The organism is Arthrobacter sp. A5 (genome assembly GCF_051131705.1).
In the GTDB taxonomy this organism is placed as follows: domain Bacteria; phylum Actinomycetota; class Actinomycetes; order Actinomycetales; family Micrococcaceae; genus Arthrobacter_M.
The window spans coordinates 396,711-452,995 of sequence record NZ_CP180316.1 but is presented as its reverse complement, the minus strand read 5'-3'; the positions used below and the strand labels follow the sequence as shown (position 1 = coordinate 452,995).

The following is a 56,285-nucleotide window of genomic DNA, read 5'->3' as shown; positions in this document are numbered from 1 at the left end:
AGGCCGGGGTGTACGGGGTGCTTGAGTCGTCGTAGTCGGCGGCCCAGTCGCCGGGCAGCCCCGGCCGGCCGACGCCGTACTGGGCCAGCATGAGATCGAACACCGTGGTGACGAGGTGCCCGTCCACTCGTATGACCGGCACGCCGCGGCGCAGCACACTGCCGGCCCCGGCCGGGTCTTCGAAACAGGGCAGCAGGATTTCGGCGCTCTCGCCGGAGACTTCCAGCAGTGACAGCGCCGGATCGACGCCCGCCAAGTCCAGGTTCCATTTGCCCTTGCCGGACTCGTTGTAGCGGAACCCCATCGATCCGTTGGGCACCACAGAGCGCCGGGTCAGCTTGTCAAAGAGCACCGTGCGGAAGGCCGGATCCTCCGCGCCGGCCTCCGCCGGGAGGTCAGCGGCAGTGAGGAACTTCGTCGGAACCAGCCCGCCGTCGTCGTGCTCCTCAATCCGCACCAGGAACGGCAGGTCCGTGTACTTCCTCACGTACTCGGAGAAGTACGGAACATCGCGGTCGACGAAGAATTCCTTGAGCATGACGTGGCCCATCGCCATGGCCAGGGCTGCGTCCGTTCCGGCCTGCGCGGGCAGCCACTCGTCCGCGAACTTGGTATTGTCCGCATAGTCGGGGCTGACGGAGACCACCTTGGTCCCGCGGTAGCGCACCTCCGTCATCCAGTGCGCGTCCGGTGTACGGGTCACCGGAACGTTGGAGCCCCACATCATCAGGTAGGTGGAGTCCCACCAGTCACCGGATTCCGGGACATCGGTCTGGTCACCGAACACCTGCGGACTGGCCACGGGAAGATCCGCGTACCAGTCGTAGAAGGAGGTCATCACCCCGCCGATCAGCTGAATGAACCGGTTGCCGACGGCGTGCGAGACCATGGACATCGCCGGAATCGGGGAAAAACCCGAGCAACGGTCCGGCCCGTACGTCTTGATCGTGTGGATGTGCGCGGCGGCCGCCATTTCGATGGCCTCCTGCCAGGAGAGCCGCACCAGCCCACCCTTACCGCGCGCCTGCTGGTAGCGCCGCCGTCGTACCGGGTCGGTGACCACGTCCGCCCAGGCCAGCACCGGATCCTTCAGCCTGCCCTTGGCCTCGCGGTACATTTCCACCAGCACGCCGCGGGCATACGGGAACCGGACCCGGGTGGGCGAATACGTGTACCAGGAGAACGCCGCCCCGCGCGGACAGCCCCGTGGCTCGTACTCGGGAGAGTCCGCCCCGACGGACGGATAATCCGTCTGCTGCGACTCCCAGGTGATGATTCCGTCCTTGACGTAGACCTTCCAGGAGCAGGACCCGGTGCAGTTCACCCCGTGGGTGGACCGGACCACCTTATCGTGGCTCCACCTGTCCCGGTAGAAGACATCGCCTTTCCTGCCGCCTTCACGGAAGACGGCCCGTCCATCATCGGTCTGGTCCCATTTCGTGAAGAACCGACCTAGTTTCAGCATTGCATCCGACGCCGGTCCATCGAATCCCGGCACAAACGGTCCGTCAGCCATGGTCACACCCTAGGGTCTGTCGTCCTGCCGCGCTAGACCACTACGGCATACCGGCGCAGTAAAGGCAAATACATCCGGTGCCCGGATATATCCTCCTACTGGTCCGGGGGCAGCGGGGTCAGCGCGGCCACGGCCGGCCCTCCAGTGCTTCAATTTCCCGGTTGAACCGGGTCAGCAGCTCCGTCAGGCGGCCCATGTCCTCGACACTCCAGCCGCCCACCACGCGCTTGACGCCATCGGCATTAAGTTCGCGGTCCCGCGCCAGCTTTTCCAGCCCGGCCGGCGTCGGTCTGAATCTGCGGGCCATTCCGCCGTCAGGATCCGACGTCCGTTCCACCAACCCGTGCCGCTGCAGCGACGCGATTTGCCGGTTGATGGTGGAAACGTCCAGGGCAAAGGCCCCCGCCAGTTCCTTGAGGGTCATCGGGTCGCTGATCTCCAAACGTCCCAGCAGCACATACGCGGACCGCTCCAATGTCTGGTCACCGCTTTGCACGTGCAGATAGTGCCGGGACAGCAGTGTCAGCTCCCGCTCCATTATCTCGAACATTTCCCTCTTCGCGCGCATTCGTCCCCTCCGGTCCGCATCCGCAGATTCCACGAAAGTTGTAGTGCGCCCGAATCTGCCGGTCGGTCCTCAGTCTAGGGCGCGGTTCCCCCGCCGGGCGCGCACCAGCAGCAGATTCTGAAGAATGCCCTGGAATGGCCTGGCGGCCGCTCCGCGCACCGTATCCCACATGACTATGTATTATGCATATTAAATGTATACTACACATTGAACAATTTTGAACTGCAATTCTTGAGGACCCCCATGACCCAGCTGGCAACAGCCCCCTCCCCCGTCTCGGCAACAAAGCCGCGCAACGCCGGGGTCATCATTTCCGCTTTGTGTTTCTGCGGCATCGTCGTCGCCCTGATGCAGACCCTCATCGTGCCGCTGATCCCACAGCTGCCCACACTGTTGAACACCTCGGCTTCGAACGCCTCCTGGGCCATCACCGCAACACTGCTCGCAGGCGCGGTGGTCACCCCGGTCAGTGGCCGGCTGGGCGATATGCTCGGCAAACGGCGGATGCTGCTGATCAGCATGCTGTCGCTGATCATCGGCTCGCTTATCTGTGCGCTCTCGGCATCCTTCCCGCTGGTCCTGACCGGCCGGGTCCTGCAGGGTGCCGCCATGGGTGCCATTCCGCTGGGGATCAGCATTCTGCGCGATGAACTCCCGCCCGAGCGGGTGGGATCGGCCATGGCTATTGTCAGCGCAACCCTCGGTGTCGGCGGGGCGATCGGTCTACCATTGGCCGCCGTGATTGCCCAGGGCGGCAGCTGGCAGCTCCTCTTCTGGATATCCGCGGCCCTGGGCCTGCTCAGCGCCCTTGCCGTCATCGCCGTCGTTCCCGAATCTCCCGTCCACACCAAGGCACGCTTCGATTTCATTGGCGCGCTCGGCCTGAGCCTGGGTCTGGTTGCCCTGTTGCTCGCCGTCAGCAAGGGCAATGACTGGGGCTGGGAATCGGCAACAACCCTTGGCATGTTCGCCGCCGCCGCCGTCATCCTGGTGGCATGGGGTTTCATCGAATTGCGGACCGAGGCTCCGCTGGTGGATCTGCGGGTCTCCGCCCGCCGGCAGGTGCTCTTCACCAATCTGGCCTCGGTCATGGTCGGGTTCGCCATGTACGGAATGTCCCTTACTTTGCCGCAGCTGCTGATGTCTCCGAAAGCCACCGGCTACGGCTTGGGTCTGGACATGGTTCATGCCGGGCTGACGCTGGCGCCGGGCGGAATCATCATGATGCTGCTCTCCCCCGTTTCGGCACGCATTTCGGCCCGCCGCGGCCCGCGTATCACGCTGATGATCGGCGCGTTCGTCATCGCTGCCGGGTACTGTTTTGCGCTGCTGCTCAGTGGCGGAGTCTGGCAGATCATGGTGGCCGCAATGATCATCAGTGCGGGCATCGGTCTGGCCTATGCCTCGATGCCGGCCCTGATCATGGGGGCCGTGCCGGTCGGCGAAACAGCGTCCGCGAACGGGCTGAATACCCTGATGCGCTCGGTCGGCACGTCGACGTCGGCCGCTGTGATGAGCGTGGTGCTCGCCAGTATGACGGTGTCGCAGGGCAGCGCTTCACTCCCCTCCCACGCTGCATTTCAGCTGACGTTTGTGATTGGCATTGCCGCCGCCGTTCTGGCTGTTGTGCTGACTGCATTCATCCCCCGGCACACACGGTTCATTCCCCGGCACACATACTAGGTGCATGGGTCGGTAGTGGTTTTAGCCGTTTGATGTTCGGCGGCGTGGCAGCCGATGAATCCTGATGCCGGTAATAATTTCCTTTGAAGGAGGCGCCCCCGCCCCGAGGGATCGTTCAGCGAGGTGTGAAGAGCCGCCGTTGGCGTCCCGGGGCTGCCCCGTTGCCGGCCCCCGTTCTACATCCGCGCCAGGGAGGCCGCCCGGGTGCGGTGGCTGAAGAGCTTCATTAGGTTGTGGCACCCTGCCAGCAACTCCCACTCACGCGCTGCCTTCTCCATGCCGCGCAGGAGCACGTTTTTGCCCTGCCGGGTCTTGATCTGGCCGAAGACCGGTTCAACGATCGCTTTGCGCCGGGCATAAATTTTCTTGCCCTTCTTGGTTTTGAGTTTCCGTCCCATCCGTTCTGCCAGGCTCGCGTTGGCCGGGATCCTGCCCCGGGGCGACTCGGGAATCGGCGTACCGTGTTTCATGCGTCGGGTGGAGATGAAGAACTCGGTTGAATGAGCCGTTTCAACGTCTTTGACGTGCTCGAGGTTGGCTGCCGAGCAATACCCGGCGTCGGCACTCCACGTCGTGGGCATTGCACCTACAGAGACAGCCGTGTGTTCGATCATGGGGGCCAGCTGCTGCACATCCACGGCCACGTTGTTCAATCTGGTGGCAACAATTACCTGGTGGTCAGCATCCACGACGGCCTGGCCGTTGTAGCAGTAATGGTATGAACCATCCGCGGTTTTCATGATCCGCGCGTCCGGGTCCGTGAAGTTCCGTTGCGCCGTGGGCTTCGGCTCGGCCTTCGCAGCGGCAGTGTCGCCGGCAGCGGTGATGTCCTCGTCATCATCGCCGCGGGACCGGGCCTTCTCTTCCGCGAGCTGGCGGGCCTTGGCAGCGGCTTCTTCCTCCAGTGAGGCACGGGCCGTGGCCATCGCCGCGGCCCGGGCCCGCCTGTTCGCCAGCTCCGCGGGGAGTTCGTCCCCGCGAGTGCCCGGCCCGAAGCGGGCGTCCTCGGCCGCGTCGACGGTCTTCGCCTCTTCCATCAGGTCGCTGATCTCATCGGCCAGGACCTTCTGCTTCGCGCTCAACCGGGCATAGCTCATGGCCTTGTGCCGGGACGCGTTGGCCCGCACCTTCGTCCCGTCCAGGGCCACCCTGCCCAGGGAGACCATACCCGCGGCCCGGCACAGTTCCAGGGCCTGGAGGAACACGTTCGCCAGGGCCGCGAGGTGGCGTTCGCGGAAACGGGCGATCGAGCGGAAATCAGGGGCCTGCTGCGCGGCCAGCCACCGGAACGCGACCACATCCGTACATGCCCGCTCCAACTCCCGCGAGGAGCGGACCCCGACACAATATCCGTACAGGACGATGCGCAGCATCAGGCGCGGATCATACGGCGGCTGGCCCTTGGCCTTCGCATAGGACTTGTAGAAGCGGGCCAGGTCCAGCTCCGTGTCCACCATTTCGGCAATGAACCGGGCCAGATGGTTTTGCGGCAGCCACTCATCCAGTGACGGCGGGACCAGCATCACCGCCTCGGGTTCAAACCCCCGGAACCGCTTCCTGGCCCCGCCGTTGGCATCCATCGGCTCATCAACGGCCGGAGGCACGAGGGGCCCCACGAGCGACTCGGCGAACAAACCATCCTGGGAACCGGCATCCATACCCCAATTCTCCCAGCCCCACATCCGGCAGCCCGGCTAATCCGCCGGCGTTTTAAATAATTCGCCGGCGTTTTAAAACTAGGACGGACTACTGACCCACGCACCTAGTGGGCATTTGCGTTAGTTCGTCGGGGGTTTGGATCCAGGCGGGTGGGTCGGTGGGGTGCCTTCGTCCGCAGCTGGTGCCGTCGCGACGACCGGGGTGCCGCAGCGGGGGCCCGGTCCGAAACCGGTGCCGTCGCGGGCGGACGGCCCGGGATCTGGCAGTGGCGATCTGGTAGTGGCGCTTCCCTTTTGGGAGGGTGTTGCCGCCCTGGACCAAATACTTTCAAGGCGCCCCCTGCCGGGAGAACTGAAATCCTGTCCTGTCCGCAGGGAGCAGATGGAAATTACCATGCTGCTGCTGCCGTGCGCCAGCCACATCAGACGGGTGCAGCGGGTGCTGGACTTCGCCGACGGACTCTCCGGGTCGCCCGGCAAATCGCTCAGCCGCGCTCACCTGCACACGCTCGGGTTGCCCGCACCGGAACTCCAGCAGGAGGTCCGCACGATCAGGACCGCATTGGTTACATGGACTTCTACCGGAAGGTATTGCCGGGTAATTGGGGGGTGCGGCTGAACCGGGCATCTGCCCCATCCCGGCAAGGAACCTCCGGAGCAGGCGCCGGCTACGTCCGCACGGGCAGAGTCGTCGGTCTGAAGGCCGGCCGCGTCGCTTCGAACGCGGTGATGTCCCGTGATGTCCGCTTCGTGGCGCAGCGTCAGCCCGATATCATCCAGGCCCTCCAGCAACCGCCAGCAAACACGAAGAGGGACCGCAGCATAACCCCCGACGAACCAACGAAAATACCCACTTGGAATGGCGTGATCCCTGCGGAGGCAGCGAATAGCTGCTGCCTTTAGCCTGCCTGCGCCAGCACCAGCGGTAGCACCGCGCCGGCACCGGCCTGGCGCAGTGCCCGGCCCGCCACGGTGAGCGTCCAGCGGCTGTCCACCAGGTCATCGATGAGCAGGACAGGCTGACCGGCAAATGGTTCCAGCGCCTGTGCAAGCTCCGCGCCCACGCCGAACTGGTCCCAGACACCGGCCAAACGGTAGGCACTGTTTCCGCCGCGTTGTCCGGTGGGGCCGCCGTGCAGCAAACTCAACTCCCCCAGCAGCGGAAGATGCCCCACAGAGGAAATCCCCTCCGCCAGGGACCGCACCACGCGTGGCTTCGTGCGGGACGGAACCGCGACTATTGCCGCCGGCCTGCCCTCACCGCTCCAGCCGGACTGGCCCCAGTCCCGGAGGACCCCGACGCAGGCCTGCAGCAGGGCCGGATCGACTTCCGCATCCTCGGCCCCCGCGGCAAAGAGCGTGCGCAGCGCCCCGCCCCAGCCCAGGTCCGTCAGCCGCGAGAGGGCCCGCCCGGTTCCGTTCAACTCCTCCGGCTTGAGTTTCCCCTTGACCGGGACGCCGAGTCGGTCCATTCCGCTGGGCCACTGCAAGCGTGGCTCGACTATCACGCCGGCACGGCGGAGGGTCTCGCCCGCTTTTGACGCCGCAGAGCTGTCCACCGCGTCCGAAAACCACCGGTCCGTGCAGTTGTCGCAGCGCCCGCACGGCGCAGCGGTGTCATCATCGAGCGCAGCGGCGAGGTACTCCATCCGGCAACCGGCAGTCTGCTCGTAAACGACCATCGAATCCTGCTCGTTCACGCGCGCAGCGGCAATCCGCTGGTAACGCTCCCCGTCGTATACCCAGGCCTGCCCCGTGGACTGCCAGCCGCCTGCCGCGCGCTCCACGGCGCCGTCGACGGCCAGCACCTTCAGCAGCAGCTCCAGGGGAGTCCGGCGCAGATCCACCCGGGCTTCCAAGGCCACCGTGGAGACGGGCCGACCGGCCTCCGCGAGCGCTTCGAGCACCGCGGCAGCCTTCTGCTCCGAGGGCATCGATGCCGTCGCAAAGTACTGCCAGATGTCCTTGTCCTCCGTGCCCGGAAGCAAGAGGACATCCGCGTTGGCGGACCCGCGCCCGGCGCGCCCAACCTGCTGGTAGTAGGCCACGGGCGAGGAAGGAGCACCCAAATGGAGCACGAAACCCAGATCCGGCTTGTCGAAGCCCATCCCCAGCGCGCTGGTCGCCACCAGGGCCTTCACAAGGTTTTCCTTGAGCTTTTGTTCGGCCGATTCACGGTCCATCGGATCCGTCCGCCCGGTGTAGGGAAGAACCTCATGCCCCGCCTCCGCAAGCATCCTGGCGGTATCCTCGGCGGCGGAGACGGTGAGCGTATAGATGATGCCGCTGCCCGGCAGTTCGTCCAGATGTGTGAGCAGCCAGCCGAGCCGGTCGCGTGAATCCGGCAACCGGAGAACCCCCAGCCGCAGCGATTCGCGGGCCAGTCCGCCGCGGATGGTGAAGACGTCCGTTCCCAGCTGTTCCTCGATATCCGCGACGACGCGCGAGTTGGCTGTCGCCGTGGTGGCGAGTACGGGCACGTCTTCCGGCAGCCTGGCGATCAGGTCCGCGATCCGCCGGTAATCGGGCCGGAAATCATGCCCCCAGTCGGAAATGCAGTGCGCCTCATCAATCACCAGCAGACCGGTCCGGCGGACCAGCTCCGGCAGCTGGTTCTCGCGGAACGAAGGGTTTGTAAGCCGCTCCGGCGACACCAGCAGCACATCCACCTCGTCCGCCGCAAGCGCTTCGCGCACCAGATCCCACTCGGTCGCATTGGCAGAGTTAATGGCCATGGCGCGAACCCCGGCCCGCTCGGCAGCCGCCACCTGGTCCCGCATCAGCGCCAGCAGAGGAGACACGATGAGCGTCGGACCGGCGCCGCGGGCCCGCAGCAGCAACGACGCGACGAAGTAGACTGCCGACTTTCCCCAGCCGGTGCGCTGGACTACCAATGCCCGCCGGCCAGCGTCGACCAGCGCCTCAATGGCTTCAAACTGCCCGTCGTGGAATTGGGCGCCCGGAGAACCAACAAGTTTGCAGAGGACGGCCAGGGCCTGTTCGCGGGTGGACCGGCCGGAATCGTGTGTCTGGGGTCGAAGGCTTTGCTGCATCATCCCCTCAGTATTCCAGCCTGCCCTGACACGATGCCCTTGCCTGCCGGACGGTGTGGATAAGTCTGCTCAGCGCTCCACCCCGGCAAGCGCTCCGCACTTTGCAGGTCCGCTCGCGTTACGCTAGGCACGTGACTAGCGTAGAAAACACCCGAATCGACCTTTCCAGCTCCTTCAAGGCCTACGACGTGCGCGGGATTGTCGGCGAAACTATCACGGCGGATATCGTCGAGGCGGTCGGCGCCGCCTTCGTGGATGTTCTGGAACTCGGCGGGCAGACGGTGCTGGTGGGCGGCGATATGCGCCCCTCCTCCCCCGAGTTCTGCGCCGCGTTCGCCCGGGGCGCCACAACCCGCGGCGCCGACGTGAAGCTGCTGAACCTGATCTCCACGGATGAGCTGTACTTCGCCTGCGGTTCGCTCCAGGCCGCCGGTGCAATGTTCACGGCCAGCCACAATCCCGCTGAATACAACGGAATCAAAATGGCCAAAGCGGGCGCCATCCCGGTTTCCTCCGAAACCGGGCTGGTGGAGATCCAGCATCTGAGTGAAAAATATCTTGCCGAGGGCATCCCAGGCGCCGGTTCCACCGGCAGCATCAGCGAGCAGGATGTTCTCCGGGAATACGCGGAATATCTGCGGAGCCTCGTTGATTTGAGCGGATCCCGGCCGCTGAAGATCGTCGTCGACGCCGGTAACGGAATGGCCGGCATGACCACCCCAGCCGTGCTCGGTAGCCAGTTGCTCCCCGCGCTGCCGTTTGAAATCGTCCCGCTGTACTTCGAGCTGGACGGGTCCTTCCCCAATCACCCGGCCAACCCGCTGGAGCCGGCCAACCTGCGCGACCTGCAGGCCGCCGTCGTCGCCCACGGCGCGAACATTGGTCTGGCGTTCGACGGCGACGCCGACCGCTGCTTTGTGATCGACGAAAAGGGCACCCCCGTTTCGCCGTCCGCCGTGACTGCACTGGTGGCCCGCCGCGAGATCGCCCGCGCCAAGGCCGGGTCCGCCACCCGCGCTCCCGAACTGACACCGGTCATCATTCACAACCTGATCACCTCCCGCGCCGTTCCGGAACTCGTCACGGCCGACGGTGGCCGTCCGGTCCGCACCAGGGTGGGGCACTCCTTCATCAAGGCCGTCATGGCGCAGGAAGCCGCGGTTTTTGGCGGCGAGCACTCCGCGCACTATTACTTCCGCGACTTCTTTAACGCCGACACCGGCATGCTGGCCGCCATGCACGTGCTGGCCGCCCTCGGCGAGCAGGACGGTCCGCTCTCCGAGCTCGGACGCGAATATGAACCTTACGTCTCCTCCGGGGAAATCAACTCCAGACTGGCCGACATTCCCGCCGCGGTGGCCCGCGTCCGCGCCGCCTATGAGCGCGACGGCGTGACACTGGACGAGCTGGACGGGCTGACCTTCACGGCGGACAACGGAGAGTGGTGGTTTAATCTGCGGGCCTCCAACACCGAACCGTACCTGCGGCTCAATGCCGAGGCCATCGATGCTGCGACCATGATCTCCACGCGCGACGACGTTCTGGCCTTGGTGCGCCAGTAATGACCGCGGAAGATGCTGACGGCGTACAGGGGGCAACCCTTATGGCGGGGCTCGACCAAGCGCTGCCCGACCAAACTGCACCCGACCAAACGCCGCCCGACGACGCCGACAGGGACGACCTGAACAAACTGCTGGGGACCGCTCTCGGCATCGCCCAAGAGCAGCTTGAGGCACACGGCGCGTTCCTGCCGGTTGCGCTGGCCGTGGGCGACGACGACGGGATCCGCATGCTGACCGTCTCCCCTGCCGGCGCGGAGAGCGGGCCGCACGCCGACGGTCCGGAAGCCGCCAGTCCCGAAGCCGACGGCGGGTTGGCTGCCGACGCGATGATCGCGGACCTGTATGAGGTGCTGCGCCAGCAGAAGGACGTGCACCGGGCCGCCGCCGTCGTCTGTGATATCCATCTGCCGGACGAGGGTACCGATGCAATCCATGTGGTGACCGAGCACCGCAGCGGCGTCTGCGTTGCCGCGGTACAGGCCTACACGCGGACACCCGGATGGAACTTCAGCGAGCCGGTCTGGGAAGCGGAAGAGCCGCAGATCTGGATCTAGCACTTCTCCCCTTTAATCGATGACGCAGTCGGCGCCCATGTTGTTCAAAAACATGGGCGCCGACTGCATCATCCATAACAAGGTCGTTATCAGCCACGGGGTCCGGGGCCGGGACAGGCCCCGTCAACTGGCGGGGTCAGGCGGTAGCGAGCCAGAGATCGGGGCCGAAGACCTCGTAGTGGATGCGCTCGGCGGGGATGCCCGTGGCCAGTGCCTGCGAGCGGATGCTCTTCATGAACGGCAATGGTCCGCACAGGTAAACGGAGGCATCCTGCGGAATATCCAGTCCCTCCAGGGTCATGAACCCCTTGTTGTATCCTTCCTCCGGACGCTCGAGCCAGAGCTGTAGCTCCGCCGAGTCCAGCTTCTCCACATCCGCGCTCATCTGCTTCTGCAGTGCCCAGTTCTCCAGCCCCTGGTCCGCGTGCAGCACCAGCACATCGCGGTCGGAGCCGCTGTCCACCAGCGAACGCAGAATTGACGCCGTGGGCGTGCAGCCGATTCCGGCCGAAGCCAGCACCAGCGGGTGGTCGCCGGCGCCGAGGGTGACGTCGCCGTAGGGGTTGGAAAGCTCCAGCACGTCCCCGACCTTGACGGTGTTGTGCAGCACCGGCGACACTTCACCGTCCACGTCGATCTTGGTGGTGAAAACGCGCCGCGCCGCGTGCGTATCGGAGTGCAGGGAGTACTGCCGGACCTGGTGGATACCGTCGGGCATGGGCACCTTGATGGTGATGAACTGGCCCGGCCGGGAGGGGCTGACGGGTGTATCGTCGGCCGGCTCGAAGGTGAACGTCATGGAGCCGATGCCGGCGACCTCCTTGCTGACCAGAACCCACGGGCAAAAGGGCTTGTCATTGGCGGCCTGAGCGTACAGCCCCTTTTCGATCTTGATCAGCGCGTGCGCCATCAGCCAGTAGACCTCGCTCCACGCTCCGGCGATCTCGTCGGTGATCACGTCGGACAGTTCCTCGGCGATGGCCTCAAAGAGGTACTTGTAAACGATCGGGTACTGCTCCTCCACGATGCCCAGGGACGCATGTTTGTGGGCGATGCGGGAGAGGACGGTCTCCGGGACGGAATCCGGATGGGCCACCAGATGCGAGGCGAAAGCGACGATGCTGCCCGCGAGCGCCTGCTGCTGTATGCCGCTGGCCTGGTTGGAGCGGCTGAACAGACCGTCGAGGAGTTCCGGATGAGCCGCAAACATCCTGGCGTAAAAGTTTGGAGTGATCCTGGGCAGACGTTCCGCTACCAGCGGCATGGTGGCTTCTACGATGGGACGGGCCTGATCCGAAAGCATTGGTTTCTCCTTGGTACTGGTGATTACCGACAAGACCAAACTAGCATTGGAAATGCTACATTTCGGACGTTTTCTACGATTCGTAGAAAAAAGTTTTGCCGATCGCAGAGATACCCCGGAATTGAGGGTCAGGAACGAAACACTGTGTCCAAGGCCACAAAGACGCGGTCGCTTTGGCGGTTCTCCGCGAGGGACGCGATGACGACGTCGTCGAGCTCGGCATAGAAGGCCTCCCGGGCGCGCGCAAGGGCACCGCGGAGTCCGCAGCCGTCGCTCAGCGGACAGTCCCCGCTCGCGGTGTGGCAATCAGCCACGTCGGGCCGGACATCCAGCCTCCGCAGCAGCCAGCCCACGGTCGCGCTCCGGCCGCGGCTGCTGATGACGGCGCCCCCACCTCGTCCACGGGTGACGTCCACCAGACCCAGTTCGCGAAGCCGGATCACCGCCTTGCTGACGTGGTTGTAGGGGATGCCGACACTGTCGGCAATCTGCTGTGAGGTCAGCAGGGCACTTCCCTTCACGGCGCTACCCTGCGGGGAGGTGACCTGCGGGGAGGTGCACTCAGGGGCCGCCAACAGCATGACGACGCGCAGGCACAAATCCGAAAAAGCGTTTATTCGCACCCATCAACAGTATCCGGAACAGAAAAACCGACCCGCCGAATCCAATCGGCGGGTCGGTTTCACCACGGGAATGTCAGCCCAGTCGGGACTTCAGGCCTTCCAGCTCCGCAGCCAACTCGTCCGGGAGGGAATCGCCGAACCGGCTGTACCACTGCTGGATGCTCTCGGCCTCGGTGGCCCACTCCGCCGGGTCTACCCGGACGGCCGCGGCCACATCTTCGGCGCTCAGATCCAGACCGCTCACATCCAGGGAACCAGGGGCGGGGACAAAGCCGATGGGGGTTTCCACCGCTTCGGCCGTCCCTTCGAGGCGTTCGATGGCCCATTTCAGCACTCGGGCATTGTCCCCGAAGCCTGGCCATGCGAAGGAACCGTCTGCCTTCCGCCGGAACCAGTTGACCAGGAAAATCTGCGGCAGCTTGTCCTGGTTTCCCGTCTTGCTCAGTTCCAGCCAGTGCTTGAGGTAGTCGCCGGCGTCGTAGCCAATGAACGGCAGCATGGCCATCGGATCCCGCCGCACCACGCCCACCTGGCCGGCGGCGGCCGCCGTCGTTTCCGAGGACAACGTAGAACCCATAAAAATGCCATTAGTCCAGTCGCGGGCCTGCGTGACGAGCGGAATGGTGGTCTTGCGTCGGCCGCCGAACAGAATTGCGGAGATCGGCACCCCGTTGGGCTCATCGTATTCCGGTGCCAGCATGTCGACCTGATGGATCGGCGTACAGAAACGCGAGTTCGGATGCGCGGCGGTAGTGCCGGAATCCGGAGTCCAGGAATCCCCGCGCCAGTCGGTCAGGTGCGCCGGAGTCTCCTCGGTCATGCCCTCCCACCAGACGCCGCCGTCGTCCGTGAGTGCAACGTTCGTGAAGATGGAATTGCCCTTGGCAATGGCCCGCATCGCATTGGGGTTGGTGCTCCAACCCGTGCCCGGTGCGACGCCGAAGAGTCCATCCTCGGGATTAACCGCGCGCAGCTGGCCGGCCTTACCAAAGCGCAGCCAGGTGATGTCATCCCCCAGCGTCTCCACCTTCCAGCCCTTGATGGTGGGATCCAGCAGCGCCAGGTTCGTCTTGCCGCATGCGGATGGGAAAGCCGCCGTGATGTAGTAGGTCTTTTGCTCCGGGGAAGTCAGCTTAAGGATCAGCATGTGCTCGGCCAGCCAACCTTCGTCGCGGGCCATCACGGAGGCGATCCGCAGGGCATAGCACTTTTTACCCAGCAGGGCATTTCCGCCGTAACCGGAGCCATAAGACCAGATGGCGCGCTCTTCCGGGAAGTGCACAATCCACTTCTCCTCATTGCATGGCCAGGCGACATCCGGCTGGCCATCGAGCAGTGGTGCTCCCACGGTGTGCAGCGCCGGTACGAAGAAAGCGTCCAGTTCCTCCAGTTTACGGAGCACGGGAGTTCCGATGCGCGCCATGATCCGCATCGAGGCCACTACATAGGCGCTGTCCGTAATCTCCACGCCGAACTTGGGGTCATCGGCTTCCAAGTGCCCCATTACGAACGGAATGACGTACATCGTCCGCCCGTGCATCGAGCCGGCGAAGAGGCCGCGCAGCTTCTCCTTCATCTGCTCCGGTTCCATCCAATTGTTGGTGAAACCGGCGTCGTGCTCGTTTTTGGAACAAATGTAGGTCTGTTCTTCAACCCGGGCCACGTCTTTGGGGTCGGAGAAGCCGGCAAACGAATTCGGGAACTTCTCCGGATTCAGCCGGACAAGGGTGCCCGCCTCGACCATTTCATCCGTGAGGCGTACGTATTCTCCCGCCGAGCCGTCCACCCAATGGATTTTATCCGGCTGGGTGAGCGCGGCAACCTCTGCCACCCAATCAAGCAGGCGCTGATTCGTAGTCGGAGCCTGATCGACAGACTGCTGCAGTGGCGTAACGCTCATGACTTTTCCCTTCATCGGGGTCGGCGGTGTGTGATAAATGCTAGGGGCTCGACCACGGCTATTCCCGGGACCGGAGGTAGGATCTCCTTTCCCCGACGTGAGAAAATATCCCTACATTCCGGGGATTTCTCCTCGGAACGGAAATTATTTGTGTGAGACGAATCACGTAGACCGGTCTAGTAAGAGGAAACACGACGTCGCCGGTTTGTGACTGGGCCGTGTTCACGCTAAAGTTGCATACGGCTTGAGGGCCGGTTTGAAGAATGCGTGCGTAGCTCAACGGATAGAGCATCTGACTACGGATCAGAAGGTTGGGGGTTCGAATCCCTTCGCGCGCACCAAAAAAAGAGTCCCTGACCCGCGGAAACGCTGGTCAGGGGCTCTTTTTAATGGGCCCAAAAGCTGCCAACGTCCACCGCAGCCGTCAGACCGCGACAACCTCGGCAATTCGGTGCCGGATCCCGTCAAAGTGACGGTTCAGCAGTTCCGAGGACAGTGTCTTGTCCTTCAGCGCCACGGCATTGTAAATACTCCGGTGCACGGCAGCTATGGCGGTGAGATCGCCCGTCTCAGCGCCGATTTCAACATGGATCTTCCGGTATACCTTCCAGAAAACGTCCATCAGGCTGGTGAGCAGGTCATTGGCCAGCGGCTCAAAAAGCAGCGAGTGGAATTGCGCATCGGCTTCGGTGAAGCTCTCCCCCCGCGCCGCGAGCTGCTCCATCCGTGCTACGGCTGCTTCGATGCGGGCAAGCTGCTCCGCGGTCATCACGTCAATGGAGCTTCCGATCAGCCCGGATTCCAGGGCCTGGCGGACATCCACAAGCTGCAGTGCCTCGAGTCCCTCGTGCCGCAACGAGAGCCGGCCACGGAAAGTCAGACCGTCTGCCAGCGCCTCGAAGTTGCTGGGCGCGACAAACATGCCAAAGCCATGGCGGATTTCCAGCACGCCCAGGGCCTGCAGCACCTTCAGTGACTCTCGCAGCGTATTGCGGCCTACGCCCAGCGCCAAGGAGAGTTCACTTTCGGTCGGCAGCGGATCGCCGGCCTCCAGCTCCCGGTCCAAAATAAGCTCCATTATGTCCGCCTGCAGGGCGCGCAAGCGTGTCTGCGCGCTGAATCGTGCCTGCGGTACGACTGCCGATGTCGCCAATCTGACTCCTTAGGAAATGGTGCGAAGATAGATGACCGCCGCTGGCGCCACGAATCAAGTGATCTGCAACATATGATATCGGATGTCCGATGTCGGGATGAAACGGGCCCTCAGGGAGCAGCCCGAAGAGCAGGGACAATGCGGTGCCCGGGCACCTGGGCACGCACCGTAATAAACTTGTGACCTGCCATCCGCTTGACCTGAGGCTGTGACCTCTCTTACAGTTTTACTATAAGCATCGGACGTCCTACGTCCGATATCTAACTTTCGAAACGGTGAGCCCATATGAGTAGCACTTTTGAGAACCTGCCTTTGGTAAAGGATGCGTCGCGTCGCAACTTCCTAAAGCTGGCAGGCGTCCTCGGCACCGCAACAGCGTTCGCCGGCACGCTGGCCGCGTGTGGCAGCTCGTCGACAACGACGACGTCCGCGGCCGCCAATACCCCGGCGGTTAACAAGGACCTGACGATCGAGGCCGGCATCTCGTACTCACTGTCCACCGGATTCGACCCAATGTCCTCCTCGGGAGCGACTCCGCTGGCTGCAAACCTGCACATCTTCGAGGGCCTCGTTGAGCTCCACCCCGCCACCCGGGAACCGTATAACGCACTGGCCGCCGCAGACCCGAAGAAGATTGACGACACCACCTACCAGGTGACGCTGCGCGATGGCGCGCTGTTCCATGACGGCACGCCCGTCACCACCGAAGACGTTGTGTACTCCTTCACCCGGGTCCTGGACCCGGCCAACAAGGCCCTCTTCGCGCAGTTCATTCCCTTCATCCAGTCCGTCACGGCAGTCGATGCCAAGACCGTTGAGTTCAAGCTGTCCAGTCCGTTCGCCGGCTTTGGCCCGCGCATCTCCGTGGTGAAGGTGGTCCCGAAGGCGCTCGCTTCCGCAGACCAGAAGGCCTTCGACGCCAAGCCCATCGGCACCGGGCCCTACAAGTTCGTCTCCGCCGCCAAGGACGACAAGATCGTCTTTGAGCGCAACGACGCCTACAACGGTCCGAAGCCGGCGCTGGCCAAGGGCATGACCTGGTTCCTGCTCTCCGATGCATCCGCCCGTGTGACCGCCGTCCAGTCCGGCCGGGTGCAGGCCATCGAAGACGTCCCGTATCTGGACGTCGACGGCCTGAAGTCCAAGGTCCAGGTCGAGTCCGTGCAGTCCTTCGGGCTGCTGTTCCTGATGTTCAACTGCTCCAAGGCTCCGTACAACAAGAAGGAAGTCCGCCAGGCGCTGCATTACGCGTTGGACAAGGACGCCATCATCAAGACGGCGCTGCTGGGGAACGCAACGGCGGCCACATCCTACTTCCAGCCCACGCACCCCGATTACCAGAAGGCCGCCACGGTCTACGGCTTCGATGCGGACAAGGCAAAGAAGATGCTCTCCGATGCCGGGGTCAGCAATCTGTCCCTGACGCTCACCACCACGGACACCGCCTGGGTCAAGGACGTCAGCCCGCTGATCAAGAAGAACTGGGATGCCATCGGCGTCAGCACAACCCTGGAAGCGCTGGCCTCCTCGGCCGTGTATGCACCCGACAAGGTTGGCGGTCTGAAGTACGACGTCGTCGCCGCCCCCGGCGACCCGTCCGTCTTCGGCAATGACGCGGATATCCTGCTGAGCTGGTTCTACCGGGGCGATGTCTGGGCCAAGAACCGCTTCGGCTGGGCCGACCAGCCCGCATACGCCACGGTTCAGACCAAGATGAACCAGGCCACGCAGGCCACCGGGGACGCCGCCAAGAAGCTGTACAAGGAAATCATCGACATCGTTGCCGACGAAGCCCCGCTCTACCCGATCTTCCACCGCAAGCTCCCCACCGCCTGGGACAGCAAGAAGCTCTCGGGCTTCGCGCCGCTCCCGACCACGGGCCTGAGCTTTATCGGCGTCGGCCGGACGGCTTAGCTTCCACCTGCAGAGCACAGACCAGAGGGGCTGTGGCCCCCGGGCTATGGCCCCTCTGGTCTCAGAACGTCTCAATCCACGACGCAGCACCCACTGCGGATAAACCAATAAAAACCGGAGAAACAAATTGGTAATGTTATTGCGACTGCTGGGACGCCGGCTCGCAGCACTTCCGCTGATGATCCTGGGTGTCACCCTGCTGGTCTTCGTGGTGCTGCAGTTTGCCCCAGGCGACCGCGCCGTGGCAGCCCTCGGCGAAGGTGCAACTCCTGAAGCCCTGCAGCAGTACCGGGTGGAAAACGGCCTCAACGATCCGATGTTCCTGCAGTACTTCAGGTATCTGGGAAATCTGATCACCGGAGACTTCGGCAAGACCCTGCCTCCGCAGAAAAACATCACGGAGGTCATCACCCAGGCCTTCCCGCTCACGCTCCAGCTGACCTTCCTCGGCGTGCTCATTGCGATCGTGCTGGCGCTGGCCTTCGGCGTACTGGCCGCGCTCTACCGTGATACCTGGGTGGACCAGCTCATCCGCGTATTCTCCATCGCCGCGATCGCCACCCCCTCGTTCTGGCTCGGCATCCTGCTGATCCAATGGTTCGCCCTCGGCACCAACTCGATATTCCCCTCCGGCGGCCTGGCCGACCCGGCCGAAGGTTTCAGCGGCTGGATCCGCTCCATGGCGCTCCCCGCCCTCGCCCTTGGCGTCCCTGTGTCGGCATCACTGATCCGCGTGGTCCGCACCTCGATGGTGGAAGAGCTGGACCGTGACTACGTCCGGACCGCCATCGGAAACGGCGTCCCGTACCGCGAAGTCGTCTCCAAGAATGTCCTCCGCAACGCGCTCGTCACCCCGATAACCGTGCTGGGTCTGCGCGTCGGGTACCTGCTGGGCGGCGCCGTCGTTATTGAAATGATCTTCTCCCTGCCCGGCATGGGCCAGCAGATCCTTAACGGCATCACCAACAAGGACACCAATCTGGTGCAGGGCGTCGTGCTCGTCATTTCGGTGACCTTCGTGCTGGTGAACATTCTTGTCGACCTGCTCTACCTGCTCATCAACCCCCGAATCAGGACGGTCTAAGCCATGCGCAGCAAACTTGCCGAACGGTTGAGCGCTCCCGGGCTGCGGTTCAAGGCTCTGGCCCTCTCCTCCAAAATTGCCCTGCTCTTCCTGATCTTCATCATCCTGATGGCCATTTTTGCCCCGGCCATTGCCCCGCAGGATCCCCTCGCCACCGGCATTCCAGCCCAAGCGCCCAGCGCGGACAACTGGTTCGGCACCGACAGGCTGGGCCGCGACGTCTTCTCGCGCCTGCTCTACGGCGCCCAGTCTTCGCTGGAGATCGGCCTCGGCTCGGTGATCCTGGCCATCATCCTGGGCGCCACGCTGGGCTCTCTGGCGGCCACGACGTCCAAGGCCATCAGCGAACTCATCATGCGCATCATGGACGTGCTGATGGCATTCCCCGGCATCGCGCTGGCCGCCGTCCTGCTGGCGTCCTTCGGCAACTCGGTTCCGGTCATCATTGTCGCGATCGCCATCATTTACACCCCGCAGATTGCCCGCGTGGTCCGTGCCAACGTGCTGGCGCAGTACGGCGAAGACTATGTCCGCGCCGAGCGTGTGATTGGCGCGGGGCGCACCTACATTCTGCTCAAGCACATTGTGCGCAACACGGCCGCCCCCGTCCTGGTGTTCGCCACGGTGATGGTGGCCGACGCGATCATCCTCGAGGCCTCACTTTCATTCATCGGTGCCGGCATCCAGGACCCCGCGCCCTCGTGGGGCAACGTGATCTCCTATGGCCGCAACCTGGTCCTCTCCGGGGGGTGGTGGGCCACCACCTTTGCCGGTTTGACCATCCTGCTGACCGTGCTGGCGCTGAACGTGCTGGCCGAGGGTCTGACCGATGCAATGGTTAATCCAAGGCTGCGCAAGGCGCCGAAGGTGAACGACGACGACGGCTCGGCCGCCGCCGTTGCGCGCAAGGGTCTGGACACCGAGGTCGCCACCTCACCCGCCCAGCCGTCCGTCGTCGAAGGTCATGAACTGGACCGGTTCGAGCTGCGCGGGCCCGGTGCGGAAATCGTCACGGATTCCGAGCTGGCGGACGTGCTCAGCAACCCGGAGGTGGCGAAGGCCGATCCCTTTGCCCTGCTCGATCACGAGCTCACACTGTTGCGCGGCATCGAAGAGCAGCGCACGGACCGTCTCCCCCAGGTCGGTCAGACCACACGCGCTGTGCTCGAGGTCAAGAACCTGTCCATCCGCTTCCCGGCGCGATTCGGCGAAACCGCGATCGTAGACAATGTCAGCTTCACCGTCCGCGAAGGCGAAACGATGGGCCTGGTCGGAGAATCCGGCTGCGGTAAATCCATCACCTCCCTGGCAGTCATGGGCCTGCTGCCCAAGACGGCCAGGATCACCGGATCCATCACGTTCGATGGCAAAGAGCTGCTGGATTCAGCTGCGGGGAAGAGCGATGCGAAAGCCTACGAAGGACTCCGCGGCGAGCAGATCGCAATGGTCTACCAGGACGCGCTGAGCTCCCTGAACCCTTCCATGCTGATCAAGGATCAGATGAACCAGCTGACCAAGCGGAACGGCCGCAAGACTCCCAGGGAACTGCTGGAGCTGGTCAAGCTGGATCCGGAGCGCACGCTCAAGAGCTACCCGCACGAGCTCTCCGGCGGCCAGCGCCAGCGCGTGCTCATTGCCATGGCGCTCTCGCGCTCACCGCGCATTGTGGTCGCGGATGAACCGACGACGGCGCTGGACGTCACCGTGCAGAAGCAGGTGGTGGATCTGCTCAACGAGCTGCGTGAACAGCTCGGCTTCGCGATGGTCTTCGTCAGCCACGACCTGGCCCTCGTGGCGTCGCTGGCACACCGGGTCACCGTGATGTACGCCGGTCAGGTGGTTGAGTCCGCGCAGGCGTCCGAGCTGCTGCAGAATCCGATGCATGAGTACACCCGCGGTCTGTTGGGTGCGGTGCTCTCAATCGAGGCCGATGCGGTGCGTCTGCACCAGATCCCGGGCACCGTGCCGTCCCCGCGCGATTTCTCCACCGGGGACCGCTTTGCTGGCCGGTCGCTGCGCCCGGATGCCGATCCTGCCCAGCAGCTGGCCTTCGTGAAGGTGGAGACCAACGGCGTTGATTCAGACCATTTTTGGGCCAGCCACCGGAAAGAAGACGCACCGGCGCTAGCCGGGGCGAGGACCGCCAGGAAGGGCGCAAAATGAGCACGGTATCGATGAGCAGCAAGACCGCGCAGGACACCGCACCGGTCATTGAGCTGAAGGACCTGCATGTTCACCACCGGACCCGTTCAGGCGGACTGTTCAAGCCCAACTACGTCAAGGCCGTCAACGGTGTGAACTTCACCGTCAGCCGCGGCGAAACCGTGGGCATCGTGGGTGAGTCGGGTTGTGGAAAGTCCACGCTGGCAAGCGTCCTCGTTGGCCTGCAGACCCCCACCTCCGGCGAAGTTTTGTTCCACGGCCAGCCGGCCATCAAACGCAACGCGCGGATGCGGAAGGAATTCGGCCGGTCCGTCTCGGTGGTTTTCCAGGATCCGTCGACGGCGTTGAATCCGCGGATGACCATCCAGGACATCCTGACCGATCCGCTGGTGATCCACGGGATCGGCAACGCCGCGTCCCGAGCCGCGAAGGTCCGGGAGCTGCTGTCCCTGGTGGGTCTGCCGCAGTCGGCGGCGGAGGTCACGCCGTCCCAGGTGTCCGGCGGCCAGCGCCAGCGTGTGGCCATCGCCCGCGCCCTGGCCTTGGGACCGGACCTGATCGTGGCGGATGAGCCGACGTCGGCCCTGGATGTTTCGGTCCGGGCTCAGGTACTGAACCTGCTGTCCGATCTGAAGAAGGAACTGAATCTGGGCATGGTGTTCATCAGCCACGACATCCAGACCGTGCGCTACGTTTCCGACCGGATCTGCGTTATGTACTTCGGCCAGATCGTTGAAGAAGGCCCCGCCGGACAGGTCTTCGGGAACCCCCGCGACGACTACACGAAGAAGCTGCTCGGCGCAGCGCCGTCGCTGCTGCACATCTAGCCGTGCCCCACCGTTTTTCAGCTATTACCATCAACTAATTTGGAGAATATTGTGACCCGCGTCGCTACCCGTTTCCAGGGCGTCATCCCGCCCGTCGTCACCCCGCGCACCCTTGAGGGCGCGATCGACGTTCCCTCGCTGGAGAACGTCGTCAAGCACCTGCTCGACGGCGGTGTGGATGGACTGTTCGTGCTCGGCTCCTCCGGCGAAGTCAGCCATATGACCAACAGCGAGCGCGATACCGTGCTGACGACCATTGCCGGCGTCAATGCCGGCCAAGTCCCGCTGGTGGTCGGCGCCTGTGAGCAGACCACGAACCGCGTGATTGAGGAGGCCAAGCGGGTCGTCGCGCTCGGCGCCGATGCGCTCGTGATCACCTCGCAGTACTACGCGGTCAGCAACGCGCAGGAAAACGCCACGCACTTCCGCAGCATCCACGCCGCCGTTGACACTCCGATTTTCGCGTATGACGTTCCAGTGCGCACACACTTCAAGCTGCCCACCGATCTGCTGGTCCAGCTGGGCGCCGAGGGTGTCATTGCCGGCGTCAAGGACTCCTCCGGCGACGATGTCTCGTTCCGTCAGCTGCTGCTGGCCGCCAAGGACATCCCCAACTTCGACATCTTCACCGGTCATGAGGTCGTCGTCGACGGCGCTCTGCTGGGTGGGGCACAGGGCGTCGTCCCGGGCCTGGGAAACGTGGATCCCCGTGGATACAAGAACCTGTACGAGGCCGCCGTCGCCGGCGACTGGACCAAGGCGGCCGCCGAGCAGAACCGTCTGGCCGATGTTTTCGAAATTGTCTACACGCCCAGGCCCGGACGGCTGTCCGGGAACGCCGCCGGCTTGGGTGCTTTCAAGACGGCACTGGTGCTGATGGGTGTCATTAAAACCAATGTCATGAGTGCGCCGATGCTGGCGCTGGATGACGCTGAGACCGCTGCGGTCAAGGTTATTCTGGAGCGCACCGGTCTGATCTGATCTGATCTGATCTTGTCCGATCTGATGTGATCTTGTCGGCGCCGAAGGCGGCTTTCAGACAGCTTCCTCCGCACGGCCCACGGCTCCTTGTTTTTTTGAGAAGGTTTTTCATGCGGTACGCAATTGGTGTGGATTTGGGTGGGACGAAGACGGCTGCCGGAGTTGTTGATGCTGCCGGAAAGGTCCTGTTCCAGAAGCAGATGCCGACGCTGAACCGGGACGGCGGGGAGGCGATTCTGGACGCCACCGCCGCCCTGGTGTCAGGTCTTCGGAACGAGGCCGCCGCCGTCGGCCTCGAAATTTCCGCCGTCGGAATGGGCTCCGCCGGCGTCATCGACGCGGATCGCGGAGCCGTCATCTCCGCGACAGACGCCATTCTGGGCTGGGCGGGCACACGGATAGCCGACGGGCTCAGCGCCCGCCTCGGCCTGCCTGGGGGTGCCGTGAAAGTCATCAACGACGTCCATGCGCACGCCATCGGAGAAGACTGGCTCGGCGCCGGGGCCGGTTCGTCCAGCACTCTGATGATGGCCTTCGGCACCGGGGTCGGCGGTTCATTTGTCGTGGCCGGCCGTCCGCTACTGGGGCACCGCTTTGTTGGTGGACATGTAGGCCACTTCGCCTCCAGTTATGCCGTGGCCGCGGACGGCAGCCCGTTGGACTGCTCCTGTGGGCACCGCGGGCACGTCGAGGCCATTGCTTCCGGTCCGGCCCTGCATGCCCTTTATCTGCGCAACGGCGGGGATTCCCGCGCAGTCGACACCCGGCAGGTCTTTGCCCGCGCCAGCGCCGGGGATCCGGTGGCACTAGCGTCAGTTCAAACGTCGGCGCGTGCAGCGGGCCAGGCCGTCGGCGGGCTGGGCAATGTACTGGACCCCGAGGTGGTGGTGGTCTCCGGCGGATTGGCCGACGCTGGGGCTCTCTGGTGGGACGAAATGACCGCCGCGGCGGCCGAGGAGCTGATGCCTCCGCTGGCCGGGCTGCGGATTGTCCGCGCTACGCTGGGCAACACCGCGGCCATCGTGGGCGCAGCGACCCTGGTTTTGTAAGCCAAAAAATCACCACGGCATTCGTTTCAGCACAGCATTCATTGAACACAGCATTCGTAACGCCGTGCCATCACTACGAGGAGTTAAAGTGACCCTGAAACTGACCGACCTGGACGCGCTCAAGGGACAGCTGATTGTCTCAGCCCAGGCCTATCCCGGCGAGCCGATGCGCGATCCGCGGACCACCGGCCAGGTTGCGGCCTCCGCCGTGATCGGCGGTGCCGCGGCCGTTCGCGTGCAAGGCATTGCGGACATCCAGTTCACCCGCGCCGCCGTCGAGGTTCCCGTGATCGGGCTGTGGAAGGACGGCCACAGCGGCGTTTTCATCACACCCACCCTCCAGCATGCGCTGGCCTGCGCGAACGCTGGTGCGCACATCGTGGCCATCGACGGCACCCGCCGCCCCCGACCGGACGGTCTGGATCTGGCCGCGACCATCGCGGGCATCCACACCGGATCCAATGCGCTGGTCATGGCCGATTGCGGATCGCTGGCCGACGCCGAGGCGGCCGTGGCAGCCGGCGCGGATCTGATCGGCACCACGTTGGCAGGCTATTCGGGTGAGCGCGAAAAGACACAGGGGCCGGACCTGGACCTGCTGGCGGAAATCGTCGCTGCGGACTTGGGCCTGCCGCTGATCGCCGAAGGCCGTATCCATACCCCGGCGCAGGCCCGCCAGGCACTGGACGCGGGCGCGTTCGCCGTCGTCGTCGGCACCGCCATCACGCACCCGGCCTCCATCACGGGCTGGTTTAAGGACGCCCTGGACGCCTGATCCGTGGGCCTGGCATCGATTGCACGGCAGGTGCTCGCATCGCATCTGCGCTTGCGTGGGTAATGCCCTGGCCGCGCCTTGGCCGCGCCTTGGCCGTGCACCAAATGCCCAGCCGACGTAGGCTCGGACCATGAGCGAGCCACGAACGGTTGATGTTGTCATTATCGGTGCCGGCGCGGCGGGCGAAAACGCAGCGGAACGCGTGGTGCAGGGCGGCCTCACCGCGGTGCTGATCGAGGCTGAACTGGTCGGCGGGGAGTGCTCCTACTGGGCGTGCATGCCGTCGAAGGCGCTGCTGCGACCCGGGACTGCACTGCTGGCCGCCCAGTCCGTGGCCGGTTCGCGGGAGGCTGCGACGCAGACGCTGGACGCCGCCGCCGTCCTCAAGCGGCGTGACGAGTTCACCTCGCACTGGCAGGACGACAGCCAGGTCGACTGGGTAAAAGGCGCCGGCATTGAGCTGATCCGCGGACACGCGTGGCTCACCGGCGCGCGGACCGTTGAAGTTGCCGGGAACGACGGCGGCAGGCACCTTTTGCGCGCCCGGCACGCGGTCGTGCTGGCCACCGGGTCCGTACCGACCGCTCCCCCGCTGCCCGGGCTGGACGACATCGACTATTGGGGCACCCGCCAGGCCACCTCCGCGCAGAATATCCCGGGTCGGCTGACCGTCTTCGGCGGGGGCGTGTCGGGCACGGAACTGGCCCAGGCCTTTGCCCGGCTCGGTTCCAGCGTGACTCTGGTGGCCCGCGGGAATCTGCTGGCCATGTACCCGGCGGAGGCCCGGGAGCTGGTCAAGGCCGGGCTCCGGGCGGACGGCGTGGATCTGCGTCTACACACCTCCGCGGACAGCGTCCGGCGCAATGCCGACGGCCAGGTGGAACTGATCCTGTCCGACGGCGGCGGGACCGTCACCTCCGATGAGCTGCTGGTTTCCACCGGCCGGCACCCGGCGCTGGAGGGCCTGGGCCTGGAGAGCATCGGACTGGAACCGAAAAAACTCGATACCGACACGACCGGAAGGGTAGCCGACAACGACTGGCTCTACGCCGTCGGGGATGCGGCCGGCAAGGTGCTGCTGACTCATCAGGGAAAATACGAGGCCCGTGCCACTGGAGCCGCCATCGTGGCCCGGGCGGCCGGGAAACTCAGCGGCGACCCGGCGCCGTGGAGCCGCTACGCGCAGACCGCCGACGACCATGCCGTGCCGAACGTCATCTTCACCGACCCGGAAATTGCCTCGGTGGGCCTAAGCGTGGAGCAGGCGCGCGACGCCGGAAAGAATGTTTCCGAGGTCTCGCTGCCGATCGCCGTGGCAGGGTCATCGCTCTACGCGGACGATTACCAGGGCTGGGCGCAACTGGTGATCGATGACGACAGCAGGACCATACTCGGTGCGACGTTTGCCGGCCCCGACGTCGCCGAGCTGCTGCACTCGGCCACCATCGCCGTCGTCGGGCAGGTTCCGCTGGAACGCTTGTGGCACGCCGTGCCCTCCTACCCGACGGTCAGCGAGGTCTGGCTGCGGCTGCTGGAGAAATGCGGGCTCTAACCCATCGAGCCGACCACTCCGTCCGGACGCCGGGCTCATGAATGCGCTGACCCTCTAGTTGAACTGACCAGTCAGTACTGATATGGTTTATCCGTTCATAAACCCATCGGAAGGTCATGCTGTGCTGTCGGCTTCGGAGCTCCACGTTGCGGGGCGCCATCAGGACCTCTTGCCGGCCACCAGTCTGGAAGCGCCGCGCGGCGCCGTGCTGCTGGTCCAGGGTGACGGCCGCCAGAGGCGAACCGCGCTGGCCCTGACCCTGACCGGGCGGATGAAGCCGACCTCCGGGACGGTGCACTGGGGACGCGAGGCAGACATCACCCATCTGCGCCGGCACAGTGCATTAATCGACGCCCCCGGGGTCAACGAGCCCGAGCAGCATCTGAGTGTGAAGGATCTCGCGGCCGAGGATCTGGCCCTGATCCCGCGCAAATTCCGTGACCGTACCCGCCCCAAGGCCTGGCTGGTCAAGCACGGGCACTCGGAGATCGCCGGCAAATGGACGGACGAGCTCGCGCCGGAGCCGCGGCTGCGGTTACTGACGGATCTGGCGCTGGCAAACCCGGATGTCGACGTGCTGGTGGTGGATTCACCCGACCGGCACAGCGATGACGCGCAGGACTGGCTGCCTTTCCTGCAGCGGCTGGCTGCCGGCACCGGCAGGCACGACGGCGGGCACCGCCTAACGGTGATCGCCGTCGTCGCAAACTTCCCGCTGGACTGGGACGGCGCGACTGCGCAGGTGGGAGATATCCCCGCCGTCCCCGCGCCGGCTCCCGAAGCAGCCCCCACCGAACCGGCCGTTGAGCCGGCTCCTGAACCGGCTACCGAAGAAATTTCCGCACAGGTTCCACAGGCCCAGCCAGCCGCGGCGAAACCCGCTCACAACGACGAATCGCAGGAAACCCTATGACCGTCCTCCGCCTTGCTCTCTCGGAGCTCAAGCGCATGACCGGCGGTCTGCTGCCCAAGCTGACCATTCTGGCCCTGATCATGGTCCCGCTGCTGTACGGCGCCGTCTACCTCTACGCCAATTGGGATCCCTACGGCAACCTTGACCAGCTGAAGGCCGCCGTCGTCGTCGAGGACCAGGGGGCCACCACGAAGGATGGCCGGCAGCTCCATGTGGGCGACCAGGTGGCCCGGACGCTGACGGTCGGGAAAAAGTTTGACTGGGTGAAGGTCGCCTCGGCCGAGCAGGCGGACGACGGCGTGGCGTCCGGCGAGTACGCCTTTGCCCTGAAAATCCCCAGCGACTTCTCCGCCAGCCTCGCTTCGCCGGAGAACTTTGACTCCGCCCGCCAGGCCATCCTGAGCGTCACCACCAATGACGCCAACAATTACCTGCTCACGTCCATCGTGGACAAGGTGACCACGCAGGTCCACGAATCTCTGGCCAAGGAGGTGGGACAGACGACGGCGGACGCGCTGCTCACCGGGTACGGCACCATTCACACGCAGATAGTGAAGCGGCCGACGGCGCCGGCCAGCTCGCGTCGGGAGCGGCAAGTTTTCGGGACGGTGCGGCACAACTGCACACCGGGACGGGGGCGCTCAGCACCGGCGCGGACACGCTGCTGAACGGCCAGACCCAATTGGTGGCTGGAGCGAATCAGCTCAATAACGGAGCCGCCCAGCTGAGCAACGGCCTGGGCCAGCTGCAGTCCCAAACCGCCTCGCTGCCCGCGGACAGCCAGACCCTCTCCTCCGGGGCAGCCCAGGTCGCGGCGGGAAACGCGGCGCTGAACACCAAGGTGCAAAGCGCCGTCGGCTCTCTGAATCAGCTGGACTCCGCCGCACAGGGCCTCCTCAACGACAAGGCGAAGCCGGCCCTCGATCCGCTGGTGCAGAATGGGACCATGTCCGCCGCGCAGGAGCAAAAGGTCCTCGACCAGCTGCAGGCGCTGCCGGCAAGCCCGGCCCTGACGGATGCCCGGACCAAACTCCACATCGACGCCGCGGACGTGCAGAAGCTTGCGGACGGCTCGCAGGCCGTTTCCGGTGGGGCCGCGAAATTGGCCGCGGCTGCTCCGACTCTCACCGCCGCCATCTCCGAGGCCAACGGCGGAGCGCGGCAGCTGGCCTCCGGCACGGCGACCCTGGCCGCCAACCAGCAGACCGCGTTCGATGGCGCCAACCAGCTCGCGGCGGGAGCGAAAACGCTCGACGAGGGCGCGGCAGGGCTTGACGACGGCGCGAAGAAGCTGTCCGACGGGGCCACGACGCTCGCGGATTCTCTGGCACAGGGAGCCGGCCGGGTACCCAATCCCAACGATGCCCAGAAGGCCAACGCCGCCAACGTCATCTCGGACCCGATCGCGGTGAACTCGCTCTCGCAGGCGCAGGCGGCCAATTACGGTTCCGGGCTGGCTCCGTTCTTCCTGGTCCTGGCACTGTGGATTGGGGCGTTTATGCTGGTGCAGGCGATGCGGCCGATCACCCAGCGCGCTCTTGCCTCCAACGCACCCTCGTGGAAGATAGCGGTGGGCGGTTGGCTGCCGTTCTTCGTCGTCTCCACCCTGCAGGCCGTTGCGATGTATCTTGTGGTCTATTTCGGGCTGGGCCTCGACCCCACGCACCCGCTCCTGACCCTGGGCCTGCTGCTGCTGGCCTCGATGGCCTTCACCGCCATCATCCAGGGTGTGGTGGCGCTCTTGGGCAGCGTCGGTAAATTTGTGGTCCTGGTCCTGCTGGTGCTCCAACTGGTGAGCTCGGGCGGCACCTTCCCCTGGCAAACAACCCCGGGACCGTTGCACGTGGTGCATCAGATCATGCCGATGGGGCACGTGGTCGAAGGCATGCGGCACCTTATTTACGGCGCCGATCTGGCACCCCTGGGCGCGATCGTTCTCGGCCTGATCGGCTACACGCTGTTTGGTCTGCTGCTCTCGGTCATCGCCGTGCGGAAACATAAGTTCTGGACATTGAAGACCCTGCAGCCGGAGATCGCGGTATGAGGGCCGTCCCAGCCCGCGCCGCGGAAACCCGGCGGCCGGGACGGACCAATGCCACGAGGCAAAAGCTCTTTGATGCGTCCATGCTGCTGATCGGCGAACGTGGACCGGCCAATGTCACCGTGGATGAGATCGCCGCGGCGGCGGGTGTGTCCAAGGGGACGGTCTATTACAACTTCGGCAGCAAATCGGAGATGATCGGGCAACTGCTCGAACACGGCGTCGGGATGCTTGAATCCCGCCTCGTTGTTCGGAACTTGGGCGGAAAGCACGGCCCAGCTGGGGCTGGGGCTGCGGCCGGGGCTAATGATGCCGTGGATGACTTGCAGGAAATGCTCGGGGCCATACTGGATTTCTTCGCCGAATATCCCTCATTCGCGCAGTTGCTGGTCGGCGAGATGTGGCGCACGCCGGGCGAATGGCATGAGACGCTGACGCTGCTGCGCGAGCGGCTGGTCAGCGTCCTCGGCACCGCCGTGGAGCGGGTGTCCCGGGAGCATGCCGTCGATACCGGCATTCCCCCGGCAAGCGTCGCTGGCGCAATATTCGGCGCGACGTTCGTCGTCGGGCTGGACCGCTTGGTTTTCCATCCGGAACGTTCCCGCGAACAGGCCCTGGCTACGGTCATGACCGTCATCCGCGGCTACCTCCGTTAGCTCGGACAGACTGATCCGGCATTCAGGGACGCAGTGGAGTCAGACCGCCCGGGGGACGGCGAAACTGACAGCCTGGGCGTCCTGGCCGTCCAGTTCGGCCCAGGATCCAGCATGCTCAAAGACCGCCAAGGCGCTTGTGGGATAGCTCATGGCCAGATTAGTGTAGGCGTCCTCGGCCGAATCCCTGGAGGCCAGCCGCAGCCCAAGGTCCTGCAGACCCGGCAGGTGGCTGATGACCAGCAGCGTCCGCACCGTTTCCGGCAGATGATTGATCACCGTCAGCATCTCGGCAGCCGAAGCCGCATAAAGCCGGTCCTCAAGTTTTGGGGTCGGAGCCTTCTCCCCGAGCTGCTGGCAGACCCAGGTACAGCTTTGCCGGGCCCGGAGGGCGCTGGAACAGAGGATGAAATCCGGAATGACGCCATTGTCAACCAGCCATTTGCCCGCCACCACGGCATCCGCATGCCCGCGCTGCGCCAGCGGCCGGTCGTGGTCGGCGACACCCAGCGGATACGCGGCTTTCGAATGTCGCATCAAAACCAGCCGCTTCACGTGGTGATCACTCATGCACTGAGTCTAGTGACAGGTTTCGCTGGTGGCAGGTTTCGGACCCGCCGCAGTGCCAGTTCGTCGGCGGGCGGCACCATCAGATGCGCGGTGTCCGTTCGCCGGCGGCGGCACCATCAGATGGAGTACTCCGGCGCGGCCCACACCACGACTTCGGGATGCTCGTAGAAACGGTAGCCCTCACCACGGACCGTGCGCACCGTGTTCGCCAGTCGGCCCAGCTTGGACCGGAGCCGGCGGATGTGGACGTCGATGGTCCGCTCGTTCGGCACCTCGTCCGCATTGCCCCACAGTCCGTCCAGCAGCTCGTCGCGGCCAACCGTACGCGTGCCGTGCTCGACAAGATAGTTCAGCAGCTCGAATTCCTTGAACGTCAGGTTCAAGGTCTCGCCGTCCAGGTGCACCTCACGACGTGCCAGATCGATCAGCACGCCGGACGGGCGCGATTCCTGTACGGTGCGCAGCCGGGCTGCCTCCTGACGCTGGCGGGCAAGAACCGTCGGATCACCGAACGTCGAGCGGACCACTTCGAGAGCCGTGCCGGGAGTGTCTGCGGGAGCTATCGCCACGGCGGCATAACTCTGTGCCTGCGGCACCAGCGACTGGACATGTGCCCGAATATCCTGTGCCAGCTTGGCCAGAGACGTTCCTGCGGCGGCAGCGGTTTCCTCATCCACGCCGACATACACGACGAACCCACGGGCCACGTTGTCCGCCGCCGAGGCGCGGGCACTTTCTACACCGGAGATGACGGGGGTGGGAGCTGTCAGGGGTGCATCGGCACTGTGGGCGGCGGGTCGGTTCTGGCCGAATCCGGCCGGTCGGGTTTCCTGCTCATGGCCGAAGCCGTGCGGAGGAACGGCCGCGAGATAGCCGGCCCGCGCGGCGAACGGAGCGCGGAAACTGTTGGGATTGTTGACGGCATTTACTGCGGCCGGCTTGCCTGCATTGCGGACGGAGATGTGGACGTATCCGGAAGCTACTGACATGGGATTACCTCAATGTGAATGGCCGACGTCGCGGCGCGAATGCTTTTCCTCACCCGGCCGATAAGCCGGTGAAATGCCCATCAGGGGCAGGCCAGATGGGCCGATAATGCCTGAACTCAGGGGTAGCGGGTCAGGCCTGCATTCGACAACAGCACATGATCCTTCCAGTGGTTTCACCGGGGAGGGTCGCTGCGGCTGCAGATGCCATTGAGTGGATGTTCACAATCAGAGTGTGCTACGTAACAAAGCGAACACGCAAGTAACATTGCGCCAAAGTGTCCGCATAATGAGATGGATAACCTCAATGTGTCCAAGGTCACAGGCGGTTCAGATTGTCGCTTATTCAGCTGTTATCCGAAGAACCGGCTGAGTTTCCGGCTGAGAGGCCTGAAAATCATTCGATTCTTCGTTGAACCGAGCAGGCCGGAGCATTATCGGTGACCAGGCCCGGACGCTGAAGGCAATGTCACCAGTGCCCCGCCATGCAACGGACCCGCTCCTGCATAGTTTTCGGCCGTTTAACTGCATCGAGAGCCGACGACGAAAGTCCCGTCTGACTGCTACCCGGGCGCACGGGTGGCTAGTCTGGGGTTCACAGCTAAAACATAGCCGGCGCCCAGCGCCGGCAAACCCCATTGCCAGAGAGTTATAGCCATGGCATCTTCGCGCTCTTTCACAGAACATCTCCCCCGTCTCACGCATCAGGACGGCTCGCCGATCCGCGCTCTCGTCGTGGACGACGAAGCGAGCCTGGCCGACCTGATGCGGATGGGACTGCGGATGGCCGGGTGGGACGTTGTGGTGGCCCACGATGGAAATCAAGCCATCAAAACCGCGCGTGAATTCCGACCCGAGGTGCTGGTGCTGGACGTCATGCTTCCCGGGGTCGACGGCGTCGAACTCCTTGGCAAGATCCGCACCTTTGCACCCGGTGTGCCGGCGCTCTTCCTGACCGCGAAGGATACCGTGGAAGACCGTGTCACCGGGCTGGCCGCCGGCGGCGATGACTATGTCACCAAACCGTTCAGCATGGAAGAAGTCCTGCTCCGGCTGCACCGCATCGTCCAGCGCTCCGGCGTGACGGCAGAGGACGCCGCCGAGCTGGTAGTGGGGGATCTGACCCTGAACCAGGACACTCGGGAGGTGATCCGCGGCGGGGCGCTGATCGCGCTCACGGCGACGCAGTATGAACTACTCCGCTACCTGATGGAAAACACTCGCCGGGTGCTCAGCAAGTCACAGATTCTTGACCGGGTCTGGAACTACGATTTCGGTGGCCAGGCCAACATCGTGGAACTCTATATCTCCTACCTGCGCAAAAAGATCGACGCCGACCGTCCGCCCATGATCCACACCGTGCGGGGTGCTGGTTATGTGCTGAAACCGGCCGCTCCGTGAGCCTGCCCGCTTCCGTCATTTTGCACAGGCCCGGGCGATGGGGCCGCCCCCGACAGCGTTGGTCCCGGTTAGGATCCTGGCATCTTCGGACCAAGCTTGTGCTCGCCACGATGGCGCTGCTGACCGCCATTTGTTTCGTAGTGGGTCTGGTCAGCTATGCTGCCGTCCAGGCTTCTCTGACCCATCAGTTGGACGACACCCTGGCCGAGGCGTCACACCGGGCCACGACCTTCAGCGCCGGCCCACCCCCGCAGGGATCCGCCGGTGACCATCCGAATCCGCTGAACGCCCGCGGCACCGGCATCGGCACCCTCAACGCGCGTATCTCCGCCGGTGCGGTGACAAGCGCCGGCCTGCTGTCCAGGGATCAGACTATGCCCGGAATCACCGCCGGAGACGCGGCCACGCTCCTCGGAATTCCGGCCGAAGCTCCCCCGGTGGACCGGACCCTCTCCAACGGCGACTACCGTCTGGTGGCCGCCTCCATGCCGGACGGGGACATCATCGTGACCGGCCTTCCGCTGGCGCCCAACAACGCCACCCTGGCATCTCTGGTGCTCGCCATTGTGCTGATCTCCCTGGGCGGCCTGCTGGCCCTCGGGCTTGCCGGAACCTTCATCATCCGCCGCACCCTCGAGCCGCTTGAGGAACTTTCCGCTGTTGCCACCCGGGTGGCAGGGCTGCCGCTGGACGCCGGGGAGGTCGCCCTGGCGGTGCGGGTGCCGGCCAAGGCGGCAAATCCCGAGACCGAGGTCGGCAACGTCGGGCATGCCCTGAACAAGATGCTGGACAACGTCTTCAGCGCCCTGCAGGCCCGGCAGAAAAGCGAAACAAAGGTGCGCCGGTTTGTCGCCGATGCAAGCCACGAGCTGCGCACCCCGCTCACGGCCATCCGCGGCTACACGGAGCTGCTCCGGATGACCGAGACGCTGAGCCCGGACGGCCGGAATTCTTTGGACCGGGTGGAGTCCCAGTCCAAACGGATGGGAACCCTGGTAGAGGACCTGCTGCTGCTGGCCCGGTTTAATGAGGGCCGCGCCCTGGACCTCAAGGAGCTGGACCTGACCGAGGTGATAGTGGAGAGCGTCAGCGACATCCGCGTCATTGCCCAGGATCATCTATGGAAGATGGACGTGGCAAGTGAGCCGCTGCGCATCCGCGGCGACGAAAACCAGCTCCGCCAGCTGCTCATCAACCTGCTCACGAATGCCTACAAGCACACGGACGCCGGCACCACGGTCTTCACCGCCGTCCACCGGGCAACGGATGGTTCCATCGTACTGACCGTCACCGACAACGGCCCCGGCATCCCAGAGGAATTCCAGGAGCAGGTCTTTGACCGCTTTGCCCGCGCCGACTCCGCCCGTTCCGGCGCTACGGGCACCACGGGTCTGGGGCTGGCCATCGTGCAGGCGATTGCCAATGCGCACGGGGGCCGAATCGAGCTCACCAGCAGACCCGGGCGCACCACGTTCGCCATCCGGCTGCCCGCCGCGCTGGTCATCGCATAGAGCCGACGGCGACGGCAGGCACTGACGGCTGCGGCAGCACTGACGACGGCGGCGGGCACCGTCAACCGCGGCACGCCTGCCGCCGTGCCGCCAACCGCGGCGCCGCCCCACCGTCGTCGCCCGTCAGCTACGGAGCGGACGCCGGAAACTGAACTGCGTGACGCGGTGCATCTGGTCCCGCAACCGGACGTCGTTGCGCCGGTTGAGCAGGATCAGGGCCCACGCACCCGCCACCACGGCCACCACTGCCCCGATCCCCACGGACCAGCGGGCCCCGAACACGGTTCCGATCCAGCCGATCAGCGGCGCCCCGATCGGAGTTCCGCCCTGCAGCACCACCATATACACCGCCAGCACCCGTCCGCGCATGACCGAATCGGTGGAAAGCTGGATGCTGGTATTGCAGGCATTCATGAACGTCAGGGACGCGAGTCCCACCGGTATCAGCGCCACGGCGTACAGCCAGTAGCTGGGCATCAGCGCCGCAATCCCCGCGAACAAGGCAAACGCGAGGACGCCGCCGATCACGTAGCGCATCCGGGTGCCCTGCCGGCGGGCGGCCAGCAGGGCAGCGGCCAGCGTGCCCAGCGCCATCACGGAGCCCAGCAGGCCGTACTCCCCCGGGCCAAGGTGAAACACGCTCGTGGCCATCAGCGCATTGGTGATCTGGAAGTTCATGCCGAACGTCCCGACCACGCCGACCAGCACCATGATCATCATCAGATCGGGGCGCTGGCGGATGTAGCCCAGGCCCTCCCGGATCTGGCCCTTGCCGCGCGGCGCCCGCTCCGATGGATGCAGCTCCTCCGTGCGCATCCGCAGCAGCGAGATCAGCACGGCAATGAAGCTTGCGGCGTTGAGCAGGAATGCGGTCCCGGTGCCGAACCACGCGATCAACAGACCGGCGACGCCGGGACCGGCCAGTCGTGCCAGGTTAAAGGACGCGCTGTTCAGGGCGACGGCGTTGGGAACGTCTCTCTGTTCCACCACCTCCGAGACAAACGCCTGCCGGGACGGCGCGTCGATCGCGCTGGCCACGCCAAGCAGCAGTGCCAGCGTGAAAACCTGCCACAGCTGGACCGTGTTCGTCACGACCAGCAGACCCAGCGTAAGCGCGCAGATGGCCATCGCCGTCTGCGTGCAGAGCAGGATCCTGCGCTTGGACACGCGGTCTCCCAGCAGCCCCGCGTAGGGCCCAATGAAAATGATGGGCAGAAACTGCAGCCCGGTAGTGATACCCACGGCAGTGCCGGAATTATTGGTCAGGATCGTCAGGACCAGCCAGTCCTGGGCGACCCGCTGCATCCAGGTTCCGATATTGGAGACCAGTGCCCCGCCGACCCATAACCGGTAGTTGTAGACCTTCAGGGCCCGGAACATGTCCTTCATCTGGCGCTCATTCCCTGCAGGATTCGGGCGGCCTCGCGGAGCACTGCGCGCTCCTGGGGTTCCATCGCGGCCAGTCGCTCGGCAAGCCACGCGGTACGGTGACTGCGCGCGTCCGCCAGCACACCCGTCCCAGCGTCCGTGATATTCACTAGGACCTGCCGCCCGTCCGTGGGGTGTTCGCGGCGCGTGACCAGACCGGCCATTTCCAGCGCGTTGACAATCCTGGTCATCGACGGCGCCTGAATATGCTCCCAGTCGGCGAGCTGACGCAGGGTCATCGGAGCATGATGGATGGCTGCGAGGACCGAGTATTGGCCCGGCGAGACAGCCTCGCCGCTGGCCTCCGTGCGCAGCCGCCGCGAGGTGCGCATGACTGCGATGCGCAGATCCACCGCCAGTGGGCCCGCGTCCGGCGCGGAGCCGTCGTCCGGATCCTTTTCACGTGCGGTTCTTGCCTTCGTCGTCGGCTTGGTCGCTGCCACAGTCATCAGCCCGCTCATTAGGTGCATTTCAAGCTACATAGTTACCGTAAGTCATTACCCTTGCTAAGTAAATCCTGAGCTTGGCCTGTCCCCAAAAAGATTGCGCAGCAGATTACACAAAAGCTGTCCGTTATCAAAATGTGACACTCGGCGGCGAGTCCGGTATTGTGATGGAGGCGCCAAAATCAGCAAATCATTGCTCCCTGGTGTCCGTGGCCGGATCGCCGAGCTCTGCCCCCGCCCACGTTCCGTTCGAGAAACGGCAGAGACGGGGGACCCACATCCGGGCTTCCGCAGGAAGCCCTTGGGGCTAAGCCATCCGGTCCGTGCCGCTCCTTGCCGCGCAGATCGGACGGCCGGATGCTCTCATCCGAACCCGACAGCTCACCTCGCAGGCGTCGAGAGAGGTTTGCAGCATGTCCGAAAACATTCAGCACGGCCGACGCCGCGTCACACCGACCCGTCGAAAGTCAGCAGTCCGGCAGCTATGGGAAGCGGCCCCGAAGCCAGGTCCCGTGGGCCAGCGAATGACCGCCATCGCTGTCGCCGGCTTCCTGCTCGTGGGGATGGGCGCGTCCAATGCGGCCCTGAGCCACGACGGATCCGCGACTGTTGCGCCCACAGCCGATGCACCCGTCTCTGCGCCAGGCAATGTACCAATGGCATTCACCCGCACGGACGTGAAATCCAGCGCCGCGCCCGCCGCGACGCCCAACGTCAGCGGCGCTGCCTCGGGCGTCCAGGTGCTCGGCGCGAACGGCGGCGCCGTCAACGATCCGGCCGGTGCGCGTGCCTACGCCGCCAGTGTGCTGGCCTCCTTCGGCTGGGGCCAGGATCAGATGACCTGCCTGGTGCCGCTGTGGACCCAGGAATCCGACTGGACGACAACCGCGGAAAACCCGTCCAGCCTGGCCTACGGAATAGCCCAGTCGCTTCCCGCCGAGAAAATGGACAGCACCGGAGCGGACTGGAAGAACAACTACCAGACGCAGATCCAGTGGGGACTCGATTACATTCAGAACCGCTACGGCTCACCGTGCGGTGCCTGGCAGCACGAAACGGCCATGAACTGGTACTAAGCGGCCCTCGACCACCCGCCCCCTCAGGAGCTGCGGTCAGCCCACCACGCCGTAGAGCCGGTCGCCCGCGTCGCCTAGACCTGGCACGATATAGGAATTCTCGTTCAGTTTTTCGTCAATCGAGGCGAGCACGATCGTGACGTTCCTGCCTTCGAGCTCCTCGCGCAGCTTTGCCAGGCCCTCCGGGGCCGCCAGCAGGCAGATGCAGGTGATGTCATCCGCGCCCCGGGCAAACAAGAACTTGATTGCCTCGCGCAGGGTACCCCCGGTTGCCAGCATGGGATCCAGCACATAGACCTGGCGCCCGGTCAGGTCATCCGGCAAACGCTCGGCGTAGGTGATCGCCTCCAGCGTCTCCTCATTGCGGGCCATTCCCAGAAAGCCGACCTCCGCAGTGGGGAGCAACCGCGTCATCCCCTCCAGCATGCCCAGGCCGGCGCGCAGAATCGGGACTACCAGCGGCGTGGGCTTGCGCAGCCCGGTGCCGACCGTCGTCGTCACCGGGGTTTCGATGTTGACCGGCTCAACCCGGACATCACGCGTTGCCTCGTAGGCCAGCAGCGTGACCAGCTCTTCGGTCAGCAGCCGGAAAATCGGAGAAGTGGTGTTCTTGTCCCGGAGAACGGTGAGTTTGTGGGCAACGAGCGGGTGGTCCGCAACAAGTACGCGCATAGGTAAAAGTTACCATTGAGCCGTGACCCCAACAGCGAAGTTCCCCGCAGCTCCCGCACCCGGCGGCGGCCGAGACCGTGCTCAGCACCGCGAATGGATGGGTCTGGCGCTGGAACAGGCAGAGCTGGCCGCAGCCACCGCGGACGTGCCGATCGGCGCCGTCGTCCTGGGTCCCGACGGGTCGGTCCTGGGCGCTGGCTGCAACGAGCGCGTTGCCTTGGAAGATCCGACGGCGCACGCTGAGATGGTCGCGATCCGCGCGGCGGCGCGGGCGCTGGGCTCGTGGCGGCTGGACGGCTGCACGCTCGCGGTCACGCTGGAACCTTGCGCCATGTGTGCAGGAGCCATTGTGCTGGCCAGGCTCCCCCGAGTGGTCTTCGGGGCCTGGGACGAGAAAGCCGGTGCGGCCGGATCCGTTTTCGATATTCTGCGCGAACGACGGCTCAATCACTGGGTGGAGGTGTTCCCCGGCGTCCGGGATGGCGAGTGTGCGGCCCTGCTGCAGGACTTTTTCGCCGGCCGGCGCCTTCCGTAAGTTGTTGCGCCCGAGCCGTTCCCCGCCCGCCTGCGACCCTCGACCGGCGCGAACTCGGCCCTGGACAGCGGCGCTTTTGGGAAGCAGGCCGTCCGTCCGGTAAAGTAACTGCGTTGGTGACGTGTCCGAGCGGCCGAAGGTGCAACACTCGAAATGTTGTTTAGGTGAGAGCCTAACGTGGGTTCAAATCCCACCGTCACCGCCAAGCGGCAAGGCCCCTGCCTCCCTTATGAACAAAGGGAAGTGGGGGTTTTGCTTTGTCCCGAAATTGGCCCCTCAGTAACGCAGCGGTAACGAAATTCTCGCGATGCCCTGCGCTCAGTACCCCCGGGAGCAATGCGCAGTCCGCGATCGACTCGGTCACCGAGGCGGCCGAGCCCCTGGTTATGCGAAAGGATAGGCGCACGGCTGCAACGGATCTCGACCCGATTGAGGTCATCGCCCTCGACATCGCACGGGCCGACATGCACTACATAGCTACCTCGTTGATCGGCCTTCCGTCTTCCGCGGCCGCCGCGGAGGTCGCCCTTGTCCAGTACGGAGCCATGGCTGCCTACGAGGCGCAGCTCCCCTTCGAAAAGACCCTTGGCTGGCGCCTGGAGGCAAACTGGGACGCTGGCACTGCGAAGGCCGCTCGAATGAGCGGCAAGTTCTTTGCCGACACCAAGCGAAACCTGCAGAAAGTCGTCACTCATTTCGACGAGCTTCTCCGGGCGAACCACGGCGCTTTCTTCCCGCCTAACCGGCGAGGCCGACTCTTCGATTTTCTCCGCGACGACCTGTCGGTTGTCATCCTTGAAGGTAGCCCGTACACGAGCCTTGTCAGCGCGCACTATCTGACGGGGCTCGCGCCTGAGCAGGTCGGCGACCTTTCAACCGTCGGTCCCGCCATAGGGAGACTTAGCATTGGTGTCGGTAACGTCGCTGCTGCTCTTCTGAATGACTCCGGCATTGAGTTGCATCAGCACGGACCCGTCCCGCCTTTTAGGTCTAGCAGCAGCCCTCCTGACCGTCCAGAGCGCTTCCTCGTCCGCGGTGCTGAGCGTGTCCCGATCACTGTGTGCGTGGTGTGAAGCCGCCGCTCGCCAGCATCGATTCGTCGCCCTCTTCCAGTCCCTGACAGCCCTCGAAATTATGCGAAATGATGGTGGCCGGCCCTCTCAATCCGCTGAAATGATGGCATTCCTGGACGACCCTGAGTCGGTGTGGGTTCTGGGGCAGTCAAAACTCCGTAACGGGCTGGTTCATCTCGGGCTTCAGGACATCGCTGCGAGCCTTGGCGCCCGGAGCACAGTCGACGACGCCGTACGTGCCTACACGGGGCAGGACCCCGACGCGGCTGCCGCCCGTGTCGTGAACCACCTGACCCGATTCGTCGACCTTTTGACGAGATGGATGCTGTCGCCAACCCCCGATGGAAACTTGTTCCTTGCGGCTATGCACCCTGCTCCTCTGGAATGATCGCGGGCGCAATCCGAAAACTAGCGGGCGAGATCGACGCACACCTGACTGATCTCGACGAGCGGAGTGTTCAGGGGATCCAATCGTCCAAATCATGACGCGATGGCTGCGCGCGCCCGGTGCACGATGTGTGCCGGGACCTGGTCGATTCGAATTTTCTAGCCGTCAATCACATCTGCCCGAAGAGCACCGGTATCAAGCCGGCGTTCGACCAAAGGCGAACGGCTACCTCAATCACGTCCCGTCCTCCAGCAAGCACGACATGGAACGGAATCGCGGGCCGGTCCCACCATTCGCCGATTTCGACCGGGTGTGCCCATGTGTCTGCCGCAGACTTCAGCGAACGTACAAGCCAGATGGCTCGAACATTTGGCCCGCTGACTCTGATCCAACACATGCGCGACACGCATTGAGTCGGGACGGTCACGCGTCCTGTCTGCGGTGCTTGCAAGCTACCCCTCGGTGAAACTCGTGCCCGTAAGCCACGTAGGCGTACCTCACGACTGGGCTAATTCAAGGCTCTGGGCTAGGTGATGACCAGGTTGTGCGCCGCCATAATAGATGCTGTTTTGGCCGGACCCCAGTAAGCGTGGGCCGTCGTCCGATGCTTGATTTGTTGAGGTGGCCGTAGATCGTGGAGCGCGGAACCTGAAGCAGGTCGGCGATGCGTTGGACAGTGTGGTTGCCGGCGCACGTACGCCGACTGACGGCCGCCCCGTTGTCGGGGCGGCCGTCAGTTTCAGTCCGCTGTTGGTGTTAGTGCTCCGCTTCTGCCGCTGCCTTCTTCTTTGCGTTTTTTTCGGCGTCCTTCTCGGCGCGCAGAGCCTCCGTCTCGTGCTGTTCCTCGGCTTTTTCCTGGTGGATGACCTCTGCGAAGAGCTTCTCCATCTCCTTGGCCACGCCGGCGGCTGAGGCCGGGTTCTGGCCGGTCACCAGGCGGTCGTCAACCACGACTTTCTCCTCAAAGACATCAGCGGAGACGTGGGTGGCGCCCTGTTCCTCAAGTCGGTCTGCCAAAAAGAACGGGATCACCTTGTCCTTCCCTGTGGCAACCTCCTCGTCGTTGGTGAAGGCGGCCACCTTCCGGCCCTCGACGAGGCGAAGCCCGTTCTCCAATTCCACTTTCAGCAGGCCGGCCGGTCCGTGGCAGACCGCGCCCACCAAGCCGCCGGCGTTGTAGACGCTGGCCACCAGATTCTGCAAGCCTTCGCTGTCCGGGAAGTCCCACATGGTGCCGTGGCCGCCCACGAGGAAGACGGCGTCGTACTGGTCGGGATCAACGACGTCGACGCGGGCAGTGTTGTAGAGACCGGCGCGCGTGGTCTCGTCCTCCGTGAAGGCGACCTGGATGGGATCTTCTGAGTCCACCTCGTCGCGCGGGGGCTGGCCGCCCTGGATGGACGCAAAGTCGACGAAATGCCCGGAATCCCTGAAGACCTTCCAGGGATGTGCAGCTTCGGCCACGTTGTAGCCGGTCTTCTCTCCGGTATCGCCGATCTCGGAAACGCTGGTCAGTACCATGAGGATTTTCTTCATGAAGTGTTCCTTTCGTCTAACTTCCACCCTACGCCCAGCCCAATTCGGGCCCTCCCTGCCCGTCTGAGACGGTGGTAGTCGTCTGCACCTCGAATCACCCGTACGAGGCCTCCTCGGCCGCAGTCGGATATTTATGTTTAGCCATACAGGCTCATCGAACCGAGGTACCCATCGTTACCACGCGGCGTCGGCTTAGCGTGCAACCGAAGTTCGACATTCGGGAAGATGAGTCCAACGTCAGGCAGCCGGCCAGCTTGCTTGTGATCAACGACTGTCTCGTAGTCATCAATGCTGTAGTAGTCGGTGACCCCGAGGGCTTCAATGCGAGGCTCTGATTCCTCGATGATCCTGAGGTATTCCTCCCATGCGTCGGCACCAAACTGGTTGTTGAGGGCGGTGCCGGAGCATGGAGGTGCGGATCCCATCGGCGCCACACTGAACCGCGAGGGTCCGCGTGAGAGGTGCCAGCAGTCGCTTCCTACGCATATTCAGTTAAACCCCCGAATGATCCGGATACTGACGCGCTCAATTTACCATTCGACTGTGGGGGCTGCCGACAGCCGACAGGACTTTCGTTTCCGGTCAAGGCACCATGGGGACTACCACACGCGAAAACGCACCACGTTTCTGGGGCGGAGGCCCGGATCGACGGGATTCCACGGTCATGTGCTCCGCCGCGAAGGAGTCGTCCTACTGCTCTAATTACCACCAGAAAAGGAACCCCATGAAGCGCATCTGGAGTAATTTCTGGCACTGCTCCCGGCTTGGATCCAAGTCGCGGTCGATTCTGTCACCGGAGCCGGAATGACGGTGGCGTGAATGCCCTCCTCGCCCATCATTGGGCAGTCTATTGCGCCATGACCAATCTGCCGTGGGTTCTGCGACCACCGCACCGATTGTTTACTTCCCGGCTGCGCGGTCCCGACCACTCGCGCCCTAACGGCGCTACGACTCCGATCAGGACATACGGTGATGGGCCTACCGGATCCGTCACCGGCAAAAGCCGGGAAGGAAGTGAACACCGCGAAACCCAGCCGCTCAGGGAGCACCGCTATGTCCCAGCAGAACGCTCCCCACACCCCTGTTAGTGGGCACGCGGGTGGCAGAGATGTGGGATCCGATGAGGGCAACGCAGGCCGTCGATCTGCGTATTCGCCTCGGTGCAGAAAACATCGAAGAGGATGACGTCGAGGCTGCGATAGGAGCTGACCGCGTTTTCGACCTCGTGAATATGGCCCTGGCGGTGCTGGCTACCATGAAGCAGCCTCTCGGCGACGAGTCCGACGAATGGCTGTTCTTGACTCGAATTTATGAGTACCTTGGAAAACCACAGAGACTAAACGTGAGAGACCGGATGATCGGTCTGGGTATTTACCGAAGACCCATGGCTCGACGAGACCGGCATGAGGGCGGTCGCTAGCGTGAGTCCGCTGGTAGTCCTTCTCTGCAGACACCTACTCGATCCTTATCGGCGGATCTCACAATCGTAAACACGGTCTCAAAGGAAACTGGAGCATCTCTAATGGGGATGCTCCAAGCACACGGCGGGCAAGGAGAAACAATGACCATCTGGACATGCGCCACGTGCGCCATCGAGCACCCCTGCACCCCAGTCCCGCCCCAACTCTGTGAGATCTGCACGGACGAGCGGCAGTATGTGCCTGCGAGCGGCCAGCGCTGGACCACGCGGGAGGAACTCGCCGCTGCCGGCCACCAAATAACTGTGCGAGAACTCGAACCAGATCTGTACGCGGTGGAGTGCGTCCCCGAATTCGGCATCGGCCAGCGCGGTCTGCTCCTGCGCACCGCACACGGGAACCTGCTCTGGGAGCCGCCTGGCTTCATCGACGACGCCGGAATTGCGGCCATCCGTACGCTCGGCGGTATCGCCGTCATCACCGCCAGCCACCCGCATCTGACCGGTTCCTCGATTCAGTGGAGCCACGCCTTCGGAAGCGTCCCGGTATACGTAGCCGCCGCGGACAAAACGTGGATCAGACGCCCGGACCCGGTCATCCAACTGTGGGATACGGCCCTTGAGCTCCTCCCCGGCGTCCGGATGATCCAGTGCGGCGGGCATTTTGCCGGCAGCAGCATCGTCCATTGGCGGGACGGCGCCACCGGACAGGGCGCTATCCTGACTGGAGATACCATCGGCATCGGCGCCGATCGTGCTTCGGTGAACGTCATGCGCAGCTACGTCAACAACATCCCCCTTCCCGAACGTGCCGTGCGCAAAATTCTCGATACCGTCATGCCGCTTCCGTTCGATCGGATCTACAGCGCCTTCCGTGCCGTCGGATCCGGCTCCCGCCCCATTGTTGACTGGTCTCTGCAGAGGTATATCAGCTGGATCCGCGGGGAGGTGGAGGAGTAGCTCGGGGCAATGACTGAAGAGAGTGCGGAAGACGGCGGTGATGGGCGAATGGCGTACGGGTCGGTGACCGGTGATGGGCAAAAGTCCGACGACGGCGAAAGGACGTGTCGCTGGAAAAGTCCGACGACGGCGTGGCTCCTGAGGTGATCGCCGCCGAGATCGTGACAGGAGCGGTCAGGACCAAGGAGATTTCGCCGCCAGCATCGCGCCGTAGACGGGACCTAGCGGCCGCAACTGTCGGCTTTTCAGCCGTGGCGCGGCGCGAACATGATCACCGCGACCCCGATCAGGCAGACGGACGCGCCGAGCAGGTCCCAGCGGTCCGGCCGGAATCCGTCCAGCGCCATCGCCCAGAACAGGGAACCGGCGACGAAGACTCCCCCGTAGGCGGCGAGAATACGACCGAAATTCGCGTCGGGCTGGAGCGTGGCGACGAAGCCGTACAGCCCCAGGGCAATCACGCCCAGCCCGGCCCACCACCAGGCTTTACCTTCCCGGACGGCCTGCCAGATCAGCCATGCCCCGCCGATTTCGGCCAGGGCGGCGAGCGCGAAAAGGACGATTGATCTGATAATTGTCACCCGTCCAGTGTCCTCTGACCGGACGGGCAATCCCGCCGCGGCGCGGTCGCGAATAGTAGGTAAACTTGGCTGCGTATCCGGCCGCCGGCCGGATAAGTGATGGAAGTTGCCCGCCGGGAGCCGAAGGAGAGCCATGACCGTCGTTTCCGCGCCGTTCCGGTGGCTGCGCTCCGGAGCCATCGGCGTAACCATACTGTCGCTCGCGGCGGGTGCGCACACGCTGGCCGGCGGGAGCCTGCCGGCACCGCTCATCCTGGCGGCGCTCACGGCGCTGACCGGGCTCGCATCCGTGACAGCCACCGGCTTCCGCATTCCGCTGCCCCTGATGGCCACTCTGCTCGGCGCCAGCCAGCTGCTGCTGCACGGTGCTTTTGATCTGCTGTCGGCCCCCGGTATGGCCGGTTTCACCGATCCGGCCATGCACCATCACCTCGTGTCCTCGGCCGCCGGCCCGGTCCCCGTTGCGGCGGCAATGCCCGACATGGCGGCCGGCCCGGCAGCCCCAACCGCGGCCTTGGCCATGACGCTCGCCCACATCGGCGCCACGCTCGCCTGCGCCGTCGTGCTGACCAAGGGCGAAGACGCCCTCTGGCTGCTCGCTGGCTGGCTCCGCCCGCTCGTGCGGCCGGCCGCCCGCTCCGGCGCCGCCGTCGCGCCGTTGGTCCGTGTTCTGACGCCCGACGTGCCGGTGCGCCCGCAGCCGCGCCGCAATCTGCGCGCGGACAGCCGACGCGGGCCGCCGGCGGCCGCGGTCCCGCTCACTTAGCACCCTTCCGGCGGATCCGGCGGGGTGTCCCTTACCCACCGAACTGCGGCATGCCGTTCACGCATGCCCGTCGAAAGGCCCCGTCATGAACTACCGCTCCAACAAAACCAAGTACCGCGCACTGAAAACCACCCTCGTTGCCGGAGCCACCGTCGGCCTGATGACCATCGGCCTGGCCGCGGCCTCCGCGCACGTGGAAATCACCCCGGACAGCACCGCCGCCGGGTCGTATTCCCTGCTGACGTTCAGCATCGGGCACGGCTGCAACGGCTCCCCCACGGACAAGATCACCATCAATCTCCCGCAGGAAATCAACGACGCCACGCCCACGGTGAACCCGAACTGGACGATCAGCAAGACGACCGAAAAGCTCGCGACGCCGCAGAAGCTCTCCAACGGCAGCTCCGTCACCGAGCGCACCAGTCAGGTCATTTACACCGCCACGACACCGTTGGATGCGCATCAGCGGGACGCCCTAGTGCTCTCCCTGCAGCTGCCGGACACCGCCGGAAAGACGCTGTACTTCCCGACCCTGCAGAACTGCGAAACGGGCGAGACGAACTGGGCGGATGTGGCTGCGGCCGGCCAGGACCCCGAATCGCTCAAGGCCGCGGCTCCGATGGTTGCGGTGACGACGGCCGAGGCCAGCGGAACGGCGACGGCGACTCCCGCGTCCGCGGTTGAGCCGATGTCCGACGGCGGCAGCCAGACGCCCGGCTGGATCGGGTTGGTAGCGGGCGTCCTGGGTCTGGGCATGGGTGGAGTTGCGCTGGCACGCAGCCGCGGCGGGAAGCACGACGCCAGCTAACCGCCGCACTCCGTGGCAGATTGGGCCCGGCGCTGCTGCAATGGAGCGCCGGTCCCGCCCCGCCGCCGCCGTGAAAGGTCACGATCGGGGAAATAGTCGGCCGGTACCTGCGGCGGAGATTGACTCCGGCAACCGATCCGGCAAGTCTGGTTCAATGATGACTCGGGGACATGCGAAGGCACTGACAGTTCTAACAGCGGCGGCCGCGGTCGCGGGTCTGGCTGGCTGTGGAGGGTCGACGGCGCCGGCGGGACCGTCGTCGACCGGCGCCGGCACGCCGTCGTCGTCCGCGTCGAGCAGCACCAGCGGCGCCAGCAGCACCGCCGACAGCCCGTCCGTCAGCGCTCCGCCGTCGACTATTCCCTCCCCCAGCACCGAACCATCGATCGTTCCCTCTCCCAGCAGCACCGCCGTTGCTGGCCCGGCTCTGTGCACGGCGGCCATGCTGCAGGGCTCCGTTGATGACACCGGCGGCGGGGCGGCCGGCAGCATCTATATGAAACTGATCCTGCAGAACGCCTCTGCCGCGACCTGCATCCTGGACGGCTATCCCGGCGTTTCCCTGGTCGGCGGCGGCAATGGCACCCAGCTCGGCGCGCCGGCCAACCGCAACGCTGAACTTCCCTCCGCCGGCCCGATCACGATGGCCCCCGGGTCCCGTGCCGCCGCCGTCCTGCATTACACGCAGGCCGGGAACTACCAGGGCTGCACGCAGGCGCCCGCGGATGGCCTGCGGATTTACCCGCCGAGCGCCACCGATGCGCTGTACATTGCCCACCCGCTCACGGCATGCACCGACACGGCCACAGTGCTGATGACAATCGGAGCCTTTCAGAGCTCCTGACGCCTCGGAGCCCTCGAGGCCCGGCCTCCGTTCCGGGAGCGGGCGCTCCGGAACGTCCCCGTGGTCACCGGCTAGAAACGGATCAGCGAATCCAAGTCCACTGCCTGCGTCTCCGGGCGCCTCCCATGCTTCATCACGTGCAGCCGGTACGCGGCCAGCACGAACCCCGCGGAGGTCAGGGTCTGCAGCGCACCGCCCCACACCGGGGCCGTGATCACCATGCCCAGCAGCGCGGCCACACAGGCGCCGGCGCCGGCGGTGACAATCACGCGCGTCCGCTCCAGCACGCCATAGGCCAGGACTCCGCCGCCCAGCGCCAGCCACGCCAGGCAGCCATGCAGGATCCCGGTGGTCCCGCCCAGCAGGACGCCCAGCACCATGCCCCCCGCCGTGTACAGGTAGGGTTTCAGCTCGGCCCGCAGGACGGGCGGATTCCGCAGGAACCACAACGCGGTGGCGCCGGCGTACAGGAATGCGGCGATGAGGTAATAGGACGGCACGGCACCCTTGTCAGAATTGGCCATCAGGGCCATGGCTGCTCCGCCCAAAAAGAGCGCGGCCATGCCTGCCATGGGGAACCAGTTGTTCCCCATATGCCGCGAACCCACGGCCCCCTCCATCTCCGACTTGTTTGCTCTGCCGCTGATGAGGCCTCGGAGTGAGCACAGGGAACGGCCAAGGCAGCATTGCCACTTATACCGTCAGAGTACAGCCCGATGAGCCCCGCGGCGTGCAGGCGCACCCGGGGAGGAAAATGTCGGGGCCGTGAGAGATGATGGAGCCGTGGCGGGAAGCAAATGAGTCCTCGGATGAACACCACGGAACGGTCCACGTCGGAACGTGCCGCGGAGCCAACGATGGATCAGTTCACGGCGGCAACCAGGGAGTGGTTCCTGGGTGCTTTCCCCGCGCCCACGCCAGCCCAGACGGGCGCTTGGCGGTCCATCGCCGCCGGATCACATTCACTGGTCATCGCCCCTACCGGCTCCGGCAAAACGCTCGCTGCCTTCCTATGGGCGCTCGACCGGCTGATCGCCGTCGAACGCGATCCACAGGGTCCGGCGGGCACCCGCGTGCTGTATATCTCGCCGCTGAAGGCGCTCGGTGTGGACGTGGAGCGGAACCTGCGCGCGCCGCTGATCGGCATTACCCAAACGGCGAAGCGCCTTGAGTTGCCGGCGCCGCACATTTCCGTCGGCGTACGGTCCGGAGATACGACGGCGTCCGAGCGGCGCACGCTGTTGAGCCATCCACCGGACATTCTCATCACAACCCCCGAATCGCTGTTTCTGATGCTCACGTCCAAGGCCCGTGCCACGCTGGCCCAGGTGGAAACGGTCATCCTCGATGAGGTGCACGCCGTCGCAGGGACCAAGCGCGGGGCGCACTTGGCGCTCTCGCTGGAGCGGCTCGACGCCCTGCTGGACCGGCCGGCGCAGCGGATCGGCCTGTCCGCCACCGTGGAGCCGAGGGAAACCGTGGCCCGGTTCCTGGCGGGCTCGGCCCCGGTGAAAATCGTGGCGCCGGTGACGGCCAAGAATTGGAATCTGTCCGTCACGGTGCCGGTGGAGGATATGACGTCGCTGCCTGCCCAGGTGGGAATGGACGCCGGGCAGGACCCGGGCATGGCCCCGGGACCGGTGCCGAATACCTCGATCTGGCCGCATGTGGAGGAAAAGATCGTGGATCACGTGCTGGCGAACAAGTCCACGATTGTCTTTGCCAATTCCCGGCGGCTGGCGGAACGGCTGACGGCGCGGCTGAACGAGATCTACGCGGGGCGCCTGCTGCTGGACGGATTGGCTGCCGCGGACGGGCAGGGCCCGACGCGGGCTGCGGAGGAGCAGGCGGCCCGGACCCCGGAACACTCGGCCCGGACGCCGGGGCTGTCACCGCCCGCACAGCTGATGGCGCAGGCGGGTGCGACCAGCGGGGCGGAGCCGATCCTGGCCAAGGCCCATCACGGCTCTGTCTCCAAGGACCAGCGGGCCTTGATCGAAGATGATCTCAAGTCCGGCCGGCTGCGCTGTGTGGTGGCCACCTCCAGTTTGGAACTTGGCATCGATATGGGCGCTGTGGATCTGGTGATCCAGGTGGAATCTCCGCCCTCGGTGGCGAGTGGGTTGCAGCGGGTGGGCCGGGCAGGGCACCAGGTGGGCGAGGTCTCGCAGGGCATACTTTTCCCGAAACACCGCGCAGATCTTGTGCACTCCGCCGTCACAGTGGAGCGGATGCTGGCGGGCCGGATCGAGTCCTTGTATATTCCGGCGAATCCGCTGGATATTCTGGCCCAGCAGACCGTCGCGGCGACGGCGCTGGGCAGTATCGATGTCGAGGAATGGTTCGATACGGTCCGGCGGTCGGCGCCGTTTGCCACGCTGCCGAGGTCTGCCTTCGATGCGACCCTTGATCTGCTGGCAGGCCGCTACCCCTCCGATGAATTTGCTGAACTCCGCCCCCGCATCATCTGGGACCGGACCGGAGGCACCCTTACGGGGCGCCCCGGAGCCCAGCGGCTGGCGGTGACATCCGGCGGTACCATTCCGGACCGCGGGCTGTTCGGCGTATACATCGTCGGCTCCGAGCAGGAGGCCGCTCCGGGTGCAAAAGCCAAGGGCGGCCGGCGGGTTGGCGAACTCGACGAGGAGATGGTCTACGAGTCCCGGGTCGGCGACGTCTTTGCCTTAGGCGCCACCAGCTGGCGCATCGAAGACATCACCCATGACCGCGTACTGGTCTCTCCGGCATACGGGCAGCCGGGAAAGCTGCCGTTCTGGAAGGGTGATTCGCTGGGCCGACCGGTGGAACTGGGCCGCGCATTGGGCGCCTTCATGCGCGAACTGTCCGGAGCGGATCCGGCTGCGGCGATGCAAAGGTGCCGTGCAACGGGCCTGGACGACTGGGCAGCCGGCAACCTGCTCAGCTACCTCGCGGAGCAAAAGCAGGCCACCGACGTCGTCCCCAATGACACCACCCTGCTGGTGGAGCGCTTCCACGACGAACTCGGCGACTGGCGGGTTGTCCTGCACAGCCCGTATGGAATGCCCGTGCATGCACCGTGGGCGCTGGCCGTGGGGGCCCGGCTGCATGCCCGGTATGGTTTGGACGGATCCGCGATGGCTTCCGACGACGGCATTGTGCTGCGGGTGCCGATGATGGACGACGAGCCGCCCGGCGCCGATCTTTTCCTCTTCGATGCCGATGAGCTGGACAATATCGTCACCGCCGAAGTGGGCGGTTCTGCGCTGTTCGCGTCCCGGTTCCGCGAATGTGCCGCCCGCGCGCTGCTGCTGCCGCGGCAGAATCCGGGCAAACGATCCCCGCTGTGGCAGCAGCGACAGCGCTCAGCCCAACTGCTCGACGTGGCCCGGAAATATCCCACCTTCCCGATCGTGCTGGAAACCGTGCGCGAATGCCTCCAGGACGTTTATGATCTGCCCGCGTTGAAGGAAATTGCGGCCGGAATCGAACGGCGCGAACTGCGGGTTGTGGAGATCACTACCCAGCAGCCCTCACCGTTCTCCCGCTCCCTGCTCTTTGGCTATGTGGCTTCCTTCCTCTATGAGGGCGATTCGCCGCTGGCCGAGCGCCGCGCCGCCGCGTTATCGCTGGACCCCACGCTGCTCAATGAGCTGTTGGGCCGGGCTGAACTGCGCGAGCTGCTGGACCCAAAGGTCATCGAGCAGACTGAGGCGGAACTCCAGCGGCTGGCCCCGGACCGGAGAGCCAAAGGGATGGAGGGCGTGGCGGATCTGCTGCGTATCCTGGGCCCGTTGAGCGAGGACGAGGTCTCGGCGCGGCTGGAACCTGAACCCGCTCCCGCGCTGCCCGATCAGGCGACCCCGGTCCAGCGGCACCTGACCGCCTTAGTGACGTCCAACCGCGCGCTCAAAATCAAGATGGCCGGCGCCGAGCGGTACGCCGCTATCGAGGACTCCGCGAGACTTCGCGATGCCCTGGGCATTCCGCTTCCCATGGGTGTCCCGCTGGCCTTTATTGAACCCGTCGCGGATCCGCTCGGGGATCTGCTGGGCCGCGACGCCCGCACCCACGGGCCCTTTACCGCAGCGGAAGCCGCCGTCCGGCTGGGCCTGGGCGTCGCCGTCGTCCGCGCCGGCCTGGCCAGACTCGCTGTGGACGGACGCGTGGCCGAGGGAGAGTTCCGTCCCACCCGCGCCTTACCCACCCAGGCTGGGACCCCTGCGGACGCGACGGACCCTGCGGGCGTGACGGACCCTGCGGGTGCGATGGCCCCTGCGGGTGGAACCGGTACCACATCGGCGCCGGCCCTTTCGGAATGGTGCGATGTCGAGGTGCTGCGCAGGCTGCGTCGCCGCTCCCTGGCAGCCCTTCGCGCCGAGGTCGAGCCGGTGGATCCCGCCACGTATGCGCGCTTCCTCCCTGCCTGGCAGCACGTTCGTACTCCCGCCGGTTCCAACCGGGCGTCCCAACCCGCGGAGCTCCGGGGGCTGGACGGTGTCCTGACCGCCGTGGACCAACTGTCCGGGGTACCGGTCCCGGCCTCTGCATGGGAAACTTTGGTGCTCGCCGGTCGGGTGGGCAACTACGTCCCCGCCATGCTCGACGAGCTCACCGCCACCGGGGAACTCCTATGGTCCGGCGCGGGCTCACTGCCGGGAAATGACGGCTGGATCAGTCTGCATCTGGCCGAATCCGTGCCGCTGACGCTAAATCCGCAGGCGGGGTTCGAACCCAGCGATCTGCAGCGGCGGTTGCTCGCCCACCTTGCCGGCGGCGGATCCTACTTCTTCCACCAGCTGCGCGAAGCGGCCGGGAACGGGGACACCGCCCACGCGGTGAACGGCAGCGGAACGCGAACAGGACCGGCTCCCGCGGTCGCCGACAGTGAGGTGCTGACCGCGCTGTGGGAACTCGTCTGGGCCGGCCGGATCAGCAACGACACCTTTGCACCCGTCCGGGCGCTGCTCGCGGGCGGCCATACCACCCACCGGCAGCGTCCCACCGCCCCGCGGCTGCGCTCAGCGGGGCGGTACGGGCGGCTCGGGCGCGCCGGGGGGTCGTCTTCCGGCCCGGGGACGATTGCCCGGGGTGCCCCGCCACTGGCGGCGGGACGGTGGAACGTGCTGCCGGACAAAGAAGCGGACACCACGGTCGCCGCTCATGCCATGGCGGAGCTGCTGATGGACAGGTACGGCATCGTCACCCGCGGTTCGGTGATGAATGAGAACATACCCGGCGGCTTCGCCCTGATGTACAAGGTCCTGGCCCGGCTGGAGGAATCCGGACGCACCCGGCGTGGCTACTTCATTGAGCATCTCGGGGCGGCGCAGTTCGCCGTGCCATCAACGGTCGACCGGCTGCGCACGTTTTCCGAAGACGCCGCACTGCGCCAGCCCGCACCGGTGGCACTTGCGCTGGCGGCAACGGATCCGGCTAATCCGTACGGTGCCGCGCTGGCCTGGCCGGCGCTGGACGTGGGTCACCGGCCGGGCCGCAAGGCCGGCGCCTTGGTGGTCATGGTCGACGGCGAACTGGTGCTGTATGTGGAGCGCGGCGGCAAGACGATGCTCGCCTTCACCGACGACCCCGATGCCCTGAGCCTGGCCGGACACGCCCTCGCAGCAGTGGTTAAACGCGGGTCCGTCGACAAGCTGGCCATCGAAAAGGTGAACGGACGGGGGATCCTGGACACCCTACTGGCTGGAGCCTTGGTGGAAGCCGGCGCCTACACCACTCCACGCGGACTGCGGATCCGTGCCTGAGGGCGATACCGTCTGGCGGCAGGCCCGGCAGCTGGATCAGGCGCTCGCCGGTAAAGTCCTCACACGCTGCGACATCCGCGTGCCGGCATTCGCCACGGTGGACTTCACCGGCTCCATCGTTGACGGCGTTGATTCACGCGGCAAACACCTGCTCATCCGGGTAGCCGGCCAGCTGATCCACTCGCATCTGAAGATGGAAGGGAGCTGGCATATTTACCCGGTCGGACCGGCGCCGAAGTGGCGCCGCCCCGCTTTCACCGCCCGTTGCATCCTTGGCACCGTAGACGTGACCGCCGTCGGATTTTCGCTCGGACTGCTGGAGGTTCTGCCGCAGGACCGCGAACTGGACGCCTTCGGCTATCTGGGCCCTGACCTGCTCGGTCCGGATTGGGACGCCGCGGAGGCACTTCACCGGATCTCAGCCGAGCCCCGGCGCGCCGTCGGGCTGGCGCTGCTGGACCAGCGGAATCTTGCCGGGATCGGCAACGTCTTCCGCTGCGAGCTCTGTTTTTTGGCCGGCGTACACCCTGCCCTCCCGATCAGCGAGGTCGCCGCCCTGCCCAAGCTGATCGAGCAGTCCAAGCGGCTGCTCGAGGCCAACAAGAACCGCTCCTCGCGCAGCACCACGGGCGGTCCCGCCCGGGGTGATGCAGCCGTCTGGGTCTATGGGCGGGAGTCCCGGCCGTGCAAGCGCTGCGGCACCCTGATCAGGCACAGCACTCTCCCGGATCCGCAGTTTCCGGCGCAACGGGCCCGCGACATCTACTACTGCCCCCGCTGCCAGCCCCCGCCCTAAGGTCCCTGAGCGGGCCGGCCCCAAAAATCGTCACCCCCACCGCAAGATTTCCGTCCACACCCAACCCACCCCGCCCAACCCAACTAGGTCGCACTTGCGGCACCCATTCGAGCGTTTGAGTGCCATAAATGCGACCCAGTTGGCGCCGGTAGGATTAAAGCGTGATGAAATCCCCGCTTCCGGTGCGCAATGGCGTGAACGCGACCCGCCTCCGCCTGCCCCAGGACGGACCCTGGGCCACGGCGATGGAGTACGTGCTGGAGCGGTTCGGACACGTGGATTCCATTGGCATCATGAACCGGTTCGAGCGCGGCGAGGTGCGTGCCCTGAGCGGAACCGTCGTCACCCCGGACACCCCGCTGGCCGAACACACGTTCATTTGGTACTACCGCGAGGTGCCGCCGGAGGTGCGGCTGCCCGTGGAGCTGGAGGTGCTGCACCAGGACAGCGATCTGGTGGTGGTGGACAAGCCGCATTTTTTGCCGACCACCCCCGGCGGAGGTTACGTCGCCGAATCAGCGCTGGTCCGGCTGCGCAACCTACTGGATCTGCCGGAGCTGGTGCCGATCCACCGGCTGGACCGGATGACCGCCGGCGTCCTGCTTTTTGCGGCCAACCCGGACACCCGGGGGAAATACCAGCAGCTCTTTGAAAAACGCACGGTGCGCAAGCGCTATGAGGCCGTGGCTGCGGTGCGCCCGGAGCTGGACCTGCCCCGGGTGGTCAACTCCCGGATGATCAAGTCCCGCACCTATCTGCTGGCCCAGGAGGTCGAGGGCGATGCGAACGCGCAGACCCACGTCGAGCTGCTGCAGACGTCCGACGACGGCGGCGGCACACTGGGTAGATACGGTCTTGAGCCGCACACCGGCAAAACGCACCAGCTGCGCGTCCATATGGCGGCCCTGGGTCTTGGCATCCTGAACGATCCGTTTTATCCCACCCTGCTGCCTAAGGCTGCCGATGATTACGCTAAACCGCTGCAGTTGCTGGCGCGCAGTATCGCCTTCACCGATCCGCTCAGCGGGCGTCAGGTCGAATACCGCAGCGGCCGTCAGCTCAGCGCGTTCCCGCCAGCATAGACCGTACGGAACACATCCGCTGTTGCGCGGCTGAACAGGACGAACTCGACGAGTTCAATGCTGTCCTCCGGTTCTTGGCGTTGATGCTGCCGGACGGCGTCGAAGGCCAGCGCCGCCACCTGCCCGGCGGGCCAGCCATAGATTCCGGCGCTAACGGCGGGAAAAGCCAGCGACCGCGCCCGCAGACGAGCCGCCAGCCTTAAACTCTCGGTGAAGCAGGAGGTCAGCAGCGCGGGATCGTCCTGCCCCGCGTGCAGATTCGGCCCCACCGTATGAATCACCCACTGTGCCGGCAGCCTGAACCCCTTGGTTGCCACGGCAGCCCCTACCGGCAATCCGTCGGGAAGCATCGTCCGTCGAAGCTCCCGGCAGGCGGCGAGCAGCTCAGGGCCCGCGGCACGGTGGATGGCTCCATCCACCCCACCGCCGCCCAGCAGCGCCGAATTCGCGGCATTGACCACCGCATCCACGGCCCGGCCGGTGATGTCTCCTTCCACGATGCTGATCCTCATGCGGCCAGTCTGCCACTGACCGCCGACCCGGACCACCGGTTCCACCCGGACGGCTAACCGCGAGCACCGGACCACCCGGACCGCCGCTGGCACCACGCCGCCGCAGTCGACCACTACCACTGCGTGCGCGCAGCGGTTAGATTGAATCGGTGGACCTCTTGAGTGCAGGCGACTGGGCCTTCGCGCTCTATCCGATCATGGCCGCGGCGGTGGCACTTGACGCTGCTGTTCCGCCCATCCCCTCTGAGGTCATGGTGGTGACCTCCGGATCGCTCTCAGCCAACGGCCAGGTGATCCTGCCGCTGGCGCTGGCGGCGGCGGTGACCGGCTCGATGCTGGGAGATTTGGTGGTCTACGGCCTTTTTAAGCGCCGGCTGACCCATGTGTTGGACCGCTTCCGCTGGGGCCGATCGGTGCATAAAGGCATCCGCAGGGCCGCAGCCAGGGGCGGCCGCTCCTCCACCGCAGCCGCGATGGTGGCCGGCCGTTTCATCCCCGCCGGGCGCACGGCCACCATGGCCGCGGCCGGGATTGCCAATGTCCCCACAGTCCGCGTTCTGCGCGCGAGCGCTCTCGGCTCCGTGGTCTGGGCCTGCTGGATGGTCGGCCTGGGCTACCTCACCGGCCGCAATACCAGCCTGCCGTTTTGGGCGAACTCGCTGATCGGCGTCGGAGTTGGCATCGGCGTCGGGGTCCTGATGGCCGCCGTCATCGGACTCCGACGACGCCGTGCGGCTTCACACGGTGCAGCCGATCCCGATCCCGGAGATGTTTCCGGCCGGTAGCCGTCCTGGCCGCCGTGATCGGGGCCTTCCGGCCGGTGGCGTCAGGGAACTGGAATCCACTTTCCCCTGATCCGGCGGGTGACCCGGAGCGGTCCGGTCACCGCGACGGATTCCACGGCATGCCGCACGCTCATCCCGGCATTGCGGGCCTGACGGTTCTCGTCGTCGTACTGGCCCGCCTCCACCGTAAAGCGCAGGCTGATCTGCGGCACCCCGCCAACAATATCCAACTGGTTGGCCTCCACCAGGTGAATGGAACCCAGCGCTTCGACGGCGGTGGACATCACGGAATCCGGGGCACTGCCCGGGCGGAGACCGGAGATCTTGAGAATCGCGCGGAAAGAGGGCATAGCTCTCAGCCTACCGAAGACCGTCCCGCCTCCCTCACCCTCGATGAGACACTGCCCGCACTAGGACGGCTGGGCCGCACCAGCGGATGGTTGCGGTCAAAAACCGGCAAATTCAAAAAGCGAGGACGGCATGCAGGCCGGGACCTTCCCTTCCCACCAGGGCAACCGGGTCCCCTTGCCCTTGTCCGCCGGGTCTAGAGTTAAAGCATGCGGCCGCGAGGCCGCGGGACGAAGCATGTATCCGCAGCCGGTAAAGGAATTCTGTGTCCAGCAACGAACCCTCCGCCAGCGCCGAATTCCAGAAGTGGAACCGCTTCCGGGACAACCGCGACACCTCGTTTTCGGCCGACCACGGCTGGTTGAGCCTGACGTCGCTGCAGTGGCTTCCTGCCCGCCCGGCCCCGCTGGAGTTGCTGCCTGGTCTGTGGAGCGCCGAGGCCGATGGGGCCGTTTTGACTGCGGAGCCCGGCGACCGCCTGACCCTGCTCGGCCC

The 56,285-nt window shown here is 65.1% G+C and carries 49 protein-coding genes, 2 tRNA genes, 2 pseudogenes and 1 riboswitch (2 of these 54 cut by a window edge); of the genes and pseudogenes, 32 read left to right on the top strand and 21 right to left on the bottom strand.

The genetic code is table 11. The features are described from left to right. Nucleotides 1-1,516: the 5' end (the start) of a nitrate reductase subunit alpha gene (locus ACLLJI_RS02200; RefSeq protein WP_434617414.1), read on the bottom strand. It extends 2,198 nt beyond the left edge of the window; 1,516 of the gene's 3,714 nt are visible here — the first part of the coding sequence; the start codon lies at nt 1,514-1,516; its stop codon lies beyond the left edge, outside the window. A 118-nt stretch (nt 1,517-1,634) separates the two neighbouring features. Continuing rightward, nucleotides 1,635-2,066, bottom strand: coding sequence for a MarR family winged helix-turn-helix transcriptional regulator (locus ACLLJI_RS02195; RefSeq protein ID WP_283558656.1), 432 nt, complete (start codon nt 2,064-2,066; stop codon nt 1,635-1,637). Between the two features lie 261 nt (nt 2,067-2,327). Between ACLLJI_RS02195 and ACLLJI_RS02190 the strand changes: the two genes are divergently transcribed. Then, nucleotides 2,328-3,767: an MFS transporter gene (locus tag ACLLJI_RS02190; RefSeq protein ID WP_434617411.1), complete on the top strand. Its 1,440-nt coding sequence runs from the start codon at nt 2,328-2,330 to the stop codon at nt 3,765-3,767. A gap of 176 nt (nt 3,768-3,943) precedes the next feature. Here ACLLJI_RS02190 and ACLLJI_RS02185 read toward each other — a convergent pair whose 3' ends face one another. Then, nucleotides 3,944-5,347: an IS1182 family transposase gene (locus ACLLJI_RS02185; protein WP_434621093.1), complete on the bottom strand. Its 1,404-nt coding sequence runs from the start codon at nt 5,345-5,347 to the stop codon at nt 3,944-3,946. A gap of 460 nt (nt 5,348-5,807) precedes the next feature. On the opposite strand from ACLLJI_RS02185, the gene ACLLJI_RS02180 reads away from it, so the two are divergent. Then, the gene (locus tag ACLLJI_RS02180) at nt 5,808-6,044 is read left to right on the top strand and encodes a hypothetical protein (RefSeq protein WP_434617407.1); all 237 of its coding nucleotides are present in this window, start codon (nt 5,808-5,810) and stop codon (nt 6,042-6,044) included. Between the two features lie 49 nt (nt 6,045-6,093). On the opposite strand, the pseudogene ACLLJI_RS02175 reads toward ACLLJI_RS02180, so the two are convergent. Together ACLLJI_RS02175 and ACLLJI_RS02170 are read right to left on the bottom strand one after the other, a co-directional pair. Further along, nucleotides 6,094-6,223 (bottom strand): annotated as a pseudogene (locus ACLLJI_RS02175) (3-isopropylmalate dehydratase small subunit); the annotation flags it as partial. 101 nt (nt 6,224-6,324) lie between these two features. Continuing rightward, complete coding sequence (locus tag ACLLJI_RS02170) at nt 6,325-8,478, bottom strand: RecQ family ATP-dependent DNA helicase (RefSeq protein WP_434621090.1); 2,154 nt, start codon at nt 8,476-8,478, stop codon at nt 6,325-6,327. A gap of 131 nt (nt 8,479-8,609) precedes the next feature. Here ACLLJI_RS02170 and ACLLJI_RS02165 point away from each other — a divergent pair, with 131 nt between their 5' ends. Beyond that, on the top strand, nt 8,610-10,040 hold the full coding sequence (locus ACLLJI_RS02165) for a phosphomannomutase/phosphoglucomutase (RefSeq protein WP_434617404.1): 1,431 nt from the start codon (nt 8,610-8,612) through the stop codon (nt 10,038-10,040). Continuing rightward, nucleotides 10,040-10,594 carry a hypothetical protein gene (locus ACLLJI_RS02160; protein ID WP_434617401.1) on the top strand — a complete coding sequence of 185 codons (555 nt, stop codon included), beginning with the start codon at nt 10,040-10,042 and terminating at the stop codon, nt 10,592-10,594. The genes ACLLJI_RS02165 and ACLLJI_RS02160 overlap by 1 nt, the downstream gene beginning before the upstream one ends. A gap of 136 nt (nt 10,595-10,730) precedes the next feature. Here the strand turns inward: ACLLJI_RS02160 and ACLLJI_RS02155 are convergent, their stop codons facing one another. The 3 genes from ACLLJI_RS02155 to ACLLJI_RS02145 all read right to left on the bottom strand — a co-directional run bounded on the left by ACLLJI_RS02155 (nt 10,731) and on the right by ACLLJI_RS02145 (nt 14,420). Further along, nucleotides 10,731-11,897 carry a globin domain-containing protein gene (locus ACLLJI_RS02155; RefSeq protein WP_434617398.1) on the bottom strand — a complete coding sequence of 389 codons (1,167 nt, stop codon included), beginning with the start codon at nt 11,895-11,897 and terminating at the stop codon, nt 10,731-10,733. Nucleotides 11,898-12,025: 128 nt separating this feature from the next. Then, nucleotides 12,026-12,520 carry an RrF2 family transcriptional regulator gene (locus ACLLJI_RS02150; protein ID WP_434617395.1) on the bottom strand — a complete coding sequence of 165 codons (495 nt, stop codon included), beginning with the start codon at nt 12,518-12,520 and terminating at the stop codon, nt 12,026-12,028. Between the two features lie 73 nt (nt 12,521-12,593). After that, on the bottom strand, nt 12,594-14,420 hold the full coding sequence (locus ACLLJI_RS02145; protein ID WP_434617392.1) for a phosphoenolpyruvate carboxykinase (GTP): 1,827 nt from the start codon (nt 14,418-14,420) through the stop codon (nt 12,594-12,596). A gap of 265 nt (nt 14,421-14,685) precedes the next feature. On the opposite strand from ACLLJI_RS02145, the gene ACLLJI_RS02140 reads away from it, so the two are divergent. Beyond that, nucleotides 14,686-14,761: transfer RNA gene (locus ACLLJI_RS02140), tRNA-Arg, on the top strand. An 83-nt stretch (nt 14,762-14,844) separates the two neighbouring features. Here ACLLJI_RS02140 and ACLLJI_RS02135 read toward each other — a convergent pair. Further along, nucleotides 14,845-15,573 (bottom strand): FadR/GntR family transcriptional regulator, encoded by a 729-nt coding sequence (locus tag ACLLJI_RS02135; protein ID WP_434617389.1) that lies wholly within the window; start codon nt 15,571-15,573, stop codon nt 14,845-14,847. A gap of 285 nt (nt 15,574-15,858) precedes the next feature. Here ACLLJI_RS02135 and ACLLJI_RS02130 point away from each other — a divergent pair, with 285 nt between their 5' ends. The 11 genes and pseudogenes from ACLLJI_RS02130 to ACLLJI_RS02080 all read left to right on the top strand — a co-directional run bounded on the left by ACLLJI_RS02130 (nt 15,859) and on the right by ACLLJI_RS02080 (nt 29,528). Further along, a complete protein-coding gene (locus tag ACLLJI_RS02130) occupies nt 15,859-17,487 on the top strand; it encodes an ABC transporter substrate-binding protein (protein ID WP_434617386.1) in 1,629 nt (542 codons plus the stop codon). Nucleotides 17,488-17,614: 127 nt separating this feature from the next. After that, nucleotides 17,615-18,571, top strand: a complete 957-nt coding sequence (locus ACLLJI_RS02125; protein WP_434617383.1) for an ABC transporter permease — start codon at nt 17,615-17,617, stop codon at nt 18,569-18,571. A 3-nt stretch (nt 18,572-18,574) separates the two neighbouring features. Then, on the top strand, nt 18,575-20,734 hold the full coding sequence (locus ACLLJI_RS02120; RefSeq protein ID WP_434617380.1) for a dipeptide/oligopeptide/nickel ABC transporter permease/ATP-binding protein: 2,160 nt from the start codon (nt 18,575-18,577) through the stop codon (nt 20,732-20,734). Nucleotides 20,735-20,745: 11 nt separating this feature from the next. Then, nucleotides 20,746-21,561, top strand: coding sequence for an ABC transporter ATP-binding protein (locus ACLLJI_RS02115; RefSeq protein WP_434621087.1), 816 nt, complete (start codon nt 20,746-20,748; stop codon nt 21,559-21,561). Nucleotides 21,562-21,612: 51 nt separating this feature from the next. Continuing rightward, a complete protein-coding gene (locus ACLLJI_RS02110; RefSeq protein WP_434617377.1) occupies nt 21,613-22,542 on the top strand; it encodes a dihydrodipicolinate synthase family protein in 930 nt (309 codons plus the stop codon). A 110-nt stretch (nt 22,543-22,652) separates the two neighbouring features. After that, the gene (locus ACLLJI_RS02105) at nt 22,653-23,591 is read left to right on the top strand and encodes an ROK family protein (RefSeq protein ID WP_434617374.1); all 939 of its coding nucleotides are present in this window, start codon (nt 22,653-22,655) and stop codon (nt 23,589-23,591) included. An 88-nt stretch (nt 23,592-23,679) separates the two neighbouring features. Then, entirely contained in the window at nt 23,680-24,366 is a 687-nt protein-coding gene (locus ACLLJI_RS02100) for an N-acetylmannosamine-6-phosphate 2-epimerase (RefSeq protein WP_434617371.1), read from the top strand. 130 nt (nt 24,367-24,496) lie between these two features. Then, a complete protein-coding gene (locus ACLLJI_RS02095; RefSeq protein WP_434617368.1) occupies nt 24,497-25,918 on the top strand; it encodes a dihydrolipoyl dehydrogenase family protein in 1,422 nt (473 codons plus the stop codon). Between the two features lie 169 nt (nt 25,919-26,087). Beyond that, entirely contained in the window at nt 26,088-26,831 is a 744-nt protein-coding gene (locus ACLLJI_RS02090) for an ABC transporter ATP-binding protein (RefSeq protein ID WP_434617365.1), read from the top strand. After that, nucleotides 26,828-28,875 (top strand): annotated as a pseudogene (locus ACLLJI_RS02085) (YhgE/Pip family protein). Before ACLLJI_RS02090 ends, ACLLJI_RS02085 begins: the two are co-directional and overlap by 4 nt. Further along, nucleotides 28,872-29,528, top strand: coding sequence for a TetR/AcrR family transcriptional regulator (locus ACLLJI_RS02080; RefSeq protein ID WP_434617362.1), 657 nt, complete (start codon nt 28,872-28,874; stop codon nt 29,526-29,528). The pseudogene ACLLJI_RS02085 and the gene ACLLJI_RS02080 overlap by 4 nt, the downstream one beginning before the upstream one ends. 39 nt (nt 29,529-29,567) lie before the next feature. Here ACLLJI_RS02080 and ACLLJI_RS02075 read toward each other — a convergent pair whose 3' ends face one another. Further along, entirely contained in the window at nt 29,568-30,095 is a 528-nt protein-coding gene (locus ACLLJI_RS02075) for a SixA phosphatase family protein (RefSeq protein ID WP_283558676.1), read from the bottom strand. A gap of 116 nt (nt 30,096-30,211) precedes the next feature. After that, nucleotides 30,212-31,084: a winged helix-turn-helix domain-containing protein gene (locus ACLLJI_RS02070; protein WP_283558677.1), complete on the bottom strand. Its 873-nt coding sequence runs from the start codon at nt 31,082-31,084 to the stop codon at nt 30,212-30,214. Nucleotides 31,085-31,738: 654 nt separating this feature from the next. On the opposite strand from ACLLJI_RS02070, the gene ACLLJI_RS02065 reads away from it, so the two are divergent. Then, complete coding sequence (locus ACLLJI_RS02065; protein WP_434617358.1) at nt 31,739-32,482, top strand: response regulator transcription factor; 744 nt, start codon at nt 31,739-31,741, stop codon at nt 32,480-32,482. 110 nt (nt 32,483-32,592) lie between these two features. Further along, entirely contained in the window at nt 32,593-33,993 is a 1,401-nt protein-coding gene (locus tag ACLLJI_RS02060) for a sensor histidine kinase (RefSeq protein WP_434621084.1), read from the top strand. 123 nt (nt 33,994-34,116) lie between these two features. Here ACLLJI_RS02060 and ACLLJI_RS02055 read toward each other — a convergent pair whose 3' ends face one another. Together ACLLJI_RS02055 and ACLLJI_RS02050 are read right to left on the bottom strand one after the other, a co-directional pair. Then, nucleotides 34,117-35,382 carry an MFS transporter gene (locus tag ACLLJI_RS02055; RefSeq protein ID WP_434617355.1) on the bottom strand — a complete coding sequence of 422 codons (1,266 nt, stop codon included), beginning with the start codon at nt 35,380-35,382 and terminating at the stop codon, nt 34,117-34,119. Then, nucleotides 35,379-35,882, bottom strand: coding sequence for a MarR family winged helix-turn-helix transcriptional regulator (locus ACLLJI_RS02050; RefSeq protein WP_434617352.1), 504 nt, complete (start codon nt 35,880-35,882; stop codon nt 35,379-35,381). Before ACLLJI_RS02050 ends, ACLLJI_RS02055 begins: the two co-directional genes overlap by 4 nt. A gap of 210 nt (nt 35,883-36,092) precedes the next feature. Then, nucleotides 36,093-36,276, top strand: a riboswitch (cyclic di-AMP (ydaO/yuaA leader). A gap of 4 nt (nt 36,277-36,280) precedes the next feature. Between ACLLJI_RS02050 and ACLLJI_RS02045 the strand changes: the two genes are divergently transcribed. Then, a complete protein-coding gene (locus tag ACLLJI_RS02045) occupies nt 36,281-36,943 on the top strand; it encodes a hypothetical protein (protein ID WP_434617349.1) in 663 nt (220 codons plus the stop codon). A gap of 36 nt (nt 36,944-36,979) precedes the next feature. Here the strand turns inward: ACLLJI_RS02045 and upp are convergent, their stop codons facing one another. Then, nucleotides 36,980-37,615 (bottom strand): uracil phosphoribosyltransferase, encoded by a 636-nt coding sequence (gene upp, locus ACLLJI_RS02040; RefSeq protein ID WP_434617346.1) that lies wholly within the window; start codon nt 37,613-37,615, stop codon nt 36,980-36,982. 22 nt (nt 37,616-37,637) lie between these two features. On the opposite strand from upp, the gene tadA reads away from it, so the two are divergent. From tadA to ACLLJI_RS02025, 3 genes are all read left to right on the top strand, one after another. After that, nucleotides 37,638-38,150 (top strand): tRNA adenosine(34) deaminase TadA, encoded by a 513-nt coding sequence (gene tadA / locus ACLLJI_RS02035; protein WP_283558683.1) that lies wholly within the window; start codon nt 37,638-37,640, stop codon nt 38,148-38,150. Nucleotides 38,151-38,265: 115 nt separating this feature from the next. After that, nucleotides 38,266-38,355 (top strand) — tRNA-Ser (locus tag ACLLJI_RS02030). 181 nt (nt 38,356-38,536) lie between these two features. After that, nucleotides 38,537-39,223: a hypothetical protein gene (locus tag ACLLJI_RS02025; RefSeq protein ID WP_434617343.1), complete on the top strand. Its 687-nt coding sequence runs from the start codon at nt 38,537-38,539 to the stop codon at nt 39,221-39,223. Between the two features lie 1,144 nt (nt 39,224-40,367). Here ACLLJI_RS02025 and ACLLJI_RS02020 read toward each other — a convergent pair. Both ACLLJI_RS02020 and ACLLJI_RS02015 read right to left on the bottom strand, forming a co-directional pair. Then, complete coding sequence (locus ACLLJI_RS02020) at nt 40,368-41,147, bottom strand: type 1 glutamine amidotransferase domain-containing protein (protein ID WP_283558685.1); 780 nt, start codon at nt 41,145-41,147, stop codon at nt 40,368-40,370. A gap of 137 nt (nt 41,148-41,284) precedes the next feature. Then, nucleotides 41,285-41,572 (bottom strand): hypothetical protein, encoded by a 288-nt coding sequence (locus ACLLJI_RS02015; protein WP_434617340.1) that lies wholly within the window; start codon nt 41,570-41,572, stop codon nt 41,285-41,287. Nucleotides 41,573-42,255: 683 nt separating this feature from the next. Between ACLLJI_RS02015 and ACLLJI_RS02010 the strand changes: the two genes are divergently transcribed. After that, on the top strand, nt 42,256-42,567 hold the full coding sequence (locus ACLLJI_RS02010) for a hypothetical protein (RefSeq protein WP_434617337.1): 312 nt from the start codon (nt 42,256-42,258) through the stop codon (nt 42,565-42,567). A gap of 141 nt (nt 42,568-42,708) precedes the next feature. Then, nucleotides 42,709-43,524: a hydrolase gene (locus tag ACLLJI_RS02005; RefSeq protein WP_434617334.1), complete on the top strand. Its 816-nt coding sequence runs from the start codon at nt 42,709-42,711 to the stop codon at nt 43,522-43,524. Nucleotides 43,525-43,769: 245 nt separating this feature from the next. On the opposite strand, the gene ACLLJI_RS02000 is transcribed toward ACLLJI_RS02005, so the two are convergent. Next, nucleotides 43,770-44,105 (bottom strand): YnfA family protein, encoded by a 336-nt coding sequence (locus tag ACLLJI_RS02000; protein ID WP_434617331.1) that lies wholly within the window; start codon nt 44,103-44,105, stop codon nt 43,770-43,772. Nucleotides 44,106-44,238: 133 nt separating this feature from the next. Here ACLLJI_RS02000 and ACLLJI_RS01995 point away from each other — a divergent pair, with 133 nt between their 5' ends. Together ACLLJI_RS01995 and ACLLJI_RS01990 are read left to right on the top strand one after the other, a co-directional pair. Continuing rightward, nucleotides 44,239-44,871: a hypothetical protein gene (locus ACLLJI_RS01995; RefSeq protein ID WP_434617328.1), complete on the top strand. Its 633-nt coding sequence runs from the start codon at nt 44,239-44,241 to the stop codon at nt 44,869-44,871. 85 nt (nt 44,872-44,956) lie between these two features. After that, nucleotides 44,957-45,679, top strand: coding sequence for a YcnI family copper-binding membrane protein (locus ACLLJI_RS01990; protein ID WP_434617325.1), 723 nt, complete (start codon nt 44,957-44,959; stop codon nt 45,677-45,679). A gap of 78 nt (nt 45,680-45,757) precedes the next feature. Here ACLLJI_RS01990 and ACLLJI_RS01985 read toward each other — a convergent pair whose 3' ends face one another. Beyond that, a complete protein-coding gene (locus tag ACLLJI_RS01985) occupies nt 45,758-46,123 on the bottom strand; it encodes a hypothetical protein (protein ID WP_434617322.1) in 366 nt (121 codons plus the stop codon). Here ACLLJI_RS01985 and ACLLJI_RS01980 point away from each other — a divergent pair. Further along, nucleotides 46,122-46,523 carry a DUF4232 domain-containing protein gene (locus tag ACLLJI_RS01980; protein ID WP_434617319.1) on the top strand — a complete coding sequence of 134 codons (402 nt, stop codon included), beginning with the start codon at nt 46,122-46,124 and terminating at the stop codon, nt 46,521-46,523. The genes ACLLJI_RS01985 and ACLLJI_RS01980 overlap by 2 nt on opposite strands. Before the next feature lie 71 nt (nt 46,524-46,594). On the opposite strand, the gene ACLLJI_RS01975 is transcribed toward ACLLJI_RS01980, so the two are convergent. After that, a complete protein-coding gene (locus ACLLJI_RS01975) occupies nt 46,595-47,131 on the bottom strand; it encodes a hypothetical protein (protein WP_434617316.1) in 537 nt (178 codons plus the stop codon). A 201-nt stretch (nt 47,132-47,332) separates the two neighbouring features. Here ACLLJI_RS01975 and ACLLJI_RS01970 point away from each other — a divergent pair, with 201 nt between their 5' ends. The 3 genes from ACLLJI_RS01970 to ACLLJI_RS01960 all read left to right on the top strand — a co-directional run bounded on the left by ACLLJI_RS01970 (nt 47,333) and on the right by ACLLJI_RS01960 (nt 54,145). Continuing rightward, the gene (locus ACLLJI_RS01970; protein ID WP_434617313.1) at nt 47,333-52,267 is read left to right on the top strand and encodes an ATP-dependent helicase; all 4,935 of its coding nucleotides are present in this window, start codon (nt 47,333-47,335) and stop codon (nt 52,265-52,267) included. Further along, the gene (locus ACLLJI_RS01965; protein ID WP_434617309.1) at nt 52,260-53,063 is read left to right on the top strand and encodes a DNA-formamidopyrimidine glycosylase family protein; all 804 of its coding nucleotides are present in this window, start codon (nt 52,260-52,262) and stop codon (nt 53,061-53,063) included. Before ACLLJI_RS01970 ends, ACLLJI_RS01965 begins: the two co-directional genes overlap by 8 nt. Nucleotides 53,064-53,227: 164 nt before the next feature. Continuing rightward, the gene (locus tag ACLLJI_RS01960; RefSeq protein ID WP_434621081.1) at nt 53,228-54,145 is read left to right on the top strand and encodes an RluA family pseudouridine synthase; all 918 of its coding nucleotides are present in this window, start codon (nt 53,228-53,230) and stop codon (nt 54,143-54,145) included. Here ACLLJI_RS01960 and ACLLJI_RS01955 read toward each other — a convergent pair. Next, nucleotides 54,118-54,657: an O-acetyl-ADP-ribose deacetylase gene (locus tag ACLLJI_RS01955; protein ID WP_434617305.1), complete on the bottom strand. Its 540-nt coding sequence runs from the start codon at nt 54,655-54,657 to the stop codon at nt 54,118-54,120. The two genes, ACLLJI_RS01960 and ACLLJI_RS01955, sit on opposite strands and share 28 nt — an antisense overlap. A 149-nt stretch (nt 54,658-54,806) precedes the next feature. On the opposite strand from ACLLJI_RS01955, the gene ACLLJI_RS01950 reads away from it, so the two are divergent. Next, nucleotides 54,807-55,442 (top strand): DedA family protein, encoded by a 636-nt coding sequence (locus ACLLJI_RS01950; RefSeq protein ID WP_434617302.1) that lies wholly within the window; start codon nt 54,807-54,809, stop codon nt 55,440-55,442. A gap of 41 nt (nt 55,443-55,483) precedes the next feature. On the opposite strand, the gene ACLLJI_RS01945 is transcribed toward ACLLJI_RS01950, so the two are convergent. Continuing rightward, a complete protein-coding gene (locus tag ACLLJI_RS01945; RefSeq protein ID WP_283558697.1) occupies nt 55,484-55,792 on the bottom strand; it encodes a hypothetical protein in 309 nt (102 codons plus the stop codon). 263 nt (nt 55,793-56,055) lie between these two features. On the opposite strand from ACLLJI_RS01945, the gene ACLLJI_RS01940 reads away from it, so the two are divergent. Further along, nucleotides 56,056-56,285: the start of a DUF1684 domain-containing protein gene (locus ACLLJI_RS01940; RefSeq protein ID WP_434617299.1), read on the top strand. The gene runs 577 nt beyond the window's last position; only the first 230 of its 807 coding nucleotides appear in the window; its start codon is at nt 56,056-56,058; its stop codon lies off the right edge, out of view.

What these genes read in the sequence shown, in the direction of transcription:
- ACLLJI_RS02115 (WP_434621087.1), top strand. Translation starts at nt 20,746, where the DNA reads ATGAGCAGCAAGACCGCGCAGGACACCGCACCGGTCATTGAGCTGAAG.
- ACLLJI_RS02180 (WP_434617407.1), top strand. Translation starts at nt 5,808, where the DNA reads ATGGAAATTACCATGCTGCTGCTGCCGTGCGCCAGCCACATCAGACGG.
- ACLLJI_RS02190 (WP_434617411.1), top strand. Translation starts at nt 2,328, where the DNA reads ATGACCCAGCTGGCAACAGCCCCCTCCCCCGTCTCGGCAACAAAGCCG.
- ACLLJI_RS01995 (WP_434617328.1), top strand. Translation starts at nt 44,239, where the DNA reads ATGACCGTCGTTTCCGCGCCGTTCCGGTGGCTGCGCTCCGGAGCCATC.
- ACLLJI_RS02195 (WP_283558656.1), bottom strand. Translation starts at nt 2,066, where the DNA reads ATGTTCGAGATAATGGAGCGGGAGCTGACACTGCTGTCCCGGCACTAT.
- ACLLJI_RS02020 (WP_283558685.1), bottom strand. Translation starts at nt 41,147, where the DNA reads ATGAAGAAAATCCTCATGGTACTGACCAGCGTTTCCGAGATCGGCGAT.
- ACLLJI_RS02065 (WP_434617358.1), top strand. Translation starts at nt 31,739, where the DNA reads ATGGCATCTTCGCGCTCTTTCACAGAACATCTCCCCCGTCTCACGCAT.
- ACLLJI_RS02010 (WP_434617337.1), top strand. Translation starts at nt 42,256, where the DNA reads ATGTGGGATCCGATGAGGGCAACGCAGGCCGTCGATCTGCGTATTCGC.
- ACLLJI_RS02075 (WP_283558676.1), bottom strand. Translation starts at nt 30,095, where the DNA reads ATGAGTGATCACCACGTGAAGCGGCTGGTTTTGATGCGACATTCGAAA.
- ACLLJI_RS02060 (WP_434621084.1), top strand. Translation starts at nt 32,593, where the DNA reads ATGGCGCTGCTGACCGCCATTTGTTTCGTAGTGGGTCTGGTCAGCTAT.
- ACLLJI_RS01945 (WP_283558697.1), bottom strand. Translation starts at nt 55,792, where the DNA reads ATGCCCTCTTTCCGCGCGATTCTCAAGATCTCCGGTCTCCGCCCGGGC.
- ACLLJI_RS02145 (WP_434617392.1), bottom strand. Translation starts at nt 14,420, where the DNA reads ATGAGCGTTACGCCACTGCAGCAGTCTGTCGATCAGGCTCCGACTACG.
- ACLLJI_RS01990 (WP_434617325.1), top strand. Translation starts at nt 44,957, where the DNA reads ATGAACTACCGCTCCAACAAAACCAAGTACCGCGCACTGAAAACCACC.
- ACLLJI_RS01960 (WP_434621081.1), top strand. Translation starts at nt 53,228, where the DNA reads ATGAAATCCCCGCTTCCGGTGCGCAATGGCGTGAACGCGACCCGCCTC.
- ACLLJI_RS02025 (WP_434617343.1), top strand. Translation starts at nt 38,537, where the DNA reads ATGCGAAAGGATAGGCGCACGGCTGCAACGGATCTCGACCCGATTGAG.
- upp (WP_434617346.1), bottom strand. Translation starts at nt 37,615, where the DNA reads ATGCGCGTACTTGTTGCGGACCACCCGCTCGTTGCCCACAAACTCACC.
- ACLLJI_RS02070 (WP_283558677.1), bottom strand. Translation starts at nt 31,084, where the DNA reads ATGTCAGTAGCTTCCGGATACGTCCACATCTCCGTCCGCAATGCAGGC.
- ACLLJI_RS02045 (WP_434617349.1), top strand. Translation starts at nt 36,281, where the DNA reads ATGTCCGAAAACATTCAGCACGGCCGACGCCGCGTCACACCGACCCGT.
- ACLLJI_RS02130 (WP_434617386.1), top strand. Translation starts at nt 15,859, where the DNA reads ATGAGTAGCACTTTTGAGAACCTGCCTTTGGTAAAGGATGCGTCGCGT.
- ACLLJI_RS02095 (WP_434617368.1), top strand. Translation starts at nt 24,497, where the DNA reads ATGAGCGAGCCACGAACGGTTGATGTTGTCATTATCGGTGCCGGCGCG.
- ACLLJI_RS02080 (WP_434617362.1), top strand. Translation starts at nt 28,872, where the DNA reads ATGAGGGCCGTCCCAGCCCGCGCCGCGGAAACCCGGCGGCCGGGACGG.
- ACLLJI_RS02185 (WP_434621093.1), bottom strand. Translation starts at nt 5,347, where the DNA reads ATGGATGCCAACGGCGGGGCCAGGAAGCGGTTCCGGGGGTTTGAACCC.
- ACLLJI_RS01970 (WP_434617313.1), top strand. Translation starts at nt 47,333, where the DNA reads ATGAACACCACGGAACGGTCCACGTCGGAACGTGCCGCGGAGCCAACG.
- ACLLJI_RS02005 (WP_434617334.1), top strand. Translation starts at nt 42,709, where the DNA reads ATGACCATCTGGACATGCGCCACGTGCGCCATCGAGCACCCCTGCACC.
- ACLLJI_RS02055 (WP_434617355.1), bottom strand. Translation starts at nt 35,382, where the DNA reads ATGAAGGACATGTTCCGGGCCCTGAAGGTCTACAACTACCGGTTATGG.
- ACLLJI_RS02015 (WP_434617340.1), bottom strand. Translation starts at nt 41,572, where the DNA reads ATGGGATCCGCACCTCCATGCTCCGGCACCGCCCTCAACAACCAGTTT.
- ACLLJI_RS01955 (WP_434617305.1), bottom strand. Translation starts at nt 54,657, where the DNA reads ATGAGGATCAGCATCGTGGAAGGAGACATCACCGGCCGGGCCGTGGAT.
- ACLLJI_RS02160 (WP_434617401.1), top strand. Translation starts at nt 10,040, where the DNA reads ATGACCGCGGAAGATGCTGACGGCGTACAGGGGGCAACCCTTATGGCG.
- ACLLJI_RS02120 (WP_434617380.1), top strand. Translation starts at nt 18,575, where the DNA reads ATGCGCAGCAAACTTGCCGAACGGTTGAGCGCTCCCGGGCTGCGGTTC.
- ACLLJI_RS02170 (WP_434621090.1), bottom strand. Translation starts at nt 8,478, where the DNA reads ATGCAGCAAAGCCTTCGACCCCAGACACACGATTCCGGCCGGTCCACC.
- ACLLJI_RS01985 (WP_434617322.1), bottom strand. Translation starts at nt 46,123, where the DNA reads ATGGCCGCCGTGCACAGAGCCGGGCCAGCAACGGCGGTGCTGCTGGGA.
- ACLLJI_RS01980 (WP_434617319.1), top strand. Translation starts at nt 46,122, where the DNA reads ATGCTGCAGGGCTCCGTTGATGACACCGGCGGCGGGGCGGCCGGCAGC.
- ACLLJI_RS02050 (WP_434617352.1), bottom strand. Translation starts at nt 35,882, where the DNA reads ATGAGCGGGCTGATGACTGTGGCAGCGACCAAGCCGACGACGAAGGCA.
- ACLLJI_RS02155 (WP_434617398.1), bottom strand. Translation starts at nt 11,897, where the DNA reads ATGCTTTCGGATCAGGCCCGTCCCATCGTAGAAGCCACCATGCCGCTG.
- ACLLJI_RS02105 (WP_434617374.1), top strand. Translation starts at nt 22,653, where the DNA reads ATGCGGTACGCAATTGGTGTGGATTTGGGTGGGACGAAGACGGCTGCC.